The sequence below is a fragment of the Streptomyces sp. NPDC058683 genome, from assembly GCF_042716195.1.
Taxonomy (GTDB): Bacteria; Actinomycetota; Actinomycetes; order Streptomycetales; family Streptomycetaceae; genus Streptomyces.
Map to the genome: position 1 here is coordinate 1 of NZ_JBHXSK010000071.1, position 55,238 is coordinate 55,238.

The following is a 55,238-nucleotide window of genomic DNA, read 5'->3' on the forward strand; positions in this document are numbered from 1 at the left end:
ACTCCCTCGCCCACTACCTCACCAAGGTCGGAACCACCGGCCAGAAAACAGAGCAGAACTAACCCTCAGGATTTCTGGCGCATCACACTAGCGACCGCCACCCGCGTCCGCCGTGACCACACCCCGGCCGATCTGCGCGACCCCTTCACCGGCCTCACCCGCCACTGACCGCCAGGAGCACGACCCCCATGGCCTCTCGTACCCGTGCCAGCGCCAGCCCGCTGTTCGTCCCACGCAAGAACGACCGCCGTACGGCGCGCGACGCCCGTCACCAGTTCGCCGCCGCCCGCGACCAGGCCCGGCACGCTGCCCGTCCCGAACCCCGCCCGACCGCGCCCGGTCTCGACCCCGACCTGCGGGCCACCTACCCGACCGCCGGCCGCCCCGGGCCGACCTCCGCCCGCGGCGGCCGACTCAAGCTCCCCGCCCACCGGATGACCACGGCCACCGCCTCCGGGGCCTACCCCTTCCTCGCCGAGGGCGGCCTCGGCGCGCAGGGCATCTACATCGGCCGCGACGTCCACGCGGAAGCGGCGTTCGCGTATGACCCGTTCGCCCTGTACGGGCGCCTCGACGGCTTCACCAATCCCAACATCCTGCTGGCGGGGATCATCGGCATGGGCAAGTCCGCCCTGGCCAAGTCCCTCGCGGTACGCGCCGTGGCCTTCGGCTACCGGATCTACGTGCCCTGTGACCCGAAGGGCGGGTGGACCGTCGTCGCCCAGGAGCTGGGCGGGCAGACCATCGCGCTGGGCCCCGGCCTGCCAGGGCGCCTGAACCCCCTCGACGCGCCCGCCCGGCCTTTCGGCGTCAGCGAGGAGGACTGGACGAGCGAGGTCCGCAAGCGGCGCCTCCTGCTGCTCGGCTCGCTCGCGAAGACGGTCCTGGGGCGCGAGCTGCATCCCATGGAACACACCGCCCTCGATGTGGCGCTCGACCAGGTCGTCGCCTATGCCGAGGCGAAAGGAACCACGCCGCTGCTGGGTGAGGTCGCCTATGTCCTCGGCTCCCCCAAGCGCCTCGACGCCGCGCTCGGCGAGTTGTCCGGCCGCCTCGGGCATGCTGCCGAGGACCTCGCCCACGCGCTGCGCCGGCTCGTGCACGGCGATCTGGCCGGCATGTTCGACGCGCCGAGCACCGTGGCCTTCGACCCGAGCGCGCCAATGCTGTCCATCGACCTGTCCCGCCTCGGCGGCGTGGGCGACGACACCGCGCTCGTCCTGGCCATGACCTGTGCCTCCGCCTGGATGGAGTCCGCACTCGCCGACCCCGCCGGAGGACGGCGCTGGGTGATCTACGACGAAGCCTGGCGTGTCATGCGGCACGTCGCCCTGCTGGAACGGATGCAGAGCCAGTGGAAGCTCTCCCGCGGCCTCGGCATCGCGAACCTGATGGTCATCCACCGCCTCAGCGACCTGCTGGCCGCGGGTGACGCGGGCTCCCGCGGCCGGGCCCTGGCAGAGGGACTGCTCACCGACTGCTCCACTCGGATCATCTACCGCCGGGAAGCCGACCAACTCGCCTCTGCGACTTCCCTGTTGGGGCTCACCGGCGTCGAGACCCAGGCGGTCTCCGCTCTCACCAAGGGGCGTGGCCTGTGGAAGGTCGCAGGCAGGTCGTTCATCACGCAACACCTTCTGCACCCGCGTGAGCGCCAGCTGTTTGATACCGACGCCCGGATGTCAGCAAAAGGCCGCGGGTTCACGATTTCCGACGGGAGCTCAAAGCCGAACCCACAGTTGCTGTGGTCATAGCGACGCAGGGCAGGTCAGAGTATGTCCGCGGCGTGCCAAAGCGACTGGCTCAGTCGGGGCAGCGGCCGTCGAGGTTGCACCCGCCCAAGGCAATGGAGTCGATGGCAGTAGTGGTCGGGTGCGTCAACAGGACCAGCGTTAGCTACTACTGTTCGCTCGTCATACGCAAGTGCTGACCACCGGTGGAAATCAGACAGCGGACGCAGCGGCGGGGATGTAGCTCCGGTTCACCGGAATTGGAGGCTCCGTTATGAGTGCGGCCCATTGCCGCCATCTGCATCACGCGACGGCGCACCACCGACGCTGGAACAGGATCAGCATATAAGCCTCCATACGGCATGAACCGCGGCTGCCGTAACAGCGCTGTCACGTATGTTCATCGACTAGATCTTGTGAGGCTGGTGTGAATGATGCGAAGATCCTTGCTCGCTGCACTGATCTGTTGACAGGGGGAGGATCATTCATATGGCACACGGTGTGTCAAATCGCTTAAGAACATGGTTAGTCGTCGGGGTCGTGGGCGGTCTCTTGGCGTGCGTGGGCGCCGCACCCCCGTCCGAGGCCATGTCCGCGAAACCGGCAGCAGCAAAGGCAGATGACAAGCCCGGATCTCCGGCGCGTCGGCCTTTTCACGAGGTGAAGCCGAGTCAGACACAGATACGGGCGGCCAGGAAGGCAGCATCCCGTGTCCCGGACTTCGGTTCGAAAGAGAAGGTCGTCCGTGGCTGGCGCAAGCATCAGCTCACGGTGGACCAGATGGTGCGGTACGGGATCAACTCGGTTTTCGACCCGGGTGCCGTCCCGAAAACGTGGCGAACGTCGGCGTCGCTCCAGGAGATCACGCCCCTGTACCTGACTTACCTATTCCAGCAGGCTCATAACACCAGTCCTGAGACGCAGTCATGGGTCAAGCGGATCCAGGCATCGCTGGAGCGTCCCGTCCGGGTCACCAAGGTGCACCCCAACTACGCGCCCATCACTCAGCGCTCCAGCGCAAAGAAGAGTTCTCGAGACGCGGCCACTGCTTCGTCGGCCGGCTCCCGCGTGCTGCAGTCCTCAGTCTCCGGCGTGAGCGCTACGGCTGAAAGCACGGATCCGGGGTGCCGCAGCGAGTCCTACTTCGACACGGGCGCCATGTTCGTGTCCCATCCCTACTACTGCCTCTACGCGACCGACCACTTCGCCCTTCTCTACAACCACAATCAGGGACTGCCGGAGTCCAGCGGCGCCAACGGTGTGCCGACCGCGATCGTGGAGATGGCGAATGCGGCCGAGGAGGCGTATGCCATCTACACCTCCGGCGAGCAGGTCGGCTCGGTCACCATCCCCGGCATGGGGTACGGGGAACCGGGCGGCCGATTCACCATCTTCGTCGGCGATTCGTTGCATGACGCCTTCGGTGATGCGGCGGCCCTCACTGCCCCGTTCGGTCCGGGGGAGCAGCCCTCGATCTGGATGCCGCAGGACCCGATTGATTACGACGCTCTCGTGCGGCATGAGCTGTTTCACGCGTTTCAGTACCAGTACTTGTCGACGGGTGGCTTCATCTGGGACTTATTTCCGGGCCAGTGGTTTGACGGGGACTTCGCCTCGCTGAACTGGTGGATGGAGTCCACCGCGCAGTGGGCGACCGGACAGACCTACGCTCGGGACCCGTACTGGCCGCTGGCCTATGACCCGGGCTGGTCGTCGAACAATGTCTGGACTTCTGAAAGCGAGTACCAGACGGAGCAACGATCCTACTACCTCAACGCCCTCGGTGATTTCCTCAGCGAACCGGAGCGTGCGCTCAATGCTTGGGACGGCCTCTCGGCGTCACGGCAGTACGGTGAGCTCCCTTTCGCGGAGTATCTGAGCGAGCGGGCGGGGACAGCGGACGCGGTCCGTAGGACCTGGGAGGTCATGGATCACAACGACATCCTGCCGCTTGACGCGATCAGCACGGTCTTCGCCGGTTACGGCCTTGACCTGCACGACGAATTGGCGGGTTTCGCCATCGCTAACTACCGGCTCTCGGCGCCCGGCACTGCATGGTCACAGCAAGCCAACTCCGGTAAGGGCGCCAAAGTGACCGTCGGCGGATATTCCACGGCCGAGGCGGATGGTGCGTGGCGTGCCCGGCTCGCTACTGCGAATAACACTCGTTCTACCGATGCCGACGCGAACGGTCCGGCCCGGCCAGCACATCAGACATACGATCTGGCATGGTCCGGCTCGGCGGCGAGTACCGGGACCCAGTACGCAAGCCTGCAGCCGGGCGGCACGCTGTACGCCGATCTCGTACCGCAGGCCACCGGTTCCTCGGACCAGCTGGGTCTGCTGACGGTCCAGGTGCCCACAGAGGTGAGCGCCGCACTCATCAAGTGGCCCCGAGCGTCGACGTCCGGCGGGATCCAGTACCCGACCGTCACCCAGCTCGACAGGCCCGTCAGCGGCACCATCTCCGTGCCCGTCGACGACGCCCGCTTCATCGAGACACTCGTTCTGACCCGAACGGATTTCAACGCGGACTCCACCGCGGCCATGGACGACACGGAGACAGTCTCCTGGCAGGCCAAGCTCACCTCCTTCAACCAGCTGGACCTGTCCACCGCCAACCGGCGCGGCGCTGTTACGGGCCTGTACGACTGGTCCAAGGCGGGCTACCGCAGCGGGGCGGGTCTGCCGGGGGCCACGGAGATGAACACGGACGCCAGCTGCGAGATCACCGCGGACGAGCTCGCCACGGCGTACGGCGTGGTCCCCGACGACGGCATCGACGACACCGCCGGGCTCCAGAACGCCATCGACTACATCAAGGCCAACTGCTCGCCCTCCGCCTCCTACACCAAGCTCAGCCGGATCACCCTGCCCCTCGGCGTCATCAATGTCTCCCACCAGATCTACGTCGATGCCGACTACCTGGTCATCCGCGGGTCAGGAGCGGACCCGGCCACCGGAACGGCCATCCACTTCGCCCCGGACGCCAACACCCGCTACGACACGATCACCGCCGACGGCACCGACTGGGACCAGGACGCCATGACCTCCGGGTCAGCCTCCGGCGGCTGGATCTGGCCCGGCCGCGCCCTGTTCCGCGTCCAGTCCCGAGCCATCAACTCCGCCTACGCCACCGAGTACGCGGCAGCCCCCGCCAACCGCAAGGACCTCTTCGAAGGCACCGTCAACGTGCACTGGAAGGTCGGCGTGAAACTGCGGGAGAAGCCCGGCGACACCGGCTTCGCCGCCCGCACCGGCGACACCAAGGTCTACCTCGCCACCAACGCCAGCCTGACCAACCTCAAGGTCGGCGGGTACGTCAACATCCGCGCGGCCAACAGCGTCAAGTTCTACGAGAGCATGAACGCCACCGGTACCCAGTGGCCGCTGCTCAACCTGCACATGCGCCAGCAGATCTTCACCATCACCGCGGTCGACTCCACCAACAAGACCATCACGGTGGACAAGCCCCTGGAGTACGACGTCCCCGTCACCTCCATATCCGACGGCTCCGCCCAGATCGACGGTACGACCTTCGACTCCAAAGCCTCCCCGCTGGTCGATCCCGTCCTGGGGGTGGGCTTCGAGAACTTCTACCTCACCCAGGACGAGCCGAGCCTCAACCGCGCTGACGCCACCCACAACTACGGCAACATGGACCCGGCCAGCGCGATGAACGGCATCCTGTTCAAGTGGGCCGTCAACGGCTGGGTGCACGGCATCCACACCGAGATGACCGGCTCCCACCCCATCGTCACCGAAGAGGCCAAGAACCTCACCATCACCGGCAACTACCTCGACGGCGCCTGGAACAAGGGCAAGGGCGGCCGGGGCTACTTCCGCGGATCCCGCGTCTGGGACTCCGTCTACGCCGGAAACATCTCCCGCAACCTGCGCCACTTCACCTTCCAGTGGTCCGCCAGCGGAAACGTCGCCATCGGCAACGACCTCGACTCCGACCTCAACCTGCACGGCGGCTACGAACGCAACAACCTCTTCGAACTCAACACCGTCCACGTGCCCTACGCCCACCGCTCCGCGAACTGCACCGTCAACTGCGGAGAGGAAGGAGGCGGAGGCACCGACGACTCCGACTGGTACCCGATCTGGTGGGCCGCCGGCCAGAAAGCCGTCAAGTGGTCCGGCTCCTCGGGCTACCGCAACGTCTTCTTCAACAACACCATGACCAAACGCCTCAACAACGACGTCGCCGGCCCGATCGTCACCTTCTACAGCGAGCCGCACCGCATCTTCGACTTCGGCTGGGACGGCACCGCCTTCCACCATCTCGACGTCGGCGGCACGCCCATCAGCGACTGGGCCCACAACGAGACCAACAACTACTCTCCCGACATCACCGGCACCAGCCATGGCGTCGACAACACCATGACCGACCCCGGATCATCCCTCTTCCTCACCACCGCACCCGCACTCTGAGAGCGGGCCACCAGCCCCCGGGCTGATACTCCGGCCGGCCGGTGTGCCATACCTTTGCCCCACGGCACACCGGTCGGCCGATCGCCTCGTCACCCACCCGGGATGCGCGGCCCCAGGGGCGGGAGAGTGACGGTGACAGTTCCGGCGGCGGCAGTACCCGAAGAATCAGAGGAAGGCCGTAGGTGGATCAACACGTCCAAGGGCGAGGGAGGCACATACTCGCCTACATATGCGTGGCATTCGCGTTGGCGAGTCTCGCCTCCTGCGAGCCGGCACCTCAATTCAAAATCAAGAACCAGACCACCGAGGGAATTCACTTCGAAATCAATCGTCTTCCGACAAGGTACGACCCGGCGATCCATTTGGTGCAGGTCGCGGGCGCATCGCCAGGAGGGGACACCGGCTCCAGTATCAATCGCCTGGGAGGCCGTGACGGAGAGTGCCATCAAAACTATCAAATAGTCGGCACAACTAAAACGGGCAAGAAATACACATACGGCCCCCCGGTCTGTAACGGTGACACCTGGACCATCAGCGGGTCGACTTCACCCTGAAGGCGCTGACCATGGGAAATATCCTGATCAACGGGGCTGGCATGGGTGGTAACTGATGTGGCCGCACCGGTCAGGGGCGTGATCAGTGGTTGGTGAGTCCGACAGGTGGCCGACCCGCCGGACTCACGGCGCCGGGCCGGTGTCCCTCGGAGGTTGCGAAGCAAACGCGGATCCGGGGGGCCAGCCGGTGATGGATGTGGCGGTGGGCGTGATACAGCGGCGGGTGGCGTCGGCCTACCGAGCTGAGCCACCGCGCAGAGAACTCGCCGCATTACTGATCTCTTCGGGTTGTTGTCGGGTGCTGATCCCTGCGGTAGGCCGGTGGTATGCGGTACACGCAGGGCGGCGGATTGACCGCCGAGCGGCGACAGTTTCGTGAGCGGATCCGGTACGAGGCGGGCGAACGGTTCACACGCGGCGATAAGACCGCGGTGATTGCGAAGGATCTGCGGGTGAGCGAGCGGTCGGTGGAACGCTGGCGGCGTGCCTGGCGGGAGGGCGGGATGGATGCTCTCGCCACCGCAGGGCCGCCGAAGTTGCCCAGGCTGTCCGACGGCCAGTTCGCCGAGTTGGAGAAGGAGTTGGCTCTGGGACCCGCCGAGCACGGCTGGGAGGACCAGCGGTGGACTCTGGCACGGATCAGAGCCGTGATCGCCTTCAGGTTCCGGATCGACTGCTCGATGGCGGCGGTATGGCTGCTGCTGCACCGCCACGGCTGGTCCTGGCAGTCTCCCGCGCGCAGGGCCATGGAGCGCGACGAGCATGCGGTCGAACTGTGGAAGAAGGACGTGTGGCCGCAGGCGGAATGACTGCGGCGGCGCTCGGGGCCTTTGTCGTCTTCGAGGACGAGGCAGGGTTCTCGATGACGCCGCCACGAGCCCGCACCTGGGGCCGTCGTGGGTATACGCCCGTGGTGCGGGTGCGGGGCCGGTCCTGGCGCCGCTGGTCGATCGCCGGCATGTGCTGTTACCGGCCGGGCGAGGCATCCCGGCTGGTCTACCGGCCGCACCGCCACCGCAAGCACAGGGGCACAGCACGTGACAGCTTCTCCTGGCGTGACTACCGCGACCTGGTCGTCCGCGCCCACATCGAGCTCGGCGCCCCCATCGTCTTGATCTGGGACAATCTCAACGTCCACCGGGCCGCCGGGATGCGTGAGTACGCGGCCGCACATGACTGGCTCACCATCGTGCAACTGCCCTCCTATGCACCGGACTTGAATCCGGTGGAGGGTATCTGGTCGCTGTTACGGCGCGGCCCGCTGGCCAACACCGCCTTCACCGACGACGAGCATCTCGAACGCACCCTGCGCCGGGGCCTGCGTCATATCCAACTCCGACCCGACCTCATCGACGGCTGCCTCGCCGGCACCGGACTCACCCTCACTCAGCGCCCGTAAACAATCCGGCGAGCTCAGTAACGGAGCCCTACTGGTAGGGGCTGCGGACGACGATCGAGACGTTCTGGGTGAGTTGGTGGGACGGGGCTGCAGTCTGGCAACGGGCCCACAGCGTGGGCTTGTTGACCGCGGTGGTGGTCGGGATCTTGACTCTGGCCTCGAAGGACCCGGTCGCGAGTGCACTGACCGAGGACAGCTCGTATGTCCCGGCGGCCGTGGCGGTTGGTTGCGGTTGCCCCGGTGACTCTTTCTGTTCTTCCATGGAGAGGTTCAGCTTCGCGCCGCGGTCCCAGCGGATCCCGACGGTCACCGACTTCCCGGGGGCGCAGTCCGTACCGGTCAGCGTGATCGTGCCGCCCGGCACGGTCTCGGACGGCGAGGCGAGCAGAGGCTTGGCGGGGCCGGTCACCGTGGGCTGGGGGGTGTGGGGCGCCGTCGGACCGGGTGTACTGGTTCCGGAACGTTCCCAGGCGACCAGGGGGAAGGCTGCAAGCACCGTGGCGGCCACGGCTGTGACCATCGCGACCTCGCGGAATGTGCGGCGGCGCCGGGCCCTGCGCCGTAGGTCCGCGAGGGGCGGCTGCCGGGCGGCCCGCGCGCCCTCCTCGACGAGTCGGCGAAGTCCGTGTTCAGGGTCGGTCATGGTGGGACAGAGCTCCTTCCGGATCGGCGGCGAAACGGCGGGCCAGGTTCGCGCGGGCTCGGGCGAGTCTGCCGCGCACGGTGCTCACCGGCAGGCCCAGCTGCTCGGCGACCTGCTCGATCGGCAGATCCAGTACGTCGTGCAGCAACAGCACCGGGCGCTGGTTCACCGGAACACGGCGCAGCATCTCGGCGACCTCGACGGTCTGCGGCGTGAGGTGGGGCAGCGGGCGCTGGGCACCCAGGCGCAGCAGAGCCGCGGCACGCCGGCGTAACCGGCGGATCTCGCTGACCGCGAGGTTGATCGCCACCCGGCGCACCCACAGCTCGGGCACGTCGTAGGCCTGGATCCGGGGCCAGCGGTCCAGGGCCCGGATGAACGACCTCGGTGATGTTGAGGTGGTACGTGTATTTCACGTGCGTCCAGGCGCGGCTGTAGGTGCACCAGTAGGAGCGCAGGGGCGGTGCCCACTGGTCGGGGGACTGGTCTCCCTTTTGCCGGTTGCTGGAGGCGGAGACCGCGATCAGCTGGGGCTCGATGAGGTCGTTGGCGAACTTGCGGCGCAGCGCGGTGTCCCACGCGTCCGCTCCGGAGCGCCATGCGTTGGCCAACGGCACGACATGATCAATGTCGACCTCAGTGGACGGTTTCGAGGACACCTTGCCGTCGTACGCGCTGACCCACACACCGGAGACGGCACGGCACTGGTCGTCCTGGACGACGTCCTGGCCGTCGCGTTGCAGGACGACTTCCCGGGTGTCGCAGGTGCCGTACTGGATGACCCAGTGCGGGAACTTCGCCCTTGAGTAGCCGGTCATCGGGTGCGGGGCGGCGACGTTCAGTTCGCCGAGTTCCTTGCGGACGATGTCAGCGGGGGGCGGCTCGGGAAGGTCCCGGCGTACCGCCGCTGCGCTGGCTGTGCTGTCAGGGGCACGGTGTGTTGTGGCGGCAGCGGGAGCGGCCGCGAGGGGAGCGAGCAACACGGTGGCGATCGCGGCCACGAGGGCGAACTTCGTTTTGGTCTGGCGCATGCCTTCACCTCTCCTGATTCGGCAGGGGCTTGCCGGTCAAGACAGGTAGCGGCTCACGCGCCTGCGGAGCGGCGGCGTAGGAGTGGCGCCCCCCCGGATGGCGGACAGAAGTTCACCGCAGAAGCGATCCGCCAGGCCCGCTGAACGCCGCCCTGGGACAACGCGCCAGTCAGAAACCGTTCGTTCTGCGTTCGCGAGGCCGGTGAGCGGGGCGACCCGCCGACGGTCCGCCCGTACCCGAGCACGTCGACGCTGCGTACCGTGTGGATTCGCGGTTACGCCGAGACCCGCCCCGTGTCCGCCCAGCCGGACCGCGCCGGCTAGGAGTTGTCTTCAAATGTCACGCCCACATCATGAGCGATGGTCTCGAGCGTGCCGCGGTGATCGGCCCAGCGCTGTCCCCGGACCGGATCGGCCGGCATGAGCGGCTCGATCCGGGGGTTTTCCCCATTTTTCAGGCGTAGGCGGTGGTGTTCGGGAATCCTGTCGAGGTACCTCTGAAAACCGCTGTAAGGAGACCCCCAGTGCGCCGCCCGACCCGGAAAGCCTTCGCCGCCCTCATCGCCGCAGTCGGCCTCGCCCTCCCCCTCCTCACCCCCACACCCGCCTCGGCTGCCACCGCCACCAGCCGCTTCGCGAACTACCGCTACGGTGACTGCCTGCGCGAGAGCTCCGAAACCGGCCTCAAGGGCGACCGCTGCACCACCGGACGCGGCAGCCTCCTGTGGCAGTGGAACGGCCGCCTGAACACCAGCACCACTCTTAAGAACAACTTCTGGGGCCGCTGCCTCGACAGCAATGACCGGGGCGACGTCTACCCCCTGCGCTGTAACGGCGGCTCATACCAGAAGTGGCGCACCGTCCAGCCCGCCGCCCGCAGCGCCATCATGCTCCAAAGCGTCGGCACGGGCCGCTGCCTCTACCAGCAGGACAACGGCTACTACCGCACTGCCCGCTGCGACCGAGGCGCCCAGAACCAGCGCTTCACCATCGGCTGAACGGATCTCCCGACCGCTTCGAGATGCCGCCGGGCGAGCAGCTCTCGCCCGCTAAGCGGTGTCTTCGAATGATCTTCAGTGGTGGATCACGGCCGAGTGATACGTCGCCATGAACTGTCGGATGCTGAGTGGGAGTTCGTCCGGCCGCTGCTGCCCGAGTCGTTGCGGGGCAGGAAGCGACTGGACGACCGCACGGTGCTCAACGGGATTGTGTGGAAGTTCCGTACGGGGACCGCTTGCCGGGACGTGCCCGAGCGGTACGGCCCGTGGGCCACACTGCACACCCGGTTCCGCCGGTGGGCTCTGGACGGCACGTTCGAGCGGATGCTCCAGGCCGCCCAGGCGAGGGCGGACGCGGCCGGGGACATCGACTGGCTCGTGTCTGTCGACTCCACCATCGTCCGTGCCCATCAGCATGCTGCGGGGGCCCGAAAAGGGGGCTCCGTCACTCGGGGCTCGAGCGGAGTCCCGCAGGGCACGGGTCATCAGGAGAAGTGGCGTCTGGCGCTCGGCCTGCTCGACATGCTCGCCGCGTGGGGGCTGAATGCCCCGATCGTGGTCGCTGACGCCGGCTACGGCGTCAGCCCCCCGTTCCGCCTCGCACTGGAGGAACGTGGTCTGGCCTATGTGCTGGCACTGACCGGGAAGGAAGTCGCCCACCCCGCGGAGGCGGAGCCGCACCAGCCCGACTACGGCGGCCTGGGACCACCGACCCTGCCGCGTTATCGCACCCCGCCACGAGCCCTGTCCCAGCACGCGGCCCAGCTCACCACGGACGTGCACGCTGAGGTGACCTGGCGGCAGGGCAGCAAAGGGCGGATGACCTCACGGTTCGGCGTGCTCACACTGCGTCCGGCAGGCAAGCAGGCCCTGGCCGCCGCTCAGAAGGCGGGCGGCGGGCACTACCGGTGGGACGGTGTCCTGCCCACATACACGGTGCTGGTGGAATGGCCTGCCGGGCAGGAAGCCCCGACCGGCTACTGGATCTCGAACCTTCCCGCCACCACACCCGTCGGGGAACTCGTGCGGTGGGCGAAGATGCGCTGGAGGATCGAGCACGACTACCGTGAGCTCAAACACGGCCTGGGCCTGGACCACTTCGAGGGCCGCACCTGGCGCGGCTGGCACCACCACGTCACCCTCGTCACCGCCGCCCAGGCCTTCCTCACCCTGCGGCGGCTCGACCCAAAAGCCCACACGCCGGCCTGACCCTCTACCAAGTCCTCGACATCTTTCAGGACCTGCTGAGGTGCTGGACCGGCACCTGCACCACCTGCGGCCGCCCCCTACCCACCCGCAGAACCAGAACCTAACGAAGCACTACTAGGGCCTGTCAGGCTGATCATGTGACTGCACCGTGCCTGGATCCGCACAAGATGTTTGCCGCCTATGAGGCATTTGGGTAGTACATCCCCCCCTTGCGTACCTGCGGATACGCTGGGATTCTCTCGTCAAGCGGTACGCGAAATCTCCTTGACGCCGCGTACCAGTGGCCAGCGACCCCGCCCTCCCGACGGCGCTACCCGACGGACCACGAGGACGAGGCCACTGGCTTCGGTGCGAGTGGGCCCTAGCTGACGTCTCAGCTGGGGCTCACCCCTTTCAGAGCCACTTCTCCCAGATCCACGCGGCCACGAGGAACACCTCGCAAGCCGCGGAGACCCTCTCTGAAGAGACGTGCGGTCGTAACCTGCTCTGCCACCGGTCCTTCAGCCAATTCATCGGCTTCGAGACCACGTCTCCCTTCCGGCCTCCGTCAGGAAGCCCTACAGGTGCGGAAGTTCGGCCTCCGCGCCGTGAAGGCCAAGCTCGTACCTTCACGTGCAAGGTGCGAGCTGGCGGCCCTCGAAGGGGACGTAAGCGCCAGGGTGACCCCTCTCACATTGGCCTGTCGAGAGTGCTCGCCCGGTACGTGAAGGAACCGGTAGGTAAGTCGTTCTCGTCTAATGGGCCTCTAATGGGTATCAACAGGACACTGGCAAATGGTTCGGACATCGCTGCTCAACCATCCGCAGGGGGTTCGGATTTGGTTAGGCGATCACGCGCATAGCACCGCGTGGGACAGTCACATGAGCGGCCGGACAGGCCCTAGCAGTAGAAGTGCAGGCGAGCTCAGCACCCTGCGGAATCGTCGGCGGTGGAGAGATGGACGGTCTGGCCGTCGTACACCAGACGGATCCCGTCCTGCGCCAGGTCGCTTCTCCTGGGCGCCCGGCCGAGGAGGCCGCACAGGTCCCGGATCCTCAGCTGAGCCATGTCCGTGTCCTCTCCACGAGCCCCTCGTCCGATTGGTGCCGGCCGAGGGAGACGCTTCCTGCGGGTGGTCAGATCCCGAAGCGCCAGTACTGGGTGACGCGGTCGAGGACGAGCGCGGCAGCGATCTCGTCGTTCCATACCGAGTCGAGCCACCGCGGAACGGTGTCCAGGCGCTCGCAGACCACGAGGCTCTCGGGCTGGTGGGGCAGGTAGCACAGATCCCGGTCTTCGAACCGACCTCCCGGCCCGTACAGGGCATACAGCCGCGCGAGGCGTTCCCGCTTGTCCGCGGCGAAGGCCTCCAGGCGGCTCACGTAGCCGTCCTGCTGCTCGGCACTGACCGCCTTGAGGATGACGGGGAGGATCTCCTCGGACAGGTCGCGGTCGAATTGGGTGTAGCCGGTCAGGGACACGAAGATCCGCTCGACCGTTTCCAGAACCCGCAGCACCTGCTCCTCCCCCACGCTGTCGACCATCGTCGTCGAGCGGCGCGGAGTGCGGCTTGGCGCAGGTGGGAGTGTCCGGGAGAGCTCGGCTGTCGGCTGGGCCTGGCGGACGGTGCGGTCGGCGATGTGGGTCAGCAGGCCGGCCACCGCCTCGACGGCACCCCGCCAGATCGCGTCAGAGGGGGCGCTGCGGCCGGGCGGGGCATCCGCGTCGTGTTCGATGACCTCCGCGTGGGCGGCTTCCACGGCGCCGGCCTGGATGACCGCGATCAGGCGCCGGGCCTCTGCCGGTGCGGCGCCGGCGGCTTCGAGCAGGCTGGCAACGCGGTGCTGGGCATGCGCGGCCGCCTCCTGATGCACGATGACCAGTGGTAACAGGGGGCGCTGGCCGGGGTTGCCCATGTCCGGATTCCCTTGCTGCTGTGGGTGTGCGGGCCGTTGCGCACGCTGCTACCGGAGTTCGACGGCGTACGAGGCGCCGGGGAACTCCCATCCGTCGGTGCCTTCGCCGATGTCCTCGACGATGACGTCGTCGATGAAGTGGTCCTCGAACTCGTCGTCGGTGAGCTCGCCGGCCAGCCACAGTTGCTCGATGTCGTCCCAGGTGCCGCGGCTGCCGTCGATCCGCAGCGGCGCTGCCCGCCGGGTACCACGTTCGCGTTCGTCCTCGCCGGTCCTGACGACGCCGCTGATCTCGAACTGACCGCGCTTGACGTGGTCGGGGATCGGGTCGGCGGGGACGGTCGCCGCGTTCTCGTAGGCGGTGTGGATGATGTCGCGGTAGCCGCGGCGGACGTTGTACTCGGGATCCGACAGCCAGTTGATCAGGGTCTGGGTCGTCACCCCGAGGCCGGCGTCCTCCAGTGCCTGGTAGCCGCGGCGGGTGCCGGTCAGCTGGGAGAGCTGGGCGTGCCAGTGCTTGGCGGTGTAGGTGGACAGCCGGTGGCGGGGGGTGACCTGCGAGCGCAGGAGGTCGTTGAGCGCGGCGCCCAGGGAGTTGCCGCGTCCGGTGGGGCCGGCCATCAGTCGTCACCTTCGGGGATGATCTCGCCGGACAGGACGTACTTGGCTTTCACTTCACCGAAGCCGGTCCCGATCCGGTACGTGTCCGGAGGCGTGCCCGGAGGTGTCCAGAAGATAGCAAGGTCGACGTTGCGCAGGGCGACGAGGGTGTGGCCGGCCAGCACGGCAGTGAAAGCCATGATCCAGTGCCGGACTTCTGCCTCAGCGACCATGCTCACGCGCCAGTCAGGCCGCCAGAACGGGGACTTCTGCTCGGCACGCTTGGGCCACAGCAGACGCAGCGCGATGGACAGCCGGGTCTTGTACGCCTTGTACGGGGCGCCGCCGGCCTCGACGAGCTCAGCCCGCGCCTGCTTGGTCGCCTCGTAGAACGGCTTGAAGAGCGACTCGTTGGCCCGCCCGGTCCACGAGTCGTGAATGGTCGGCATCGCGTCGAGGTGGCGTTCCCTGACAAGCCGGGCAAGGAGCCTGATGTGCGGAGTGGAGACCCACACGCGGCCCTCGTCATCGGGCGCTGCCAGGATCTGGCCCAAGGGGTGCGGCATGTCCGTGCGGTTCCACGCGGGGATGTCGATGAGGTAGATGCCGGCCTTGGCCTTGTCGTACGCGTCGAGCGGACCGGTGCGCTTCAGCTCGTTCGGCGCGAGGGGGACGGCCGAACAGGCGGACGGAAAGCTGCCGTTGCGGTCGATCAGGCACAGCACGCCCGCCCCGAAGGACTCGGGTACATCGAGGCGGTCTCGCCTGACGCGCTTCCCGTTCGCCCTGATGTACGGGACGCGGGTCCTCGTGACGCCGGCGTGGAGCCAGCTGGGCTCACCGACCATGTCCTCAGTGATCAGTGTCCACGGGGCACTGTCGCGGTCCTCGATCCGGATGACGGGGATCGGGTGCATCTTCGAGCGGCCGACCGCCTCCTTGAGGATCCGCAGGCCCGGGAAGACTGCGCCCTCGGGCTCGTCCTCCTCATCCCCCGGCTTCAGACCGTCCTCGCCGTCGTCCTCGTCCTCCGTCACGTCGGCCTGGGCCTGTCCGCTGTCAGCCGGAGCGTGAACAGCGGCAGCGGACAGGCCGGCGTCTTCGGTGGTGTCGGCGGACTCGGGCGTGCCGTAGGGGTGCAGCGCGGCGGCGAGGCGGTGTCCCTCATGGGTATCCGGCCACTGGGAGACCGTGGCGGCCGCCTGGAGCAGCGTCGGCAGGATCTCCTTCAGCGTGCCCTGGTCGCCGCCCGCGATCGCCGTCCGCCATGCCGCCAGCTCGCGGGGTGAGGGCGGCGGGGATCCCCTGGTGTCCGCCGGACGTGTAGGGAAGGGCGGCCTCGGCCAGTTCCAGCGCCGCTGTTCCGCCGACGGCCGCCGAAGGCCCGCGGCCCGCCGGGCTGTCGGCGCGTTCGAGCGGCGCGGCGCCGGCGTCGAGGAAGCGGGCGTGGACCAGATCGGGCTGCAGGTACGCCGAGCCGATCGTGCCGAAGTCGCGCTCCGCGACCACCACCTGGACCCGAGCAAGGTCCTCGGTCGGCGTGAGGGTCAACGTGACGTCGGCGTCCAGGAGATCGAGGAGTGCGGGATCGTCGCTGTCCACGATGGCGAGCACCGGCACGTGCAGCGTGCGCGCGAGAGTCGCCAGAATCTGGGAGGCGTCGGGGAGACGGTCCCCGGACAGCGGCAGGCGGGCACTGTTCGCGGCCTGCAGGCGGTCAACGACCACGAGGGCGAGGCCCTCCATGTGCGGGGCGGTCTCCTTGATGTCCTCGGCCGTCAGGTCACTGCCGTCATCGATCATCAGGAGGTCCCCGGCCTGGACCACCTGATGGGCGACCTGCTGTTCATGCTCGGTGAGGCGGCCCTGCTTCAGACGCGCGTATTCACCACCGGCCTCGGCGGCGATGATCCGGCGGAAGATGTCGTCCCGGTTCGGCCCCGAGGCCGCGTACAGGACCTTGAGGCGGTCGGCGAGCGCCGTCTTCCGCGCGGCGGCCAGACCCAGCAGACTCCCGCCGACACTCGGACGGGCTGCCACGAGCGTCAGCCTGCCCCGCTGCAGACCACCCGTGGCGGCGTCCAGGCCCGGCAGTCCGAAGGTGGGGCCGCCGACGGGGCCGTCGGTGAGTACGGAACCGATGGCGTCGCCGAGCGTGGCGAGCCTGCGCGGCGCAGTGCCGCGGTTCTGGTGGCCTTGGCTGTTCACCGCACCTCCTGCGGTCGCCGCGCCGGGGTGCGCGGCCGTGTCGGATGAGAGGGCATCAGGGGAGGGGTCGGCGGGGAGCAGGACCGCGACCGGCGTGCTGTTCCGCATGAGTACCTGCGGCTGGCCCTGGGCAGCCAGCGTGACGAGGTCGCCGAAATCCTTCTGCGCAGCGCTCAGCACGTGGGCCGGGAAGGCCTCGGTCTTCCGCGCTGCCGGGAACCTGTCCAGTGGCGCCAGGAGAGCGCGCACCCTGTGCTTGGTGATCACAGTGGTGCGCCCTTCCTCTTCGGCGAGCTTCACCAGCGCGTACAGCTTGTTCCGCGCCGTGGTCGCGTTGATCGCACCCTCTTCCTGCGGTGACTGGCTCACTCACCCTCCTATGACACTCAACTGCCCGTCATCATAGCAGAGTTCACCCACTTATCCGTCAGACTCACTAAGTTTCTTTGTTAACCTCACTCACTATTGGTGACTTCGTGGTGTGCATATTGACGAGTCCGGAAGGGGACAGCACTGAGGCCGGGGCTACCGGTCCCGGCCTCAGCTCCACACCATCCGCAGACGATTACACCCGTCGACCCGACAGGCTCAAATGCCCGCTGCCGTGCTCCTGCCCTTCGGGCTGCGGACCGGATCACCACAGGCGTCTGTCCCAGGTGCTGACGGCGGTCGGTCGCGGGAGCGGCTATCCGATCTCGACGGCCAGCTATCCGCCGGCCGTCGATTCACTCGAAGAGCAGGTCAGTCGATCAGCACGTCGAGGTCACAGACGCTGCAGCGGCGCCCGCCTCCACCAGGGCGCAGGGCCGACCTCTGGCCCTCGTCGTAACACCCGGGCAGGCACACGACGGACAGTCCCTGCCCTTGCTGCTGGAAGACCTGCGCGTGTCCCGCGCACCGGAGCAGGGCCGACCCCGCACGAGGCCGACCATGCTGCTCGGGGACAAGGCCCACTCCTCCCGCGCGATCCGAGCGGAACCTCAAGGCTCGCGGGATCGTCGCGGTCATCCCTGAACGACGCGACCAGAGCAGGAACACCGACGCCGCCGCGGTTCATCGGGCGGACGCTCACTGAAGTTCGACCTGGTCGCTTACAAGAACCGCAACGTCGTCGAGCGGTCCTTCGCGCTGCTCAAGCAGTGGCGGGGCCTGGCCACGAGGTTCGATAAACTCGCGATCGTCTACCGCTCCGCCGCGGTCCTCGCGGCTTAGATGGCCGTCGACCTCCACCGGCCCCGGCTTGCCGCACCAGCGGTCCGCGTCGTGCCTACCGGTCAGTTGCAGGCATCCACCCACCAGACGGGTTCCCAGTCACCGACGCGGTCCTCCGAATAGGCGCCCGGCGTGGTGTAGATCAGGATGTCGATTTCGTCGTACATTCGGGCCCTGGTTCCGCTGGACTGGTTGTTGCTCCAGGATCCGTCGCTGCTCCAGGGGATGCTGAAGAAGTCGTCGCAGTCCGCCTGTCGCAGCACTTCGCCCGTGAAGTTCGTTCCTGCGTAGGCGCAGAATGTGTAGTAGGCGCAGGAGGCTGGTGCCTGGGCGTTCGTGGTCTGTTTCGGGGCGTCGAGATCGCGCGCGCGGGCCTCGCCGGGGAGCGGCAGCAGCAGCTCGATGCCGCTGGGCAGCTTGATCTCGTTGGCGGCTGTCTGAACGCCGCCGAACTCGGCTAACCGGGTGTCGATCCGCTTTTGCAGCGTTTGGGCCTGCGAAGCGGACAGCCCGGCGGTGCGTGCCTGCGTGGCGAAGCTGTCTCCACTTGCGGCGGTCTGGGCGTCAGCTGGTGTTGCGGTACCGATGAGGGCGGCGGCCAGGAGGCCGGCAGCGGTAGCTAGGCGAGAATGCCGGAAGTGCATGGCGTGCAGTCCCTTCGTGTTTTTGGGCGGGCGTCGAGACTGGAGTCTGCGATCCAGCCTTGGGCTCCCGTGGTGTCGTTGCGCATGTACGTCCACATGGAACCGTTGTAGGCCGTTGTGTAGCAGTGGTAGTCCAGTCGGTGGGATGAGTAGGCGATTCCGTTGATGTCGCACTGGACGTTGGAGCCGTCGCGCATGTTGTGGCCGTTGGCGGAGTACGCCCAGGAGCTGCCGTCGAGGTCCGGCGCTGATGTCCCGCAGGGCGCGTCTGCCGCTGCCGGGCCGGCCGTCCCAACCGCCACGGCCGGTGCGATGAACGCGGCCATCGCTACAGCCGCCAGTCCCGTGTCTCTCCACTTGGACCTGAACGTCCCCCTCTCTCCGTCCTTGACTATCAAAGGCACGAAAAGAGTCTGGACGTAACAGACGTCGCGTGGCTGGTCGAGAACTGGACTTTCGCGTGAAAGGAAAGTTCCCCGCCTGTTTCGAAATGTTGGCGGTGATTGTCGTCTGTCTGACGGTGGTGGCCGTGGCGATGTTATGGGCGGCGGTCCGTATGTCCCGTCGTCCGGGTGCGCGGGCGGCGTGGGGAGCGTGGCGAGTGATGGTCGGTGGAGATGAGGCCGGGTAGTGGGCGCGCCTGCTCGGGCCGGAGGGCCGCAAGAAAAGCTGGCAGAGCATGCGCTAACGGCTACTCCCAGACGATCAGGTACCAACGGCCGAGGAAGACCTGATTGCAGTACGAGTTATTGGAGTTGTAGCCGTAGGCCCTACCTGCGCGCTGGCAACTGTCCAGGTACGGATAGGGGCCACTGTGGACCACCCACTCGGCGGCAGACGAGGGGGCAGAGGTCTGTGCTGTGGCTGCCTGCGCCGTGGCGGGGAGAACGAGGGCAGCGACTGCGGCAGCGGCAGCCGAAAGGGCTGCCAGGCGTGTGCGCATTTGCTTCTCCAATCATGTGTTTTGTCTAACCGAAGCCATGCTGGACACGACGATGTGACCGGCAGGCGTGCTGTCGACAGCAATGCGACGTCTGGGACAAGCAGGTGTCTGTCCGATCTACTCAGTGCTTGTTTCGGAGCCGATGGGATGTTGCCCCGGTAGCCCATCAAGCGCTGGCAGGTGTGCTGCGGAAGCAGTCTTGTGATCCTGTGGCCGGTTAGCCGCTTCCCCGTGTCCGACGTACGGCTCACACTCGGAACCGCTGTCCCACCATCAGGTTCGAGAACGGCTCTCGCATTCGATTCGCTCCTGGCCGAACTGTGAGGTGCCTGCTCTGACTCACCATGGCAAGGGGGAACTGTGCTGCGGCTGTGCTTCACCGCCGAGGATCTGCTGCAAGTGACCTTCGCCGACGAGCCAGCACCCATGGTCGAGCTGACACTCGCCATCGCAGCGCTGCAGCGGCCCGATCCGCTGTTCACCCCCTGGCGGCGGCGGACGCTCCACACCCTGCCGCGCTCCGCGGGGCCGCTGCTGGAACTGGTGCCCGCCACAGCCAAAGGGCCGTTGTTCCTGGACCCGATGAGCCGGGGATTCGATGACGGGCTCGACCAGGTCCTGTCGGCCTCCACCCCGTTCGTCCGCACCGAACTAAGCCGCGTACACGCCGCCGGCCGCCGCCCAATCCCGTGGACCCGCCTGCTGGCCGACCGCGACCGGGAGGCCTGGCAGATCCTGGAACACGCCGTACGGTCAGTGCACGCAGGCATTCTGGCCCGCTCATGGGACCGCATCCGCGCCGGATTCGACGCCGAACGCGCCTGGCGCGTCCAGTCCCTGGCCGCCCAGGGCATCCGTGCGACGCTGACCGGCCTCGCCCCGGGGGCACGATGGCACGGCACCACCCTCGAGTTCGACAGCACCGACGACATCGAGGTCACACTCGACGGACACGGCATCACCCTGCTGCCGTCCGTCTTCTGGACCGGACGGCCCCTGGTCGGCAGATACGCCCAGTCAACGTTCCTGGTCTACCCGGCCGTAACCCCGCTCCCCCTCCTGGACGACCCCACCGCCAATGCCCTGGCCACGCTGCTGGGACGCACCCGCGCCGCCATCCTGGAACAGCTCACCCGGCCACGCACCACCACCGACCTCGCCTCCCAACTAGACCTGGCCAAGTCCTCCGTGTCCGAACACACCAAAGCCCTCCGCGCCGCCCGCCTCACCATCGCTCACCGTGACGGCAAGACCGTCTGGCACTCCTGCACCCCGCTGGGGCTCGGACTCCTCACCGGCTCTCTCCCAGCACCACAAGAAGGGTGAGCAATAGTCCCCGAGTTCCGCCTTCGTCCGCAGCTCGCTGACGCCCCTGAGAGTGCCTGGACCTGGGCCTGATACCTCGTCCGGGTGACAGTAGGCCGTTCTCACCCAACCTCGTTCGGAGTGCGCAACCGTCATTCCTGTCGGGATTCCTTCAGCCTGGGTGAAGCCGTGGAGGCGTGGGTTGGCTCTGGCCGTAGTGCGCGATCTGCACAAGTATCAGGCGCCGGTGAGCGAGGAGGAGCTCGCCGAGTTCGAGACCGATGTGCTGGCGGAGTTCGTGCTCGCCAGGGCTTCGGCCGGTCTGGTCGACAGCACGATCCGCAACCACACCAACCATCTAGAACTGATCCGGGACAGGTTCAGCCGTCCACTGTGGGAGATGGAGCCGGCCGACGCCGACGTCTATTTCGGCGAGGAATCGTCGATGCCGAGCTGCCCGGCGAGGTACTCCACGGCCTCCCATGGCACCGCGAGCGGGTCCTCACCGAGGAACCGGCCGACGTAGCGAACGGTGCAGATCTGCACCGCCATGCCCAGCTGGTGCGCGTCCGTACGACGCAGCGCGATCAGATCACGGTCGTCATCGTCGAGGAAGAAGAACCGCCGCGCCCCGTCCTCCGGAGGACTGCTGCTGGATCGCGATCCCGTATTGAAGGGGTGAGGGACGGCGTAGCGACGAACGTGGGGCAGCGGGAGATCTTCGTCATCGTGCGGGCAGCCAGCGCTGTGGACGCTCGGTACGGTCACCGGTCGGCCGACCTGGTGGGGAGTGAGGCGAGTGGGGACCGATGGCCCTTGGGGGTCGCATGGACGGCCGGCCAGTCGATGCGGCGGCTTCGGGTGAGCCGGTCCAGATCGGCCTGCCGGTAGAGGCGGACCTGCGTGTGGTGCTGTCCCTCGACGATCTCGGAGTGGGCGAGCAGCCCGGCCCGTACGAGGTGGTCGAAGTCGCGCTCTCTCACGCCGAGGATCTCGGCGGCAGCGTCACGCATGTGGAGTTGGCCAGCGGCCGAGGCACGTTCGACCTTACGGCGGTCGCGGAAACTCTCCAGGGCCAGCCCGCAGTAGAGCGGGCGGTCCCGGTACTCCCCGACGACGGGCAGGTGCCCGCGGCGGGCGAGTTCGGCCGCAGTACCGGCGTGGACGGTGATCGAGAAACGGGCGGCGAGGTGTTCCTCGGCGCGGGTGGCGCCGACGTCGGGCAGGGTGCCGACGGCCTGCCGGATGGTGTCGATGCGGGCGACGGCGTCGTCGAAGACGGCGGCGGACCATCGGCCGCCGGCCACGTCGGGGCTGAGGATGAGCCCGAGGCGCTGCGCGCGGGTGAACTGCCACAGCGCCAGGCCGGCGCGGTCGGGGAACTGCAGGGGGCCGTAAGACTTGAGGGCGGCGGTGGTCACGTCACGCCTCCTGGTACGAGTCGATGTACGGGTCCCCGGCGTCGTCGCGGTCGGCTTCGGCCTCCCAGCGCGCTTCGTTCTGCGCTTCCCAGACCAGTTCCTGGTACTTGTCGTCGTACGGGTCGTACGGCTCCCGGGCTGCTTCGGCCATCTCCGCCCAGTAGGCGGCCTCCGACTCGGCATCCTCGTCGGCCCGTTCCTGCGGGGTGAGCGCGGCACGGCGGGCGTCTTCCTGCTCCCGCCGCGCCTGCGCCTGAGCCTCGTAGTAGCCGGCCCAGACGAGCACGGCGTCGTTGGGTCCCCAGCTGCACCAGCCCCAGCCGTCGACGTTCTGGTGGCCGGCCGCGCGGGCGCATCGACCGCCGTCGATCGGGTGGGCCATCCCGTTGCACACGAGGACGAGTTCATTGGAAGGCTGCCGGGCCGCCGTACGGGGTCCGCGGCGCAGCTCGGCGAGGACGTCGGGGAACCGGCGTCCGGTGGAACTGGCGATCTCCCGGGCCCGGCGCTTGAGGTAGTCGCTGCCTGATTTGGTCACAGTCGTCTCCAAGCGGGATCCCACGCTCCCCGCCGGACGTCGCGTGAATGGGCGCAGCCGGACAGACGGATCCTTCGGGTGGTGCTGCGCGGGACCCGACTTCGGTCCTTGTCCGGCGGCGCTGCCCCGGTGCGGCGTGGGCGCGGGGCAACAGCGGAAACGGCGGTTCGCGGCATGCCGTTACTACGGATATCCACCGTACCTGGCGGTACTGACAACCGGGGCACGTCTGCATCGCGGCCGCCGGAGCAGAGCAGCAGTCAGCAGCTCTGGCGTGCTTTGGGCGCCCAGGAGTTGGTGAGCCGGTCCGCGATCCAGTTCGGGAGTTGGAGGATCGGGACGTCGCGGGTGATGACGTAGCGCGTGCCGTCCACGGCGGATCCGGGTCCGATGAGGTACCCGCCGCTGCGCCGGCCGGGACCGCGGACGTCGATGCCCGACCCGAGCGCCGTCCGGCCCCCGGAGACGCTGGGGATGGTGCAGCCGCCGGAGACGGCCAGCGGCAACATCGGCGTCGGCCGCCGTGATCACCAGCATCGGGAGTCTTCGATGAAATGGGCTGTTGCACAGGTGGGCGCATGCCACCCGCGTCGGCGTGAGGGTGGCATGCGCCCGGCTGTGGGATCTAGCGCAGGGGGATGCTCGACTCCCAGCCCGCGTAGCTGAGGTAGACCGTGTAGTACGTGTTCGGCGCGACCGAGACGCCGCTCTTCAGGCCGTTCATCGCACTGGAGTACGCCCTGAGGGTGGCCACGGACCGAGTGAGGCAGTTGTTGGTCAGCCAGTTGTAGTCGGTGCCCATGAGCCCCTTGAACTTGGTGACCGCGCCCGCGGGAGATCCGCTGGAGGTGTTCTTGCAGCGGAACTGCGTGTAGGGGTCGTTGTTGCGCCGCTGGTCCTTGAAGTGGCCGAGCATGGAGTTGACGTTTTCGGGGCCGCGCAGCCAGTTGCCGTTGAAGCCCTTGGCCGACGTGGTCTCGGTGGCGCCGGAGTACCACTGTCCGGAGCGGTCCATGACGGCCCATCCGGCATGGCCCAGGGCGCCCACCGCGGTTGGGGCGACGAACAGACAGACGCGGCCCGCTGCCGCAGGGGCGTTCGGGGTGAGACGGTCAGCGGTGCCGGTCGCGGCCTGCACGGCGCGGTCCATGGCACGGACCGCAGCGTGGGTCGGGGCCGGCGTCGTGGCCGGGACGGCGGCCTGCGCGGCCGGGGCCAGGCCGGCCGCGGCGGCGCAGACGGTGACGGTGACGGCGAGGGCTGCCAGTCGGCTGCATCGGGTGATGTCGGACATGAGGGGACTCCTCTTCTCGTCGGCGGGTCGTATTGGTCAGCCGGACAGGCTGTTGATCATGTCGAAGAGCTTCTCGGCGTCGATTTCCCACTCGTGAAGCTTCGTGATGATCCAGTTCGGAAGGGTGTGGTACAGGTTCAGGAACGCGTCCCGGCCGTTCTTCGCGGCCTGCACCAGTGACTTCCAAAGACCTGTCCCCTTGAGGAACTTCACGACGGTTCCCCACGGAATGCCCTGGCCCTGTGCGTCCTGCTGGTACGCCGTCAGCTGCTGTCCGGTGGGAGCCGCCGCCTGGGCCGTGGCTGCCGTGGCACCTCCGCCGAGGACGACCAGGATCGCCAGAGCGACGGCCTTCTTCTTCGCCGTTGTGAACACGCGGTTCACCTTCCGTTCCGGGTTGCGGATGCCGGGCGGCTGCCCGACGAGATGGACCGTGCCGGAACCGGGCGGCGCAGCGGAAGGAGTTGCCGGTTTCCCACTCGCCCGGAAACCCGGAAACCGGCTATGAGCTGCTCTTTTGCATGTTGGAGGGTTACTCCTCGGCCGTGCGTCACCGAGGGGTGCGCTGGGTCGTTTGAACGGCAGGGAGTGATCGCGCTACGGCGGGAGGGGGCGTGTGACGGACTTTGATGGCGAGCACGACGACGTCGGCTCGGAAGGTGTCACCTTTGGGTCGGAGCTGCGGCGCCGGCGTCTGGCTGCGGGGAAGTCGCTGGCGGGGCTCGCCGTGGACCTGGGGACCGGGAAGGGATATCTGAGCCGCCTCGAACGAGGGTTGCAGCGGCCGAGTCTGCGGTTCGCGCGGGCCTGCGACGTGGCCCTCAAGGCGGGCGGCGCCCTGCTGGAACTCGCGACGGGACCGGGCGGAGACATGTGTCCGTACCCGGGGCTGACCTCCTTCCGCACAGAGGACGCCCGGTGGTTCTTCGGTCGTGACCGCGCGATCGCCGATCTTCTCGGGCTGGTGGCCGACCCGAGCACGGCCGGGCACCCGGCGGTGGTAATCGGTCCGTCCGGGATCGGCAAGTCCTCGCTGCTGCGTGCCGGGGTGGCCGCGGCGGTGACCCGCGGGGCCCTGCCGGCGTGGCAGCCGGCCGCCTCCGAGGTGCTGTATCTGACGCCCACCGGACATCCCATGGACGAGTTGCGCGGCCAGGACGCGCGCAGGCCGCTGGAGTCCTACGCACTGGTGATCGTGGACCAGTTCGAGGAGCTGTTCACCCAGGGCGCGGATGAGGCCGAACGCACGGCCTACATCCGGCAGTTGTGCGCCTACGCCGCCGACGGCCTACCCATGGTCATCGGCCTGCGCGCCGACTTCTACGGGCACTGCCTCGCCCACGCGCCCCTGGTCGACGCACTGCGCCGGCGTTCCCTGCCCCTGGGCCCCATGGCGACCTCGGAACTGCGGCAGGCGATCACCGGACCGGCCGGTGCCGTGGGGCTCCACCTGGAACCGGGCCTGGTGGAGATCCTCCTGCGCGATCTCGCCGTCACGGACGAGGCCGGGCCAGGGCATACGGGCGCGCTGCCGCTGTTGTCCCACACCTTGCGCGCCACCTGGCAGCACCGCACCGATGGCCGGCTCACCGTCACGGGATACGAGCTCACTGGCGGCGTCCAACAGGCGGTCGCCGCGACGGCCGAGCGTGTCTACGCAGCGCTGGACCCGCAACAGCGGAACGCGGCCCGTACGGTCCTGCTGAGCCTGGTCAGGGTCGGCGAGGGTGAGGACGACACCCGCAGACGGGTCAGCCGCGAGGAGTTGGCCGAACTGGTCGGTCCCGACGGCGCGGGACGTCACGAGGGATACGACGGAGTCGTCGAGGAGTTCACCCGAGCCCGTCTGCTGACCGCCGACGCCGACCACGTGGAGATCAGCCACGAGGCCCTGCTCCGTGCCTGGCCCCGGCTGCGCCGATGGATCGACGAGGACCGCGACGAACTGCGCGTCAGGCAGCAGCTGGCGGATGCGGCCCGCGCCTGGGAGCAGGCCGGGCGGGATCCTCATCTGCTCTACCAGGGCGTACGACTGGCCGCCGCCCAGGAACTCGCGGCGCGTGGGGCACTCGGCTCGACGGAACGCGAGTTCCTCCGTTCCTCGGAGGAGCGACAGGACGCCCAGGTCCGCGCGGAACGCGCCAGGGTCCGCAGACTCCGCGCCCTGACCGGAGCTCTCACCGTCCTCGCTCTACTCGTCGCCTGCCTTGCCGGATTCGCTCTCGACCAGAAGACCAAGGCTGTGCGCAATACGGCTCAGGCCCACCGGCAGGCGGAGGAGATCGGCTCCACCCAGCTCGCCCTGGCCTCGGCGGAAGCACGTGCCCAGGGCCGGCCCGAGGCGGCCGACCTGCTGGCCGCCGAGGCGTATCGGCTGGACCACGGGGTGCGCGCCCGCAGCGCGCTGCTGAGCAGCCAGGCCGAGTTCTTGGCCCGTCGCCGGACACCGTCACGTGGATCGGCTCGCCGTGTGGGGCAGGTCGCGTCCGCGGACGGCCGGACACTGGCGACGTACGACGCCGGCGGGGCCGTACAGCTGTGGCGGCTGCCCGGCTGGGAGCCGCTACGCACGCTGGACACCGGTCTGGGCTCCGTCGATCATGTGGCGCTCGCCGCCGACGGCAGCGCGGTCGCGGCCGTGTCTGACAAGAAGCGGCACATCTGGCTGTGGGAGGAGGACGGTGTCGACAGGGGAGCGAAGGACGGGGGGGTGAGCGGACGCCGGCTGCCCATGCCGACCCGCTTCGTGATCGCGTCCATGGCCTTTCGCCCCCACGGCCATACCCTCGCGGTCGCCGACGGCGGCGCCGACGTCTTCCTGATCGATCTGGACCACCCGGACAAGGCCACCGTCACCCTGCGGGCGTCCGACGGCCAGAGCAACGGCACAAGGGTCTGGGCCGTGGCCTACAGCCCCGACGGCGCACTCCTCGCCACCGGGGGCATGGCCACCGATAGCCGCGACCGCGAGGTCCGGCTGTGGGACGCCGACTTGTACCGACGGCTCGGTGCGTGCCGGATCCGGGGCTGGAAACTCGACTTCGTCGACATGCTCGCGCTGGCCTTCACACGGGACGGTCGCAGCCTGGCAGCGGTAGGCCACGACCAGTTCGTCGCCGTGTGGAGGAACCTAGGGACGACCGCCGACGCAACGGTCTGCCCTGCGGCAGAGCCGCTTGCCGCTCCCGTGGTGGGCAGCGCCGTGTCCTCTCTGGCGTTCAGCGGCGACGGCACGCTCCTGGCCACCGCCGGCGAGGACCTCCACGTACGGCTGTGGAGTGTGCGTGGCACGAGGCCGCTGCTCTCCCTCGCCGGACACCGTGACCTGGTACGCGGCGTCACATTCACCCACCGTGACCATACGTTGCTCAGTACCTCCGCCGACGGCACCACCGCCGTCTGGGATCTCACCCGGGGCTTTCTCCCCGGCGCCGACGGCAGCCCGCAGCACTCGGTCACCTGGCTGCCCGACGGCCGGACACTCGTGGCCAGTGCGGACGAGACACCGAGGATGTTCGACACCGAACGAAGAGTCAGGACCGGGGTGTTCAGGGGGCACCGCATCGGTGTGTACCGCACGGCCGTCAGCGGCGACGGCCGCACGCTGGCGACCGGTGGCGACGATCGCACGGTACGACTGTGGAACACCGCCTCTCACAAGAAGAGCAAGACGTTCACCACCGTGCGCGACGTCTGCGGGCTCGCCCTCAGCCACAGCGGACGCGTTCTCGCAGCCGGAATCGGCCTTGGCCACCTGTCCCTCTGGACCAGAGGACCGGGGCGCGACGGCACCTGGCGCACTATCTTGAAAGACGTCCCGATCGGTTCCCGTGCCCCCTGCGCCCTGGCCATCAGCCCCGACGAGCGCACCCTTGCGATCGGCGCCGACGACACGACCGTCCGCCTGCTCGACCTGACCCACCTCACTCCAGGCGTCGCACGGCTCAAGCCGCTGGGGAGACACAGCGATTCCGTCCGCGGTATCGCCTTTGCCCCCGACGGACACACCCTCGCCAGCGCCGGCGCCGACAAACAGGTCAAGCTGTGGGACGTCGTGCACCGAAAGCCCGCCAGGGCCCCGCTCGTCGACTTCCCTGAACGGGTCAGCGGTGTGGCCTACAACCGCCGGGGCACCCTGCTCGCCACCATCGGCCTCGACGGCGTCGTCCGCCTCTGGAACACCCGTACCTGGCAGTTGCACGCAGCACTCACGGGTCACCAGCAGGATGGCGACACCATCGCCTTCGACCCCCGCCACGACGACACCCTGGCCAGCGTCTCCAACGACGGCACGATCCGCCTCTGGGACCTGAACGAGCAGCGAGTACGCCGGGCGGTGTGCGCCCGCGACCTCAAGTACGCCCACGCGGACTGGAAGCGTTACGCACCCCATGTCCCGCTGCCGACGGACTGTGGCTGACGCCCCCTACGTCTGGGAACCCGTGAACGCCACCCCGGCCTTGGCACCGACGTGGAAGGTCGGGCCGTCCACGTGCTCGGATTCGCGTACGTGGAAGGTGTGGGCGTGCTTGTCTCGTTCTTCGCGGAGGGTTCGAATCTCGGTGACGAATCGTTCTGAGATTCGCTGGTGTTCGACGGTATCGACAACGTGGACATCAAGAAGATCAAAAGACGGCTCTACGGACGAGCAGGATTCGAACTGCTCCGCAAGTTGATCCTGCTCCAGTAATCCTCTGTGACCGCTCCCAAGATCTGTGCGAGAACCCCGTTCTCGCGAACAAAGCCATACAGCCGATCAAAAGCACTTACTCCAGCCGCTAGCTGAACAGAACGACTTGACAGGGAAGACGGCGGACGCCCGGGGCGTGCCGTCGGGATCCGTCCAGGTGAGCGCGAAACTCCGCATGGTGGTCGTCATGCGGTCATCATCTCCGCTGGCACCGACACTCGCGTGTCCGGTGGCAGGCCTCGCTTCGGCTGAGGTCTGATCACCGCGACGCGCGCGGGGACCCGATCGATGTCACAGGGTCGAACTAACATCCAGTCCATGCCGAGTACCACCCCGCCCGAAGCCACCGTCGACGCTCCCGCCGAGCAGCCCTACGATCCCTTCGCGTTCCCCGACGACTTGGTCGCGGCCCAGAAGGAACTGCATGAGACCTACGCCGCACTCCACCGCTTCCAGAAGGAACTGGACTGGTCGGCGGCTCCTCACGAGGGCTTCACCGACACCGAGCGGTGGCGCAACGCGACGCGTCCCGCCACGGACGGATGGACGCTGGAGCAGACGGGCGAGTACGAGCGGCTGTGGTCGAAACTGCGCGAGCTGACGGCGTACGTCGCGGGCCACAAGCACTGGGAGCTCTGCCCGAAGGACAAGGCCGTGGAGGCCCGGCAGGCTGTCAAGCACGTCCCTGGTGCTGCCCCCGATCCGGCGCCGGTCGGAGCCCTGGAGGCGGTGTAGTCCGCCCGTCGCTCTCCGCGCGCACGCCGCCGATAGGATGCTCCCGAGGCGTGCACGTACGCCGGAGTCCGAAGGGGGCGCGGCCCACGCCTGAGCCCCGATGTCCGGGCAAGGTTCTCGGAATCGCGTGCTGTATCCCGTCTCCCCTGATCTGGTGCGACGCGTGCGTGGGGCGTGTCGCGGTGTGGACAGGGCATGACGAAGGACCGCACGCGAAAGCGCAAGATCCGGGCCGAAATGGCCGTGACGGGCCTGGCGTACAACAACGCCGCTGCGACGTTCGACGCTCACGAGGTGCCCGACGCCGGGCACCAACCCCCCGCCGGTGTCCCCATGGCGGATGATCCGCTGGGCCTGGGGGACGGTACCGAGCTGTTCACCGCTCCGCTGATGGTGGTCACCATGCTGCCGCCCGGGGCCGAGGGCCTGGCCGCCGCGCAGGTGATCGCGGACGCCGTCGACTACTTGGTGGATCCCGCTGCGGGCTGGTACCGGGCGTACGCCGAGGTCTACGGGCCCCGTCCCACCCGGGAGTCCGGGATGGCTCCGCTGGCCGGGCACCGGCCGGGCATGCTGCTCGTCCAGGTGTCCGCACGGCGCCGCTGGACCACCGGGAACCTGCACGACTTCCTGCGGGACGCCGCAGTCGCGATCCTCGCCGCCCTCGCGGCCCGGTACCCGGAGATCACCGAACGGCATGTCGCCGTCCAGGCCTTGCGGATGGAATCCGCCGAACAGGTCGTCTCCGGGGAACCGGAACCGACCGCTCGTACCGACCAGGCGCACCCGAGCCTGCGTAACAACCACCTGCTCCGCAAGGGAACCGGTGAGCAGGAGACGGCGGACGAGGTCTCCTACCCGTTCCGTCTCGTCGACGCCCACGACCGTGGCTGGTTCGCTGTCGGCGCCGCGATCTACCGGTGCGCGGGCGCCGAACAGCACGGCGCCGAGCCGGCCTCCCTCGAGGACCTGAAGAGCGAGCGGGGACCCCTGCGCCCCGTCGTGCCCGCGTCCGAGCACGACCTGGACCGGCTTCGAGCCGCCTTCGCGGACGCCGGCCCCAAGGCCGTGGCCTCGCTGCTGGTCGCCCTGTACCGCGTGGCCCGGGAGCACGCCGAAGGAGAGTACGAGCGCTCGGGGCGCATGCAGAGCGGCCGGTTGTACGCCGGGGGCGAGGACAACTGGGAGACCGTGGCGATGCGGAGCTTGATCTGGGGGCTCGGAGTCGACCTCGCGGACAAACCTCGGCGTCTCCACGGGGTGATGATGGACGTCGTCCGCGACGTCGTCGACGGATGGGTGACACCTAGCTCGGACGTCTACGTCGAAGTCGCGAACAACATCACCGAGGCCTTCCAGACCGCGGCCGCGGCGGCCGGCGGGTGGCAGGCCCTCGCGGACGAGCACTTCCGGATCGGCGCTCGGTTCGCCCACTCGAAGAACTCCGTCGAGGCCGCCCACGCCTGGCTGATGGGGCAGCCGCCCGCCGCTGACGGCTAGACGATGGACGGCACTTGACCTCGCGGGTACGCTCCAGGCCTCCCTCCTGAGCCGTAGTCGAAGGACTGGAGCGATCTTCGTCTGGTGCCACATGAACTCGCGACGTCGTCGTGCGACCGTCTCACGCGACGGTCGTAGGGTGCAGCCATGGCCTACACGTCACTTCACCGCTCCGTCGGAGCCCAACCCGGTCGTGTGACCATCGGGATGCTCGACCAAGCTGCCGCGATCGGGCTCGGCGAGGCCGAGGATCTCGATTGGAAGCTGGACGCCGACGAGGTGAAGGACAATCGCGAGCACGCCAAGGACTTCGCCGCCCTGGCCAATGCCCAAGGCGGGATCATCGTCACCGGCGTCGCCGAGAACGGCACCGGCGGCGCGGACACGGTCGTCGGAGTCGAAGACCCCCGCGCCCGGGCCCTGGCCGACCGGTTCCGCGGCATCGCCAACTCCATGGTGCGGCCTTTCATCCCTGCCTTCACCGTCTACACCGTGCCGTTGCCCTCCACGCCCGGCCGTTCCGTGGTCGTCGTCCAGGTTCCGCGAAGCCCGGAATCGCCGCACCTGGTGCCCTGGGACAAGGACAGCTGGCGCTATCCGAAGCGTGTCGGCGCCGACACGGTCTGGCTGGGCGAGTCCGAGATGGAGGCCGCGTACCGGCGGCGCTTCGCCGCCCGGCGGGACGCCGAGGTGCGCCTGGAGGAGCTCGCCGCGCGCCTCGACCCGCACCTGGCAGGAGAGGCCCGGCGCGTGTGGGTGGTCGTGACCGCCGTCTGCTCGGTACCGGCCCCGTACGACACCGCACCGGTCATCGACACCAGGTCGGCCGACCCGGGCATGACCGAGATCTTCCGCGCCTTGTCCGAGAGCGAAGACGCCAGTTTCCTGCGGCACCGGCTGACACAACTCGCCCCGCGCGTCGGCCTGCGACGGACGGTCTTCACCGAGTCCCGCCCCTACACCGGCCAGTGCGACCGCGCCTACATCGAACTGCACCACGACGGCTCCTTTGCCGGCGCCCTTCAGGCCACGTCCGCGCTCCAGCACGGTCCCACCCTGCTGCCCCGGCTCGACTTCGAGAGCACGGTCCGCGACCTGGTGACCGCCGCCGCCGTCCATGCCCACCGGCGAGGTGGCGACGGCATGCTGCAACTCCGTGCCACCGCAGTCACCGAAGGCGGCGTGATGGCGCTCGCCAACCGCGGCAGCCAGTACGACAAGCAGGTCGACGGCAGCCTCGCCGTACACCCCGAGCCCGCGCTCACCGAGGCGCCGCTCCAAGACCTCGCCGCCTCGCCAACTGGCCGTCGTACGGCGGCAACCCGCCTGCTGCTGGACCTCACCCACCAGTTCGCCGTCGAAGATCTACTCGCCCCCTGACGGGCCGAATGGCCTCGTCCGGCGGTGGCGACGGCCGACGGCAGACCTCCGTGCAAAAGGGCACGCCGTGGTCTGCCGGTGTCGTGCCAGGCACGGACGTCCCATTGTCAGACCCTGCCGGTAGCGTCGTGGGTGTCACAGGACTCTGATCACGCCGAAAGAGCCCTGGAACTGCGGACATTGCACGTCGGTCCCGCCTGCCGGGGACCTGGGCATCGCGATCGGCTCGGCCGCGACCGTCGCGACGTTTCTCGTGGCGATCGGACTGGCGTCAGCGCCCTCGAGTTCCGCAGATCCGCCTGACGGGCGCGTCGTACCCACGTGTTCGGCCCTTACTCCCAGGTGTTGACGGGCACCCACTGTGCAACATCCGCCACTCCGTAGAGGGCGACATCGACGCGAAGAAAATGGCCGCGTCTCTCGCGTCCGGGCCGCGCGGTTCGGTTCACTGACTACGCAGCCGGGTCACCGTCACCACTGCGTGCCGGGTTGTCCCGGCGAGAACCTCAACCAGTAGTCCGGGAGCGGCGGTCGTGTAGGGCTCCCCCGACCGAGCGCGCGCTGCGCGGAGGGCCGCTCACGGTGAGGTGCACCGCGATCTGGGCGGCGAGCGGCGCCTTGAGGGTCTGGGTGAGCGCAACGCGGCCGTCGGGGAGGCGGACCGCGAGTGCCCGTGGCCTGGCGGCCGGTCCGGTGTAACCGACGATGTCGGCCTCCACGGTCTCGGCATGTCTGATCTTCTTCCAGATCCGGCCGGTGGTCCTGTAAGCGGATGTGGCCTGCTTGGCGACGATGCCTTCGATGCCCTTTTCCGGGAGCTGCTGGTACCAGGTCATGGCCACCGCCAGGTCGTCGGTCATCGAAACCAGCTGGATCGGCGGCCTGACGTCGTACGCCTCCAGCAGGTCGACGAGTAGGGCACGGCGGTCGTCGTACCGCCGTCCCCGGACGTCGCCGTGCTCGGGGTGGAGAAGGATGTCCCACGCCACGAAATAGGCGGGCAGGACCTCGGCGAGGAGGCGGGCGCGGGCGGGGGTGGACAGGGCGCGCGACTGCGCGGCCGCGAAATCGATCCTTCCGTGGGCATAGCTCACGGCTTCGCCGTCGAGGACCAGGCCCGGCGGGAGCACGTCGAGGGCAGCGAGGGCCAGGTCCATCCAGTTGGCGGTGACGTCGCGCCCGGAGCGAGCCTGTAGCCGGACGGTGGCTTCCTCACGCCAGACGACAGTCCGGTGGCCGTCGAGCTTGATTTATGCGCTGTTGGGCTGTTCATGAGTCATCCTCTGCCCCCTGACGATCATGAATTCGGGTGCGTATCTGTATCTGCCGGCAATAAGCACGAGGGTGTTACCGCAAGGCGCTGGATCTGCGGGACGTCTCATGCGGCGTTACGGTTTGAGAGAGGCCGCTCAGGTGAGGAGGCCGGAAAGATGCTGGTGGAGACGCTGACGGCGTTGGCCGCGGCGGGCGGCACGGCTGTGGTGCAGGCTGCGGGCACAGATGCGTGGACGGGGTTCCGGCAGGCGGTGGCGCGCTGGTTCGCAAGGGGCGACGCCCAGCGAGAGCGGGCGGAACTCGAGCGGCTCGACCAAACCGCCGCTGCCTTGGAGACCGCTGACCCGACCCAGGTGGACAGGGTGCGGATCAGCTCGGAAGCCGCCTGGCATGCCCGCATCGAGGCAGCACTGGAGCGCCTGGAGGAGCCGGAGCGCGAGCAGGCTGCCGATCAACTCCAAACGCTGCTGGTCGATCACGTCCCAGGCGTGGCTGTGACGGCCGGACAGGGCGGAGTGGCCACGCAGGGAAACCTGGACATTCGCGCGGAGCAGGGCTCGATCGCGGCCGCAGTCATCCAGGGGGATGCGCAGATCGGCCCTCATCCGGCGTCGGCCCCGCCCCAGGACTGAGCGGGCCGACAAGCCAACCCCCGGCACCCGAGGCTATCCGTGCGCCAGTGAGTATTGCGGCCAGGGATCACAGCATCGCCGCTGCGTGGATCGGCAATGTCGCCTATCACGCCGCACCGCGGCCACCCGTGACCTGGCCACACCAGGTCGGCACGCTCCCCCGGCAGGCAGACTGCTTCCAGGACCGGGCCACCTCCCGGCAGCTAGATCATGCAGGCCATAGCGAGGACACTGCGGCCTATGGCCAAGTTTTGGTCGGTCTTGGCGGAGTCGGCAAGACACAGCTCGCTGCCCACCACGCCCGCACCTTGTGGCAGGCCGGCAAGCTCGACCTGCTGGTGTGGATTACCGCTGCCACCCGCGACTCGATCGTCGCAGGCTACTCCCAGGCTGCGGTCGAGATCATCGGCGCCGACCTCCATGATGGGGACTCGGCCGCGCGGGCGTTCCTGGCCTGGCTGGAGCCCAGGCCTGGCACCACGCGCCGCTGGCTGGTCGTACTTGACGACCTCGCCGACCCAGCCGATCTGCGCGGCTTGTGGCCCCCCGCCAGCACGCACGGCCACACCATCATCACCACCCGTCGCCGCGACGCAGCCCTCACGGGACACGGCCGTCGGCTGGTGCCGGTGGGGCTGTTCACAGACGGCGAGGCAATCACCTATCTCACCACTGCTTTGGCTGATCACGGCCGCCATGAACCTGAGGACCAGCTCGCTGGGCTTGCCGACAGCCTCGGGCACCTGCCGCTGGCTCTGTCCCAGGCAGTGGCCTACCTCGTTGACGCTGACCTTTGCTGTGCCGACTACCGTGCCTTGCTTGCAGATCGAGCTCGTCACCTCACGGACATGCTGCCTGCGGCATCGGGATTGCCTGACGACCAGACCCGCAACGTCCCGGCCACGTTGTCCCTGTCCCTGGAGCGTGCCGACCGGCTTCCGCCGATCGGGTTGGCCCGTCCCATGCTGCAGCTCGCCGCACTGCTCGACCCTCACGGCATCCCCGCCTCCGTTCTGATCAGCCCGCCAGCCCTCTTCCACCTCATCCAGCACAGTACGAATGACGCGCTGGACCAGATGGATGTCGAAGATGTCCAAGCGCAGGCCACACAGGCGCTCCGGGCACTGCACCGCCTGAGCCTGATCGACTACGCGCCCGGCAGCGGCTACCAAGCAGTCCGCGTCCACCAGCTCGTCCAGCGCACCGTCCGGGACTTCCTTCTCCCCGCAGACCAGCTGGACCCACTCGTTCGTACGGCCGCGGACGCTCTGGTCGCCGCCTGGCCCGGTATTGAACGCGACACCGCCCTCGCTCAAGCACTGCGTGCCAGTACCGATGCGCTCACCCGCCATAGCGAAGGCGCCCTGTACCAAGATGACGTTCACCCTGTGCTCTTCCGTACGGGGCGAAGCCTCGGCGAGGCTGGCCAGGTCACTGCTGCCCGCGACTACTTCCAGCACCTGGCCAGCACCAGCCAGCAACATCTGGGTCCCGACCACTGGGACACCTTCATCGCCCGGCAAGAGATCGCCCGCTGGAGGGGGAGAGCCGGGGATGAGATAGGGGCGCTTAACGCCCTCGAACAACTTCTCGTAGATCAGGAACGCGTGCTGGGCCCCGACCACCCCGCCACGCTTACCCTTCGGCACAACATCGCCCACTGGTGGGGAGAGGCGGGGGTCGCGGACCGTGCAGCCGCAGCCTTTGAAGAACTCCTCGCGGACCGGGAGCGGGTGCTGGGCCCGGACCACCCTGACACGCTCATCACGCGCCAAAGCCTGGCCCGCTTCCGGGGTCAGGCCGGGGATGCGGCTGGCGCCGCCGCGGCCTTTGAGGGACTGCTCGCGGATGAGGAGCGGGTGCTGGGGCCCGACCACCCGGTCACCCTTACCGCCCGATACCACGCCGCTTTGCAGCAGGCGAAAGAGGGGGACGCGGTCGGCGCCGCTACCGCGCTCGAACAAGTTCTCGCGGATGAGGAGCGGGTGCTTGGGCCCGACCACCCCAGCACACTCTCCGCCAGGCAAAGCCTCGCCTACTGGCGGGGGGAGGCCGGGGATGCGGCCAGCGCAGCCGTCGCACTCGAAGAACTCCTCGTGGACCTGGAACGGGTGCTGGGCCCCGACCACCCTGACACGCTTACCGCCCGATACAACATCGCGTCGCAGCGGGGAGAGGCGGGGGACGCGGTCGGTGCCGCTACCGCGCTCGAGCAAGTTCTCGCGGATGAGGAGCGGGTGCTGGGCCCCGACCACCGCAACACACTGATCACCATGCTCGACCTCGCCCGCTGGCGGGCAAGGGCAGGGGATCCTGCCGGCGCGGCCGCAGCCCGCGAACGGCTGCTCGCATATCAGGAGCGGGTGCTGGGCCCCGACCACCCTGACACGCTTACCGCTCGGCACAACATCGCCTACTTGCGGGCGGAGGCTGGGGATGCCGCCGGTGCGGCCGCCGCCTTCGAAGAACTCCTCGTGGACCGGGAGCGGGTGCTGGGCCCGGACCACCCGGACACGCTCGAGGCTCGGACTCACCTGGCCCACTGGCGGGGGGAGGCGGGGGATACGGCTGGCGCCGCCGCGGCCTACGAAGAACTCGTCGCATATCGGGAGCGGGTGCTGGGGCCCGATCACCCCAGCGTTCTCGTCACCCGGAGCGACGTGGCCTACTGGCGGGGGAAGGCGGGGGATACGGAGGGTGCTGCCGTCGCACTTGAGGAACTCCTCATAGAGATTGAGCGGGTGTATGGGCCCGACCACCCTGACGCCCTCGACACTCGGGCTCACCTGGCCCACTGGTGCGGGGAGGCTGGGGATGCGGAGGGTGCCGCCGTCGCACTTGAGGAACTCCTCATAGACGTGGAGCGGGTGCTGGGCCCGGACCACCCGGACGCCCTCGCCGTCTTGAATGGCCTGGCTCACTGGCGGGGGGAGGCGGGGGATGCGGCTGGCGCCGCCGCGGCCTACGAAGAACTCGTCGCATATCGGGAGCGGGTGCTGGAGCCGGATCACCCCAGCACACTCGCCGGCAGGCAAAGCCTCGCCTACTGGCGGGGGGAGGCGGGGGATGCGGAGGGTGCTGCCGCGGCCTTCGAGCAGCTCCTCGCGGGCCGGGAGCGGTTGTTGGGGCCGAATCACCCTGACACGCTCACCACTTTGAACAACCTGGCCTACTCGCGGGGGGAGGCGGGGGATGCGGAGGGTGCCGTCGCGGCCTTCGAGCTACTGCTTGGACGGACGCTGCGGGTTCTGGGCCCCGACCACCCGGACACGCTCCACTCTCAGAAGGGCCTTGCTTACTCGACGGGAGAGGCGGGGGACGCCGCAGGCGCCGCCGCGGCCTTCGAGCAGCTCTTCAGGGACCAAGAGCGGTTGTTGGGGCCGAATCACCCCGACGCCCTCGCCGCCTTGAACAAGTTGGCCTACTGGCGGGGGGAGGCGGGGGATGCGGAGGGTGCTGCCGCGGCCTTCGAGCAGCTCTTCGCGGGCCGGGAGCGGGTGTTGGGCCCGGACCATCCCGATACGCTCACAGCTGGACAGTTTTTCGCCAACTGGCGGGGCAAGGCGGGGGATGCGGAGGGTGCCGCCGCCACTTTCAAACAGCTCCTTGTGAACCAGGAGCGGGTGTTGGGCCCGGAACACCAGCTCACCCTCGCTGCCCGGCTATTCCTCGCCTACTGGCGGGGCAAGGCGGGGGATGCGGAGGGTGCTGCCGCGGCCTTCGAGAAACTCCTCGCGGACTATGGGCGGGTACTGGGCCCGGACCATCCAGATACGCTCAAGGTTCGGGCTCATATTGCCCGCTGGCAGGGCCAATCCGAGTGATACAGCAGAGGGCCATCAATCGACGGCGGAAGCAAGTAATCGAAGCGCCCTCCCGTAGATGATCACGTATGTGGAAGTGGAGGATTCGGCGGACGACGGCAAGTGATGAACCCTGTCCATAATTTCATCTCGTACCGCCAGCCCGTCCCGACCGGCAAGGTCGGGACGAGCTCGGCGAGCGCGACGTCGACGGGGAAGTCCACAGCCTCAGACTCCGGCCACGACGATCCGCATGCATGTGGAGGAGCACTACCGAAGCAGGCGCATCACCGTCTTCACGGTCAGCGTGAGCGGCGTGTCCTGGGCGGCCACGGCGGTGCCGTAGGCGATCGCGACGTGCTCGATTGCCTTCATCGCGGCATACAGAACGCGGGCCTGGTGCTCGGTGAGTTCGTCACCGACGTCGACGGCAAGCGAGGTGAGGGCGATCGTCGCGAGGACGACGAGCGCCGCGAGCAGCACGTGTGCTGGAACGAGAGTGGCATGACTGCCTTTCCGGGCCGGACAGTCGCCGGCCTCACCCCTTCCGCGGGAACCCGGCTGCCGTACAAGATCGGATCGCAAAGTGAGACGCATGTCACATTCGTGCGTCTCGGCCTGTGAATCAGGGCCGTCTGGCACCTTGCGGTTGTGACTGCGCGCCCCAGTTGGCCACTGAGTACTTCAGTTGGCCGCTGGTGCTTGGCAGCCTATTCCTGAACCTGTTTCCGCAGGTCAGGGCTTCGCGCGAGTCAAAGAGCAGGGAAGCGGCGGTCGGGCGGGGGGGTCCCTTATGGGGGGCCCAACGGCGGTGTCGGGCGGGGTGAGCCCATCCCCGGGCCGCCGGGGCGCCCGCGACAGGCCCCCCACCGGGTCCCGGGACATCTGGATCGTCGCGACGACGGTGTCGGGGTCTTCCATGCCGACGAAGTCGACCGGCTGCTGCAACTGGAACAGGTCGCCCCGCGGGGGGTACTGGGTCAGCTGCCCGATGAGCGTGAACTGGTTCTTCGTGGTCAGGATCAGCGGCTCGCTGCCCGGCTGTTGGATGACCATGGTGCAGGGGCTCAGGACCAGGGAGCACTCGTACTTGGGCGGGTACTGCTGCGTCACCTTCAGCAGGCTGGCCGGCTCGACGTCGATGTCACTCTGCTCGATGGTGATGGAGCCGCCTTCGGCTCCCCGGTCGTCCAGTGCGGGGAGTTCCGCGCTCGTCCTGAAGCCGACCAGCCGCAGCCGGACGCTGTTGATCGGGTCGTTCGGGTTGACGTCGACGCGGTGCTTCCAGCCACCGCGGAAGTCCACGGAGACGAGCTTGTTCCGGATCTGCAAGGGAGTGTTGATGGCCAGCGAGGTGCACGGGATCTCGGCGCCGAGCGGGGGAAGATGGGGCATGCGGCATTCCTTCGCGTTGAGGGGTGGGATGGGGACCCATCACCCCACCCTTGGGCCGGGCACGCCCCCGTGCGAACGGTGCCGTCCGCACGGGCCATGGAGTTCACCCCATCGCGCCGCTCCCACCTCACAACCACGGCCGGCGCGAAAGTCTGCTACGACACGGCCTGAGTGCGCAGATGGCCAACTGAAGTACTCAGTGGCCAACTGAGGCGCTCAGTCACAGCGGTCTGCGTGCGGCGCGGGACACCGTCACGAGAGCTGTTCGCACGCTTGTGCGATTTCGAGTTATGGTGGATACCTGGAGAGGACACAGGTCAGGGAGGAGCGCGACAGGCAGGAGGTGCAGGCCGTGGATTTACTCATCTGCGCGTCGCCTCCGGCTACAGCGCTCGCTACGGCGCCTCTCTCCCCGGCGCCCTCGTGCAGCGGGCTGCCGAGCGCGGGATGACGACGCTCGCGCTGACCGATCGGGACACCGTCGCGGGCACGGTCCGCTTCGCCAAGGCCGCCGCGGCCGCCGGGATCCGCCCCGTCTTCGGGGTCGACGTCGCCGTCGCCCCGCTCACCCCGACGGACCCGGCGGCTGGCCGACCCCGTACGCCCGTGCGCGGTGGCGCGCACGTGGTGGAGCCGCCGCTGCGGGTCACCCTGCTCGCGCAGAGCCTGGCCGGGTGGGCGCGGCTGTGCCGGCTGGTGTCCGCCGCGCACGCCGAGGCCGACGGTGCGGCGCCGGCCGTGTCCTGGCCTGCCCTGCGCGCCTACGCCAGCGAGGACCTGGTGGTGCTGCTCGGCCCCTCCTCCGAGCCGCTGCGTGCCCTGTCCGCGGGCCGCCCCGACGTCGCTGAGCAGCTGCTTGAGCCGTGGCGGGAGCTGGCCGGGGACCGGCTGCGCCTGGACGTCGTGTATCTGGGGCGGCAGGGCACCGGGCCGGGATCGCTCCGGCTGGCCGCCCGCACGGTGGGCCTGGGCGACCAGGTGGGGGTGCGTACGGTGCTGACCAACGCAGGTCTCCATGCCGGATCGGCGGATGGACCTGTACTCCCGGCTCCGAGAGCACCGGCTCGCAGCGTGGCAGCGTCGGCCCGACGTACACGTGATGCAAGGCTCCTCCAGACAGTCAAACAGGAGGGGTGTCCTCCCCGAGCCCGACGGACACGGGGAGGACACCCTGGGCACGGCTTCAGATCAGGGCGTGTACGGGTCGTCCTGCTCGACGTCCTCGGCGACGACCACCGGCTCAGTGGTCACCGGGTTCTCCTCCGCCAGTGTGTCGACGGCGGTGGTGGCGGCCGCGGCTGCGGCAGCGGACTTGGGCATAGCGCCTCCTGTAGAACGGAGTTCAGAGGCCGGGCAGGAACCGCCACGGCCTGTGGACATCCGCCAGTGTGGCTAGGCCCGACACTGCCTGGGCAGGGGGCGGCTGTCCGCACTTGTCCGCAGCCGGTCCAAGCTCCTCCTACCGCCCGGCAGGAGAGTGTGTGCTGGTCACCGCAGTACCCACGTGTCCGCACCGTCTGCGGACAACCAGCAACCGCAACGCCGTGGAGGTAGCGATGCCGGCATCCGACGAAGTGACCTTCGCCGCTGAATTACGGCGGCTGCGGAACCAGTTGCCGCTGCGCTCGCTCGCGAAGCGGGCCAACTGCAGCAAGAGCCTCATCAGCGACCTCGAACACAGGAGGCGTACTCCGACTCCTCGGATCGCGGGCGCTCTGGACAAAGCGCTCGGGGCCGACGGCACACTGGTGGCGTTAGCCGAAGCGGAGAGCGAGCGGGCAGCCCCTACGGTTGTGGACAAGACCGTGGATGGGCTCTTGCGGGAATGGGACATCGTGCTTCGCAGGGACTTCCTCAGGGGAACCGGCGCTGCAGCAGCGGCACTGACCACCGGGATGGTCGTGGACACGCCCATCGACGCGGACAGCCACGACCTGCTGGCCGCCCACAAGGACTTACGCGCTGTCCACGGCCGGCTGGACAACCTCCGCGGCGCTCACGCGGTATACCGCCAAGCCATCGAACACCACCATCAGATCCTCACGTGGCACGCCAGCGCCACCGGCACCGACCGGGCGCGAGTCGCTGCCCTCGCCTCCGATACCGGAGGCTTCATCGGCTTCCTCGCCTACGACCTCGGACAGCCCGAACTCGCCGCCACTCACTACCGCGACGCCGCCGCGCACGCCCACCATGCTGGCGACGTCTCCTCTTGCACCAACCTCCTCGGCCAGATGAGCCGCATCCTGGCCGATCTCGGCCACTACGACCAGGCGCTCACTTTGGCCGACCGAGCCCTCCAACTAGCCAGCACTCGCGCCCATCCCGCCGTACGGTCGTGGCTCCATGCCGTCCGCGCACATCACCGCGGCTGCCTCGGAGCAGGCCGTGCCGCGCAAGCCGACCTCGGCACGGCATGGAAGCTGCTCGGACGCGCAGACGACGGCGAGAAACCCCCGTACATCGGCTACTTGGGCACCGCCGAACTGAAGAAGTGGACCGGCCACACGATGGTCCGGCTTGCCTCGAAGGCACCGAACCTGATCCCCCAGGGCCGCGCCGCGCTCGACGAGGCCCGTGCCGAGTGGCCGGCCACCATCGTGCGTGGCTCTGCCGAGGTCTTGACCGCAAGTGCCCGTATTTACCACGCGGCCGGAGAACGGGACGGCGCTGCTGATCTTGCCTCCCGAGCCGTCGCCGTGGCGACGAGAACGGGCTCCGCTCGAAACCTCCAAGCCGCGCTGAGTGCCCAGACTTTGATCACGGCGGATGTCTAACCGCACCTCCAGTAGCCGATCGGTAACGGCAAACACCGCCTTCGGCTCACACAAGCCCGTGCCTGCCTTGAAAGGTGCCCGCGATGGAACGCCGAACCCTCCTCACCGTCACCGGCGCCGCCTTGTCCACCCTGGCCGCGCACCCCGCAGGGAGCTCTCACGACGAACTGGCCCGGACCCCAGACGGCAAACCGGTCAGCGGGGACTTGGTCGCCTTCCTGGAGAACTCCACTCAGCGCCTGGCCGCTCTCCCCACCGAACAGCGCCAGCACATTCCCGCACTGCTGGACTCCCAGTTGGCCACCGTGACCGAACTGCTCGAACACGCCCGCTGCACGCACGCCCTCAAACTGCGACTGCACACCCTCGCAGCCGCCCTGGCCCAGACGGTCGCCTGGCACCGCTTCGACCTGGGCCGCCACACCCACGCCATCCAGCACTGGGTCACTGGCCTGCACAACGCCCACGCCGCCGGTGACCGCGACATGGGCGCTGGCCTTCTCGGCGACCTCGCCTACCAGGCCGCCTGGCGCGGCGACCACGCCACTGCGGCCCGCATCCTCCAGCACGCCCTCACCCGAGCCGAGAACCCGGCAGCCCGCTGCCTCCTCCAGCTACGCCTGGCCCGCACCCTCGCCGCACGCCACGACCACAGTGAACGAACAGCCGTACTGCGCGCCCTGGGGGCGGCCGAAAAGCACCTGAGCGCCGCCGACTCCGACCAGCCCGACTGGTGCGCCTGGATCTCAGAAGCCGACCTTGCCATCGACTCCGGCCAGGCCCTCCTCGACCTCGGCGATACCCGCCGCGCCCACCAACTCATCGCCGAGGGCGAGTGCCTCCTGCCCGCCTCGCGGGACAAGACGAAGGGCGTGTTCCTCACCTACCAGGCCACGAGCTTCCTCGACCAGGAAGAACCCGAGCCTGCTGCGGCCGCCGCCACGGAGGCGTTGCTCCTGGCTCGCCGAATCGGTGCTCCCCGCTGCATCAAGCTCGTCGAGAGTCTCCTCCCCCGCTTCCAGCCCTACACCCGAGTCCAGGGCGTTCCCGAACTCCTCGCTGCCGCCGCGTAACACTCGGGACACCCACACCGCCGCCCAGTTCTGGAGCACCGTGCACCGCCGAAATCTCCTCACCAGCGCCTTCGCTCTCGGCGCCTACACCACACCGCTCAGCCGGTGGCTCGCCGTCCCCGAGGACCCGGACGCCTCCCACCCCGGGAGCCGCCGCGTCGGCCGCCAGGACCTGGACGCGCTGTGGGATGCCGCCGCCCACGCGCAGCGCCAGGACTCCCGGTACGGCGGAGGCACCCGCGAGGCCTCCCAGGTCGGCCGCATCCTGCGTGAGCGCGCCATCCCGCTCCTGCACGGCGGCTACACCGACGCCGTGGGCCGGGAGCTGTACGCCGGGACCGCCGAACTCGCGCGCGTCGCGGGCTGGAGTGCGCTCGACATGGGGCACCATGCCCTCGCGCAGAGGCACTTCATCCAGGCCCTGCGGATGGCGAAGGCGGCGGGCAGCATGAATGTGGGCTGCCACGTCCTGACCAATTTGGCTCTCCAGACGACCCTGCGCGGCTACCCCGACGCGGCCGTGGACATGGCGCAGGGCGCTTTCGACCGCGCCCGTCACAAGGCGGCCCCCCGAGTTCTCGCGTTCGCCAAGTTGATCGAGGCCCGCGCGCACGCCCGGCTCGGCGATCGCCGAGCCGCCGCGGCCGCGCTCGCCGACTCCGAGCGGCTCCTCGAACGCGCAGACACCGCTCCCGGCCCCGAACCCTCGTGGATCCGCTACTACACGCCGGCCCGGATGAGTGCCGACGCCGTCGAGATCCACCGCGACCTGAACCTGCCCGCCGCCGCTCTGCGGTGGAACGAACAGGCCACACCCATGTCCGCGACCGACTTCACCCGCTCCGTCGGCCTGCGCATGACCCTCGTCGCTACTGCCCACATCCAGCGTGGCGAACTCGACAGGGCCCTCGCCGACGGACAACGAGCGATCATCATCCTCAGCAGCGTGCGCTCCGCCCGCGCCGCCGGCTATCTCACCGACGTCGTACGCGCCATGGCGCCACGGCGTCGCGACCCCCGGGTCGCCGGTTTCTCCCAGCGCGCCCATCAGGCCATCGTCCTCAGCACAACCCGGACCTCCTGACCACAGCAGCAGGACATGAGAAACGGGCCGAGCAGGATCGTGGTCCGGCGGTGGCGTGGCACGAGAGGACAGCGCGCGGTGTGGGCAGGTCGTCCTGGCGCCCCACAGGCCGGCTGCCGAGATGACTCAGGCGGACAACGAGCAGGCCATCACCTTCGAGGTACCGGCCGAAGACGCATAATGGCCGGCCCCCGCGGGCGGGATCCTCAGCTTGTCGACCAACTGCGCAGCTGCGCGGCGATCTCCTGCACCCGGGCACCCTTGTGCTTGGCCCGCATGACGAGCGCGAGGGCCTCCTCCGGCTCGTAGTGCAGGACGATGCCGTTGGTGTTGAGGAACGTCTCGGCGACCAGCCAGGCGAAGAACTCGTTCTTCGCTTCGAGCGGTTCGTGGAGCGCGATGGTCTCCAGCATGGCCGCGGCCTTGAGCCAGTCGCTGGCGTACACGTCGCGGTCCATGTAGTGGGCCTGGACCCGGGCGCACACGGCGTCCAGCACGCCCAGGTCGGCGCAGGCCGGATCTCCTGGGAGGGTCTGTGCGATCTGCAGAAGCTCTTGCGGGGTGAGGAAGCGGGTCACGCGGCGTGGCCGTGCTGTGGGAACTCGTGCAGGTCGCGGCTGCCCATGGGCGCGGGGTCGGGCCACGCGGCCGTGCCCGTGTCGGCGGCATTGGTGTCCTGGGTGGCGAAGACCTCGGCGAGCTGTGGGACGCGGTCGCGGGCATGGCCGAGGGCCTTGAGGAACGGGTCATCGGCAGCTTTGAGTGCCGCTTCGCGGACGAAGTCCGCGGGCGACTTGCCGGCGATGTGGGCAGCTGCCTCGACGCGCGCGTACTCCTCCGGCTCGAAGGGCGGCACCTGGGATCCGTTCTGGTCCATACGAGGGACGGTACCAGCGGATCCGGCTCCCGACGAAGGCGTTCGGGCGAGAAGAGAGGGGCAGCGGCCGACGGACGGCGGGTGCCCCTTCAAGTCTCCAGCGAACGTACCAGGTGATCGTCGGCTCGCGCGGGCTATGTGATGGTCAGGCGCTGGTTCGGGCGGCCTCGGAGTACGCGTCGAAGAAGCGGTCGCCAGTGAGCTTGTGGTCAGCGAGCTGAACAGCGACGGCCTGCTCGTCGCCCCACCGGCCCAGGTCGCTGGCGAGCGCGACGGTGTACCGGACGACCGCCTGCTTCAGGAGCTCGAACCTGGCCGGCGTCACGACCCGCATTCCCGGCTGCGGGGTGGCCTTGGCGTCGCAGACGCCGCTGGGATGCACCATGACGGGCAGAGCCTTGACCTCGGGGTTGTTCTTGTTGAGCCAGCGGACGCTGCCGCCGAGCTGGTCCGCGTCTTTCTTGGCGATCGTGTCGGTGACGCACCCGGTCTTCAGCTCGATTACCGCCTGTCGCGCGGTCGACAGCGCCCAGAGGTTGTCCGGACCCGTGCCGTACAGCTTCTCCGGCCTCGTGCTCACGAACCCAAGGTGGCGGCCCAGCCGCTCCCAGGCCCGCTCGGCATCGTCGGTACGTTCCTCATCGCCCCAGACCACTTCTTCCAGCAGTGCCTTCACGCCGAGGACCAGGTTGACGCCGTCGCTGTACTCGGCGGACAGGAACTGCGCGGCCGCGCGAGCCTGCACGGCGGCCGCCTTGATCTGCGCCGGAGGCACGCCGGCCACCGGCTTCAGGACGAACTGGTTCTCGTCCAGCGCGCCGGACAGCACCCGCTGGGCAGCGTCGCGATCCGTCAGGTGCAGGTAGGAAGCCTTCTGCTCCTGCAGCCAGCCCCGCAGCGCCGGGTCGTCAAGGTCGTTCACGGTGAGTTGGATACGGTCGGCCGCCGCGATGGTCCGCCCCGTTGCCGCCATGTCGAACGCCTTGCGCAGAGCGACGGCCTCCGGCCGTACGGTCCCGTGCGGCGCGTACCGCACCTCGGCCAGCGCCCGCCGGCTGCGCTCGGTCCACTTGGGCATCCGGGCGAGACAGGCCCGCAGCGCCTGGCGCACAGCGTCCAGGCCCTCGCCCTTGATCTGACGTGCGATGTCGCTGCTGAGCTTGAGCTGCGCCTGGGTGGCCGGCGAGAACAGGCTCAGATGACGCGGTTCGTGGATGGCGACGCCGAGGCTGGCCCCGAGTAGCAGCACGGCGCAGTAGTCCTCGCTGTCGCGTACGCCGCGCCCCATGCCCTGCTCGATCCGCTGTACCTCCCTGGCCAGGCGGACAGAGCTGTCGGCGAGTGCGACCGCCTCGCGCCGCTCCACCGCGTCGAGCGGACGTGGGATCCCGTCGAGGATCAGCAGACGGCAGGCGTCCGCGGGCAGGTCGACACCGTCGTACTTGTTGACCAGGACCACCAGGCCGACATGACCGGCCTGCAGTTCCTCGACACCGGCGGCGAGGTCACCGACCCGGTAGGTGCGGTCGGCGTGGCTCTCCCAGGCCGCCGCGGCCTTCTCGCTGGGCACCAGGACCACGACGTTGACCGGCTTGTCCTCGATGACGCCGTCGCCGTCCCGGTCCCCATCCGCGAACTGGCGGGCCAGCTTCCGTACGGCCTCGGGATCGAGTTCCGGGTTGAGCGCGACCGGCGCCAGGATCATCCGGTCTCCCAGGTCAGCGGCGCTGCCCGGCGTAACGGGCCGGGCCACGAGAGCGGGATCGGCATCGAGGTCGGTCACGAGGGCGCTGTCGTCGGAGAGCGTCGCGGTGAGGTAGACACGCCGGCGTGCGCGTACGAACGAGGGGATGCGGTCGATCGGCGGGCAGGAGGGCCGGATCTCCACGGCCTTCGTCGTTGCCGTCACGGTGCACAGGTGCAGTACTTCGGCGATCAGCGGCCAGGCGAACTTGAAGGCGTCGTCGAACCTGTGGGGGTGGAGGATCTCCATGACCCGGGCCTGCTTGTCCGCCCATGCCCAGAACGGAATCGGCGCCAGGGCGGTGGGGTCCTTGTCCTGGAGCTCTGCCCACGCGTTCGCCGACTGGTGCTGCAGGTCCTCGGTGAACAGGTCCAGCAGCTTCTGGTACGCCACGTGACTCGCCGGAACCCGGAGCCTGAACTGGTCCTCCGTCGTCGCGAGCGCGGCGTGTGCGTCGTCGACGACGACGATTCCCAGATCGCTCGGCTCGCGTCCGTCACCGACGACCCCGAACACCGACTTGCCGTTGATCAGCTTGTAGTAGTTCGTCACCAGTACGGCCTGCGCGGCGAGGAATGCCGGGTCCTGGGGATCGTCGGTGGTGGCCACGCTCAGCTTCGTGGCCTCCGCGCGGACCTGCCGGACCAGATACTTGTCCGGGGCCAGGTATACGGCCTTTCCGATGCCCTCGTTCAGGGTGCTCTGGGCGATCAGAAGACCGACGGCGGTCTTGCCGCCGCCGGTGTTCTGCTTGATCACGACATCTCGCTCGTCCCGTCGGTGATCGAACCACTCATCGAGCACCTCGCCCTGCTCATGGCGCAGATAGGGCCACGGACGGTTGGCCAGTCCTGCGTAGATGTCCCGGGGGCGAAGGATCGCTTCGCTGTCCCCCGTACCGATCCGATCCCAATCAAGCGCCATCCCGGTACCCCTCCCCAAACGTGCGCGGGCGGCTCACAGCGCCCCAGATGCCGCCATTCTCCACCAGTTCAGGGAAGTGCCAGGTGCGGAGACGATCATCAACGCCGACGGCCAGGCGTGGGTATGCCCTCCGCCGCCGGGGGGCGCGGCGACGGAGGGCAGCCGGGATGTGGCCGGGTTCAGGCCTCGGTGCGGACCGAGCAGACGTCGATGCTCCTGACGCCAGGGCGCAGGGCGGGATCCTGCTCGGCGTAGCCGCGGACCAGGACCTCGTCGCCGACCTTGAGCGCGCGTCCGAGCAGTTCCTCGGCCGCGGCGAAGCGGGCGGCGTCCGCCCGGGCGTGTGCCGTCTCAAGATGACTTCGGCCCCACCAACCCGGCCCGATCGGCTGACGTGATGTCGCGTGCCATGAAGTTGCACGGACGACCGTCGGCGCCTACAGCGGATCGGGACCGCAGGTGGCGCAGCGTCGCCTCGTGGTGTTCTTCTGCCGCAGTTCTTCCGCCGTGTACAGGTCGGGCAGGAGTGGCCCCGGGATCGCGGCTTTGTCGGTCGGCCTCTATGAGAAGCTTCGCAGGACACTGGAGACAGCGTGGGTATTGCCGCTCTCCTTGGCCAGGAGGGCAAGGTCTCGCGCCTGTTCCGGGCTGCTGTTGATCTTCTTCCCGCTCCTTGCCAGGTAGGCGTAGGCAACTGATGTAGCGAACAGGGCGTTAGAGCGATCCAGAGCCGGATTATGAATTAGCTGCACCAGGAGGGCAGCTGCCCGGTCATAAGGGCTGGGATATACGGGGAGACCGAAGATCTCTGCTTTGATGCGGCTCACAGCAGCCACCAGCGATCCGAAGTCAGCGACTGCAGGGTCCCCCGCTATCCTCTCTGCGACCCTGAGAAGCCAAGCGAGGTCGATTTCGCTGTTCGCAACAGGCTCTGCTGCTGGCTCGGGTCCTTCGAGCCCGAGAAGTTCCAGAACGCTTCGCAACCGTACCGAATCGGCGGCCGTCATCTCCGGTTTGGCAGCTGCGGTCACGACGCTGGCTACTGCGTCGAGGGCAGCGTCATCGGCGTCCGGGTACACGTCGGCGAACATCTGGCGCGTGATCTGCCGTGCAGTCGCCTTCTCCGTCACAGCCCCCTCCGTCCTGCAGTGTTCATCGGGAAGTCGAGGTCCCGGTGCCCGCACACCTCATACAGCAACGGTCCTGCTCCCAACTTTGCATGCCCAGCACTTCCCCGCCTGAGCGAGTGTCTTGCAGAGGACAAGCGCCAATCGCTCAGCTTCCTCCCGCGCCTCCTTCTTCGACAGCTTTTCCAGCTCCTGCACGCTGTTTCCATAGTGCTCAACAGTGCGCGTCCAGTGATCTTTGGCTATCTCCCAGTTCCCCGAGTGAGCCCGCTGGACGAACTCTTCCGCGAAGTGTTTCCTCTCGCCGCCCGCATCGTAGAAATCTGTCAGAGACGTCATGGCGCGGTCCCGCTCGCCTGCTGTGGCGGCGTGATGCCCGCTTCTTCGAGCATGCGGCGGGTGACTTCCTCAGCGGACTCCTGCCGACGTTGGTCGGCTTGCTGGCTCACCAGGTACCCGACGGCTCCGCCAACGAATGCCGGTGTGATCAGCCATCCCATCAACGACAGGACCCATGCGAGTGCACGGTGGTTCGTAGCAGCGGGAGAGGTAATGGCCACCAGCACCTCGTACGAGACGGTCCAGCCCAGCACGAACCCGCATGTCACATAGACGGCTGTAAAAACGAGTGCCCAGGGAAGTCCCCTCTTCAGGAGCCAGTACACGGGCCGGTTCCATCCCGACAGACCGCGGTAAAAATCCCGTATGCGCTCTGCCAGAGTGTCCTTCGGTGGAGGCGTTATAGGAGAGTGCTGACTCACAATCAGAACATAGCGCGACACTGCGGAGTTGCGCTCCCCTCTGTCCCACAGCGGCTGCTTCTCCCGTCCTTGTTGGCTGGGCGCCTGGCGGGAGACCGTCGCCCTGCTTCACCTGTTCATCAGCACCTTCTAGGGTCACCGCCAGATGCCCGTCGCCTTTGTGTCCCTCGCCACTCCGCCCCTGTTCCGCTCATGGCCGTAGGTATGGGGAGGATGTACAGGGACCTGCTCAACGTGGGCATCAACCCGGTTCCCATGGCCCTGGTGAGGGCCGGCGCTCTTTCACCCTGCATGCGCGTCCGCACGTACGCCTTCCGTGCCTGGTTCAGCCAGATCCGGTTCACCCACACCACCTGACGTGCCCGCACAGCGCGGCACGTCGAGGACCTGATGAGCAGGAGAGACGTCGAGGGGGCGGAGTTGACCCATGCCAGCCCGAAGGCCCTCAACTCTCCTGTCTCAGGTAGTCGGGCCCGAGATTGACTTGCCGAACGCCTCGCGTCCCTGCTGCGCCTGCGGTTCGGCGAAGCCTGGGTACCGGACCTCGCCGCGGACAGCCGCAGCGCACTGCTGCGCAGCCGCGGGGGCCGCGCCATCTGCGCGGCCCCCGAGCCGACGGCCAACCGCATCGTCCTCCAGGCCTGGGTGGACTGGGACTGGGTGACCCCCACCGCCGTCTACACGGCCGACCCGGCGGGCCACCGCGACCTCGCTGTCGCACTGACAGCCCGCCTTTCACGCCGTACTCCGGCCCGGCACTGGGCTCCGGCAGCCATACCGGCTTCCCGCGACGCGCGTTTTTCCCGGGCGCGGTCTCCGACTCCGGGAACGCCCTGGCAGCGAGTTCGCGCATCGCCCTGGTCTGCCGTTCGACCGCATCCGGTGGACAGAGGTCTGGCCCGCCGCTACGGGGGAAAGCGACGGGCCAGCACCACCACCCTGCCACAGCGACACTCACGCCGTACGACATGACGGCGAAGTGAAAATTGCTCACCGGTCGCAGGAGCGGATGTGGCCGCTGGAAGGTTCCTGCGGCCACGTCCACGGGTCACGGCCGAGGAAGTCGCATCGCCTTGACGCTGCGCGGTCGGGCGGCCTGTCGAATTGTGTCCGCATCGCTCGCCCCTCGAACAGAGATGGCAGGCGCATACGTCGGCGTGATCTGGAGGCGCGGATCGCAGCAGGGGTTGGGGCAGGCCAGGAAGGCCACCAGGCTGATGACGTCGGATTCGGTACGGCGGGTGCGCTGGTTTTCGCCTGGCGAGGGTGGCTGGGGGCTACGGTGCATGGAAGGCGTCCCTTTCGTATGGCGTCCTGGTGGGGAGTCCGCCCGGCCGGTGGCCTCGGAACCGGTGGCCGGAACGGGACTCCCCCCTTTTTCTCTTCTTCGGCTCAGCGCCGGTTCAGCGGCCGGCGGCGAACTCCTGCAGTCGGTCGACCAGTTGCAGGTCTGGCCGGGCCACGATCACGGAGCGGTCAGGCGCGCGTGCGGCGAGCCGGTCGACCTCGTTCTCCAGGCGACCGCTGGGGGGCAGCGCGCGGGAGCCGTTGAAACGGACGTAGCGGGCGAAGAGCTCCAGGCCTTCGAGGAACGCGGCATCGGGCGGCGCAGAGTCGGCCATGGAGTGGGTGAGCTGGTAGAACCAGTGCCAGGCCCGCTTGGACTCGCCGAGGGCCAGGTGGTGCAGGTGCAGGCAGTAGGCGGCGGCGCGGCTGCCGGCGCCCGCGGCGAGCTGCCACCAGAACTGGGCGGACTCCGGATGCCGAGTGAGGTAGAGCAGGCAGGCGAAGGCGAGCGCGCCGTCGACGTCCAGGTGTTCTTCGGTCAGTGGTCCGTGGTCGGGGCCTTCGGCGATTTTGGCGACGTGGTCGGCGACGGCCGGCTCGTTGAGGACCCACCGGCACACCACGCCCAGGCGCTGGCCAGCCTGTGCGGCCCGGGCGATGTCCGGGGTCGGGGTGGGGCGGCGGGCGTCGGCGGCCAGCCGGCGAAGCCCTGCGGCGACATCGAACCGGCTCGGGGCCGTGACGGGCAGCCGGACCTCGCCGAGCAAGGCATCCAGAGTTGTGGTGGTCACTTTCGTTCACCCTTCTGCTGGGGCTTCTTGCGGTCGTCGGGGAGGCCGAGCTTGAGGCGCAGGCGCTCCTTGCCGCGGCGCAGGTGGTGGCCGACGGTGCGGTCGTCGATGCCGACGTACCAGGCGACCTTGGCAACGGGGTAGCCGAGGATGTAGCGCAGCACGATCACCTCGAACTGGCGGTTGGGCAGTTCCGCGATCGCCTCGTACACGCCGCTGGTCGACTCCATCTTGTGGAGCTTGTCCCGGGCCGTGGCAAGCGCCGGGGCCAGCGCCTGCGTGATGGGCCCGTTGATGACGAACGCCGGTGCGCGGCCTTCGCGTTCGAGGCGGTCGTGGACGGCCCGCCGCATGATCGCCCAGGCGCCCTGTTCGAGGGAGCCCGAGCTCAGCAGCTGTGTCCAGCCCGCAAGGATCTGGAGGAACACCTCGTGTATGACCTCTTCGGCCACCTCGCGGGTACCGAAGTGGGCCTCCGCATAGGCGTGGTACGGCTCCTGGTGTCCGAGGTAGAAGGCCTCGAAGTCCAGCGGCAGATCCAGCGGCCGGTACATGGACTGCGACAGCCCCGCACCCGGGTCAGAGGCTGGGGCGCCCTCCAGGGCGTCGTCGTGACTCACGCGGGCCTCCCGGCGGAACGGCACATGGGCAGGCTCTTCCTCTCCATCGAGGGTCGGCTGGGACCGGCGCCAACTCGTGCGCGCCGACGGCCCGTTGGGCCTGCCACCTACCTAAGTGATTCGCGGGACGGATCACTCACGGCCCATAGAAAAAATCACCGAGCGTTCCCGGCTCACAGCATGCTGCAACCTTCAACAAGCAGCGCTAGTCACCCTCGGTAGCCCTCTGACCAGGTAAAACCCGGTCGAGGGAGGTGGCGAACAGTCCTGCGGATCCCACCGTGTTCTGCATCACACCTGGTCCTGACACCCGGCGCACACCCGGCGCGCGTCGGCGCGCAGACATCCCCGGCGCACCCCGAAGCTTCACTAAGAGTGACTGTATGACTGTCTACTGAATGCGGGCAGCGTCACTCGTCAAGACCGGTCACGCATCACGGCGTTGCTGGCGGAAACACCCCGTGGTGACGTCCCGATCATGCTGTCGACCGGGCCCGTGAGTATCGGGACCGACCACTGAGCGGGAGCGCAAGGGACCCGGCGGTGACGTCGGCGCCGACGCGTCACAGAGCGCGGGCCACCGCGCTGATCCCGTTGGGGAGTCATCACCGGAGGGTGCGTACGTGATGCCGTAGTCGCGGCTGCAGAGGCGGGCCTCCGCTGCCGACCCGGTGACCTGTCGCAGCCACAGCGCGTGCGCCACCGAATCGCGCGCCGCCGCTCCTGCTTTCTGGGCTGGTTGTCAGTGGTGGGCGGCAGGATGCGGTTCATGACAACACCTGCAGCAGTGATCGTGGATGCCGCCGCCTACGCGCAGGCGGTCGGAGAGGCCGTCGGTGCGGCGGCCGCGTACTACGCGGGTGGCACGTCGCCGCTGGACGACGACGCCTACGACCGGCTGGTGCGCGAGATTGCCGCGTACGAGACGGAGCATCCCGAGCAGGTACTGCCCGGCTCCCCCACCGGGAAGGTGGCCGGCGGCGCGGTGGAGGGCGATGTCCCGCACACGGTGGCCATGCTGAGCCTGGACAACGTCTTCTCCCCGGAGGAGTTCACCACCTGGACGCAGTCCCTGGCCCGCCGTATCGGGTATGAGGTGACCCGCTTCCACGTCGGCCCGAAGCTGGACGGCCTCGCGATCGCCGCCCGCTACACCGGCGGCCGCCTCACCGTCTGATCACCCGCGGGGACGGGACGGCCGGGGAGGACGTCTCGCACGCGATCGGCACCATAGAAGGGCTGCCCGAGCAGCTGGCCGAGCCAGTCACCGTAGAACTGCGCGGCGAAGTCCTCATGACGACCGCCCAGTTCGAGTACGCCAACACCGTGCGCACCGAGCACGGCGGGATGCCGTTCGCCAACCCGCGCAACGCCGCGGCGGGCACACTGCGCGCCCGCGAGAGGCTCTACACATCGCCTTCCCCGAGGCCTGCCCGCGCTGCGGATCGGACATCGACAAGAGCGAAGAACGCTGGCGGTGCACCCAGGGCCGCAACTGCCACCTGGTCGCCTCCCTCTCCTACGCCGCCGGCCGCGACCAGCTCGACATCGAAGGCCTCGGCACCACCCGCGTCGTCCAGCTCGTCGACGCCGGCCTCGTCACCGACCTCGCCGACCTGTTCACCCTCACCCGCGAACAGCTCCTCTGCCTGGACCGGATGGGCGACACCAGCACCGACAACCTCCTTGCGGCGATCGCGGCGGCCAAACTGCAGCCGCTGTCCCGGGTACTGTGCGCGCTCGGGGTACGCGGCACCGGCCGCTCCATGTCCCGACGCATCGCCCGCCACTTCGCCACCATGGACAACATCCGCGCCGCCGACGCCGAGGCGATGCAGCAGGTCGACGGCATCGGTACGGAGAAGGCACCCTCGATCGTCGATGAGCTGGCCGAACTCGCCCCGCTCATCGACAAGCTCACCGCTGCCGGAGTGAACATGACCGAGCCCGGCGCCACCCCGCCCGGCCCCAGCAGCGAGGTGAGCCCCGACGGCGACGGCGAGGCGCTCGTCGTCGCGCCGGAGGCGGGTCCGCTGGCCGGGATGACCGTGGTCGTCACCGGCGCGATGACCGGGGCTCTGGAAAAGCTCTCCCGCAACGAGATGAACGAACTCATCGAACGCGCCGGCGGCCGCTCGTCCTCCAGTGTCTCCAGGAAAACCACGCTCGTTGTCGCAGGCGAGGGCGCGGGCTCCAAGCGTGCCAAGGCCGAACAACTCGGCATCCGAATCACTGCGCCTGACGAGTTCGCCGCCTTGGTCGCCGACTACCTCAACTGATGCATCTCGGGCACGGCATGTTCCGCAGCTCACAACGGTCTGCGAGACGTAAACGGGAACAAAGGCACGGCGGTTGACCGTTCATCTACATGTGACCGCGGAGGGGACAGTGTCCCCGGGCCTCACCTATAGCCCATGGGGACGATCGTCCGGCCGAAGCCCCATGGAGCCTGCCGCCGAGAGGCGACCGCCCTCCGCACGTCACCGCCCGCGGCCCCGGCCTGCTCCTCATCGCGATGGTGGCGGTGGCCGTCGGGATCGGCGTCTACCAGAACCCGAAGAAGAACAGCACCACGGTCCCGGCCACGGGAGACCTGGGCGCCGCGATCGGTGCCGGCGTGGCCGTGGCGGGGCTCCTCGTGGCGATCGGGTGGGCGGCCGTGCCGCCGCGAGCGCGGCTGGCCCCGCCACCGGCGGTGG

The 55,238-nt window shown here is 68.5% G+C and carries 45 protein-coding genes and 6 pseudogenes; 23 read left to right on the forward strand and 28 right to left on the reverse strand.

The genetic code is table 11. From position 1 onward, the window contains the following. Positions 1-188: 188 nt before the first annotated feature. The 4 genes from ACFWXC_RS47380 (at position 189) to ACFWXC_RS47395 (ending at position 8,123) form a co-directional block, all read left to right on the forward strand. Complete coding sequence (locus ACFWXC_RS47380) at positions 189-1,754, forward strand: ATP-binding protein (protein ID WP_384489509.1); 1,566 nt, start codon at positions 189-191, stop codon at positions 1,752-1,754. Positions 1,755-2,822: 1,068 nt separating this feature from the next. Continuing rightward, complete coding sequence (locus tag ACFWXC_RS47385; RefSeq protein ID WP_384489511.1) at positions 2,823-6,170, forward strand: hypothetical protein; 3,348 nt, start codon at positions 2,823-2,825, stop codon at positions 6,168-6,170. 880 nt (positions 6,171-7,050) lie between these two features. After that, the gene (locus ACFWXC_RS47390) at positions 7,051-7,533 is read left to right on the forward strand and encodes a winged helix-turn-helix domain-containing protein (protein WP_384489513.1); all 483 of its coding nucleotides are present in this window, start codon (positions 7,051-7,053) and stop codon (positions 7,531-7,533) included. After that, entirely contained in the window at positions 7,515-8,123 is a 609-nt protein-coding gene (locus tag ACFWXC_RS47395) for a transposase (RefSeq protein WP_384489515.1), read from the forward strand. Before ACFWXC_RS47390 ends, ACFWXC_RS47395 begins: the two co-directional genes overlap by 19 nt. 28 nt (positions 8,124-8,151) lie before the next feature. Here ACFWXC_RS47395 and ACFWXC_RS47400 read toward each other — a convergent pair whose 3' ends face one another. The 3 genes and pseudogenes from ACFWXC_RS47400 to ACFWXC_RS47410 all read right to left on the reverse strand — a co-directional run. Continuing rightward, complete coding sequence (locus tag ACFWXC_RS47400) at positions 8,152-8,766, reverse strand: hypothetical protein (RefSeq protein WP_384489517.1); 615 nt, start codon at positions 8,764-8,766, stop codon at positions 8,152-8,154. After that, complete coding sequence (locus ACFWXC_RS47405; protein WP_384489518.1) at positions 8,753-9,100, reverse strand: sigma factor-like helix-turn-helix DNA-binding protein; 348 nt, start codon at positions 9,098-9,100, stop codon at positions 8,753-8,755. Before ACFWXC_RS47405 ends, ACFWXC_RS47400 begins: the two co-directional genes overlap by 14 nt. 121 nt (positions 9,101-9,221) lie before the next feature. After that, positions 9,222-9,452, reverse strand: a pseudogene (locus ACFWXC_RS47410) (DUF1524 domain-containing protein); the annotation flags it as partial. Here ACFWXC_RS47410 and ACFWXC_RS47415 point away from each other — a divergent pair. The 4 genes and pseudogenes from ACFWXC_RS47415 to ACFWXC_RS47430 all read left to right on the forward strand — a co-directional run bounded on the left by ACFWXC_RS47415 (position 9,394) and on the right by ACFWXC_RS47430 (position 12,004). Then, positions 9,394-9,576 (forward strand): hypothetical protein, encoded by a 183-nt coding sequence (locus ACFWXC_RS47415; protein WP_384489520.1) that lies wholly within the window; start codon positions 9,394-9,396, stop codon positions 9,574-9,576. The pseudogene ACFWXC_RS47410 and the gene ACFWXC_RS47415 sit on opposite strands and share 59 nt — an antisense overlap. 425 nt (positions 9,577-10,001) lie before the next feature. Further along, positions 10,002-10,121 (forward strand): annotated as a pseudogene (locus ACFWXC_RS47420) (Rmf/CrpP fold protein); the annotation flags it as partial. Positions 10,122-10,321: 200 nt separating this feature from the next. Beyond that, positions 10,322-10,795 carry a hypothetical protein gene (locus tag ACFWXC_RS47425; protein ID WP_384489522.1) on the forward strand — a complete coding sequence of 158 codons (474 nt, stop codon included), beginning with the start codon at positions 10,322-10,324 and terminating at the stop codon, positions 10,793-10,795. Positions 10,796-10,891: 96 nt separating this feature from the next. Then, complete coding sequence (locus ACFWXC_RS47430; RefSeq protein WP_384489524.1) at positions 10,892-12,004, forward strand: IS701 family transposase; 1,113 nt, start codon at positions 10,892-10,894, stop codon at positions 12,002-12,004. Between the two features lie 903 nt (positions 12,005-12,907). Here the strand turns inward: ACFWXC_RS47430 and ACFWXC_RS47435 are convergent. The 5 genes from ACFWXC_RS47435 to ACFWXC_RS47455 all read right to left on the reverse strand — a co-directional run bounded on the left by ACFWXC_RS47435 (position 12,908) and on the right by ACFWXC_RS47455 (position 17,076). Further along, a complete protein-coding gene (locus ACFWXC_RS47435) occupies positions 12,908-13,051 on the reverse strand; it encodes a hypothetical protein (protein ID WP_384489526.1) in 144 nt (47 codons plus the stop codon). Positions 13,052-13,119: 68 nt separating this feature from the next. Continuing rightward, a complete protein-coding gene (locus tag ACFWXC_RS47440; RefSeq protein ID WP_384489528.1) occupies positions 13,120-13,899 on the reverse strand; it encodes a hypothetical protein in 780 nt (259 codons plus the stop codon). A gap of 48 nt (positions 13,900-13,947) precedes the next feature. Further along, positions 13,948-14,520: a hypothetical protein gene (locus tag ACFWXC_RS47445; protein ID WP_384489530.1), complete on the reverse strand. Its 573-nt coding sequence runs from the start codon at positions 14,518-14,520 to the stop codon at positions 13,948-13,950. Continuing rightward, the gene (locus ACFWXC_RS47450) at positions 14,520-15,536 is read right to left on the reverse strand and encodes a hypothetical protein (RefSeq protein WP_384489532.1); all 1,017 of its coding nucleotides are present in this window, start codon (positions 15,534-15,536) and stop codon (positions 14,520-14,522) included. Before ACFWXC_RS47450 ends, ACFWXC_RS47445 begins: the two co-directional genes overlap by 1 nt. Positions 15,537-15,663: 127 nt before the next feature. Continuing rightward, entirely contained in the window at positions 15,664-17,076 is a 1,413-nt protein-coding gene (locus ACFWXC_RS47455) for a type II toxin-antitoxin system prevent-host-death family antitoxin (protein WP_384489534.1), read from the reverse strand. Between the two features lie 432 nt (positions 17,077-17,508). On the opposite strand from ACFWXC_RS47455, the pseudogene ACFWXC_RS47460 reads away from it, so the two are divergent. Beyond that, a pseudogene (locus ACFWXC_RS47460) lies at positions 17,509-17,919 on the forward strand (transposase); the annotation flags it as partial. 62 nt (positions 17,920-17,981) lie between these two features. Here the strand turns inward: ACFWXC_RS47460 and ACFWXC_RS47465 are convergent. Then, entirely contained in the window at positions 17,982-18,563 is a 582-nt protein-coding gene (locus ACFWXC_RS47465; RefSeq protein WP_384489536.1) for a hypothetical protein, read from the reverse strand. After that, positions 18,539-18,967, reverse strand: coding sequence for a hypothetical protein (locus tag ACFWXC_RS47470; RefSeq protein ID WP_384489538.1), 429 nt, complete (start codon positions 18,965-18,967; stop codon positions 18,539-18,541). Before ACFWXC_RS47470 ends, ACFWXC_RS47465 begins: the two co-directional genes overlap by 25 nt. A gap of 899 nt (positions 18,968-19,866) precedes the next feature. Between ACFWXC_RS47470 and ACFWXC_RS47475 the strand changes: the two genes are divergently transcribed. Then, a complete protein-coding gene (locus ACFWXC_RS47475; RefSeq protein ID WP_384489540.1) occupies positions 19,867-20,832 on the forward strand; it encodes an ArsR/SmtB family transcription factor in 966 nt (321 codons plus the stop codon). A 181-nt stretch (positions 20,833-21,013) separates the two neighbouring features. Next, positions 21,014-21,337 (forward strand): hypothetical protein, encoded by a 324-nt coding sequence (locus ACFWXC_RS47480; RefSeq protein ID WP_384489589.1) that lies wholly within the window; start codon positions 21,014-21,016, stop codon positions 21,335-21,337. Here the strand turns inward: ACFWXC_RS47480 and ACFWXC_RS47485 are convergent. The 6 genes and pseudogenes from ACFWXC_RS47485 to ACFWXC_RS47510 form a co-directional block, all read right to left on the reverse strand. Continuing rightward, a pseudogene (locus tag ACFWXC_RS47485) lies at positions 21,244-21,438 on the reverse strand (DUF4158 domain-containing protein); the annotation flags it as partial. The gene ACFWXC_RS47480 and the pseudogene ACFWXC_RS47485 overlap by 94 nt on opposite strands. 137 nt (positions 21,439-21,575) lie before the next feature. Next, positions 21,576-22,232, reverse strand: a complete 657-nt coding sequence (locus tag ACFWXC_RS47490; RefSeq protein WP_384489542.1) for a hypothetical protein — start codon at positions 22,230-22,232, stop codon at positions 21,576-21,578. Position 22,233: 1 nt separating this feature from the next. Then, entirely contained in the window at positions 22,234-22,770 is a 537-nt protein-coding gene (locus tag ACFWXC_RS47495) for a hypothetical protein (RefSeq protein WP_384489544.1), read from the reverse strand. 260 nt (positions 22,771-23,030) lie between these two features. Continuing rightward, on the reverse strand, positions 23,031-23,279 hold the full coding sequence (locus ACFWXC_RS47500; RefSeq protein WP_384489545.1) for a hypothetical protein: 249 nt from the start codon (positions 23,277-23,279) through the stop codon (positions 23,031-23,033). Positions 23,280-23,395: 116 nt separating this feature from the next. After that, positions 23,396-24,064, reverse strand: coding sequence for a hypothetical protein (locus ACFWXC_RS47505; RefSeq protein WP_384489547.1), 669 nt, complete (start codon positions 24,062-24,064; stop codon positions 23,396-23,398). A 36-nt stretch (positions 24,065-24,100) separates the two neighbouring features. Then, a complete protein-coding gene (locus ACFWXC_RS47510; RefSeq protein ID WP_384489549.1) occupies positions 24,101-24,439 on the reverse strand; it encodes a hypothetical protein in 339 nt (112 codons plus the stop codon). 241 nt (positions 24,440-24,680) lie between these two features. Here ACFWXC_RS47510 and ACFWXC_RS47515 point away from each other — a divergent pair, with 241 nt between their 5' ends. From ACFWXC_RS47515 to ACFWXC_RS47530, 4 genes are all read left to right on the forward strand, one after another. Further along, positions 24,681-28,484, forward strand: a complete 3,804-nt coding sequence (locus tag ACFWXC_RS47515) for a helix-turn-helix domain-containing protein (RefSeq protein WP_384489551.1) — start codon at positions 24,681-24,683, stop codon at positions 28,482-28,484. 588 nt (positions 28,485-29,072) lie between these two features. Next, positions 29,073-29,489 carry a hypothetical protein gene (locus ACFWXC_RS47520; protein ID WP_384489553.1) on the forward strand — a complete coding sequence of 139 codons (417 nt, stop codon included), beginning with the start codon at positions 29,073-29,075 and terminating at the stop codon, positions 29,487-29,489. Between the two features lie 195 nt (positions 29,490-29,684). Next, the gene (locus tag ACFWXC_RS47525; protein ID WP_384489554.1) at positions 29,685-30,989 is read left to right on the forward strand and encodes a hypothetical protein; all 1,305 of its coding nucleotides are present in this window, start codon (positions 29,685-29,687) and stop codon (positions 30,987-30,989) included. A gap of 207 nt (positions 30,990-31,196) precedes the next feature. Further along, positions 31,197-32,369 (forward strand): helix-turn-helix domain-containing protein, encoded by a 1,173-nt coding sequence (locus ACFWXC_RS47530; RefSeq protein WP_384489556.1) that lies wholly within the window; start codon positions 31,197-31,199, stop codon positions 32,367-32,369. Between the two features lie 506 nt (positions 32,370-32,875). Here ACFWXC_RS47530 and ACFWXC_RS47535 read toward each other — a convergent pair. Next, positions 32,876-33,619, reverse strand: a complete 744-nt coding sequence (locus ACFWXC_RS47535) for a DNA ligase (protein ID WP_384489585.1) — start codon at positions 33,617-33,619, stop codon at positions 32,876-32,878. A 180-nt stretch (positions 33,620-33,799) separates the two neighbouring features. Between ACFWXC_RS47535 and ACFWXC_RS47540 the strand changes: the two genes are divergently transcribed. Both ACFWXC_RS47540 and ACFWXC_RS47545 read left to right on the forward strand, forming a co-directional pair. Then, the gene (locus tag ACFWXC_RS47540; RefSeq protein WP_384489558.1) at positions 33,800-34,276 is read left to right on the forward strand and encodes a hypothetical protein; all 477 of its coding nucleotides are present in this window, start codon (positions 33,800-33,802) and stop codon (positions 34,274-34,276) included. A 47-nt stretch (positions 34,277-34,323) separates the two neighbouring features. Next, positions 34,324-38,100 (forward strand): tetratricopeptide repeat protein, encoded by a 3,777-nt coding sequence (locus ACFWXC_RS47545; RefSeq protein WP_384489560.1) that lies wholly within the window; start codon positions 34,324-34,326, stop codon positions 38,098-38,100. Between the two features lie 249 nt (positions 38,101-38,349). On the opposite strand, the gene ACFWXC_RS47550 is transcribed toward ACFWXC_RS47545, so the two are convergent. Next, the gene (locus ACFWXC_RS47550; protein WP_384489562.1) at positions 38,350-38,562 is read right to left on the reverse strand and encodes a hypothetical protein; all 213 of its coding nucleotides are present in this window, start codon (positions 38,560-38,562) and stop codon (positions 38,350-38,352) included. A gap of 252 nt (positions 38,563-38,814) precedes the next feature. Next, the gene (locus tag ACFWXC_RS47555) at positions 38,815-39,474 is read right to left on the reverse strand and encodes a hypothetical protein (protein WP_384489564.1); all 660 of its coding nucleotides are present in this window, start codon (positions 39,472-39,474) and stop codon (positions 38,815-38,817) included. Between the two features lie 366 nt (positions 39,475-39,840). Between ACFWXC_RS47555 and ACFWXC_RS47560 the strand changes: the two are divergent. After that, a pseudogene (locus ACFWXC_RS47560) lies at positions 39,841-40,494 on the forward strand (PHP domain-containing protein); the annotation flags it as partial. Between the two features lie 168 nt (positions 40,495-40,662). Here ACFWXC_RS47560 and ACFWXC_RS47565 read toward each other — a convergent pair. Then, positions 40,663-40,794 (reverse strand): hypothetical protein, encoded by a 132-nt coding sequence (locus tag ACFWXC_RS47565; RefSeq protein ID WP_384489591.1) that lies wholly within the window; start codon positions 40,792-40,794, stop codon positions 40,663-40,665. Positions 40,795-41,030: 236 nt separating this feature from the next. Between ACFWXC_RS47565 and ACFWXC_RS47570 the strand changes: the two genes are divergently transcribed. The 3 genes from ACFWXC_RS47570 (at position 41,031) to ACFWXC_RS47580 (ending at position 44,408) form a co-directional block, all read left to right on the forward strand. Then, the gene (locus ACFWXC_RS47570) at positions 41,031-42,251 is read left to right on the forward strand and encodes a helix-turn-helix domain-containing protein (RefSeq protein ID WP_384489566.1); all 1,221 of its coding nucleotides are present in this window, start codon (positions 41,031-41,033) and stop codon (positions 42,249-42,251) included. Positions 42,252-42,334: 83 nt separating this feature from the next. Next, positions 42,335-43,324, forward strand: a complete 990-nt coding sequence (locus tag ACFWXC_RS47575; RefSeq protein WP_384489568.1) for an XRE family transcriptional regulator — start codon at positions 42,335-42,337, stop codon at positions 43,322-43,324. Between the two features lie 40 nt (positions 43,325-43,364). Continuing rightward, on the forward strand, positions 43,365-44,408 hold the full coding sequence (locus tag ACFWXC_RS47580) for a sporulation protein (protein ID WP_384489570.1): 1,044 nt from the start codon (positions 43,365-43,367) through the stop codon (positions 44,406-44,408). A 206-nt stretch (positions 44,409-44,614) separates the two neighbouring features. Here ACFWXC_RS47580 and ACFWXC_RS47585 read toward each other — a convergent pair whose 3' ends face one another. From ACFWXC_RS47585 to ACFWXC_RS47610, 6 genes are all read right to left on the reverse strand, one after another. Next, entirely contained in the window at positions 44,615-44,986 is a 372-nt protein-coding gene (locus ACFWXC_RS47585; protein WP_384489571.1) for a fic family toxin-antitoxin system, toxin component, read from the reverse strand. Next, positions 44,983-45,285 carry a hypothetical protein gene (locus tag ACFWXC_RS47590; RefSeq protein ID WP_384489573.1) on the reverse strand — a complete coding sequence of 101 codons (303 nt, stop codon included), beginning with the start codon at positions 45,283-45,285 and terminating at the stop codon, positions 44,983-44,985. The genes ACFWXC_RS47585 and ACFWXC_RS47590 overlap by 4 nt, the downstream gene beginning before the upstream one ends. A gap of 145 nt (positions 45,286-45,430) precedes the next feature. Then, entirely contained in the window at positions 45,431-47,953 is a 2,523-nt protein-coding gene (locus ACFWXC_RS47595; RefSeq protein ID WP_384489575.1) for a DEAD/DEAH box helicase, read from the reverse strand. 560 nt (positions 47,954-48,513) lie between these two features. Continuing rightward, positions 48,514-48,960 (reverse strand): fic family toxin-antitoxin system, toxin component, encoded by a 447-nt coding sequence (locus ACFWXC_RS47600; RefSeq protein ID WP_384489587.1) that lies wholly within the window; start codon positions 48,958-48,960, stop codon positions 48,514-48,516. A gap of 180 nt (positions 48,961-49,140) precedes the next feature. Continuing rightward, positions 49,141-49,419: a DUF6313 family protein gene (locus ACFWXC_RS47605; RefSeq protein ID WP_384489577.1), complete on the reverse strand. Its 279-nt coding sequence runs from the start codon at positions 49,417-49,419 to the stop codon at positions 49,141-49,143. Further along, on the reverse strand, positions 49,416-49,745 hold the full coding sequence (locus tag ACFWXC_RS47610; RefSeq protein ID WP_384489579.1) for a DUF6313 family protein: 330 nt from the start codon (positions 49,743-49,745) through the stop codon (positions 49,416-49,418). The genes ACFWXC_RS47605 and ACFWXC_RS47610 overlap by 4 nt, the downstream gene beginning before the upstream one ends. Before the next feature lie 309 nt (positions 49,746-50,054). Here ACFWXC_RS47610 and ACFWXC_RS47615 point away from each other — a divergent pair, with 309 nt between their 5' ends. Continuing rightward, positions 50,055-50,198 (forward strand): hypothetical protein, encoded by a 144-nt coding sequence (locus tag ACFWXC_RS47615; RefSeq protein WP_384489580.1) that lies wholly within the window; start codon positions 50,055-50,057, stop codon positions 50,196-50,198. A 1,046-nt stretch (positions 50,199-51,244) separates the two neighbouring features. Here ACFWXC_RS47615 and ACFWXC_RS47620 read toward each other — a convergent pair. Continuing rightward, on the reverse strand, positions 51,245-51,919 hold the full coding sequence (locus ACFWXC_RS47620) for a hypothetical protein (protein ID WP_384489582.1): 675 nt from the start codon (positions 51,917-51,919) through the stop codon (positions 51,245-51,247). Continuing rightward, complete coding sequence (locus ACFWXC_RS47625; protein ID WP_384489583.1) at positions 51,916-52,539, reverse strand: RNA polymerase sigma factor; 624 nt, start codon at positions 52,537-52,539, stop codon at positions 51,916-51,918. The genes ACFWXC_RS47620 and ACFWXC_RS47625 overlap by 4 nt, the downstream gene beginning before the upstream one ends. A gap of 769 nt (positions 52,540-53,308) precedes the next feature. Between ACFWXC_RS47625 and ACFWXC_RS47630 the strand changes: the two are divergent. Then, positions 53,309-54,818 (forward strand): annotated as a pseudogene (locus tag ACFWXC_RS47630) (helix-hairpin-helix domain-containing protein). The last annotated feature ends 420 nt before the right edge of the window (positions 54,819-55,238 follow it).

Coding starts and splice junctions, on each gene's coding strand:
- ACFWXC_RS47435 (WP_384489526.1), bottom strand. CDS start 13,051: ATGGCTCAGCTGAGGATCCGGGACCTGTGCGGCCTCCTCGGCCGGGCG.
- ACFWXC_RS47570 (WP_384489566.1), top strand. CDS start 41,031: ATGCCGGCATCCGACGAAGTGACCTTCGCCGCTGAATTACGGCGGCTG.
- ACFWXC_RS47530 (WP_384489556.1), top strand. CDS start 31,197: ATGCTCGACCAAGCTGCCGCGATCGGGCTCGGCGAGGCCGAGGATCTC.
- ACFWXC_RS47590 (WP_384489573.1), bottom strand. CDS start 45,285: ATGGACCAGAACGGATCCCAGGTGCCGCCCTTCGAGCCGGAGGAGTAC.
- ACFWXC_RS47555 (WP_384489564.1), bottom strand. CDS start 39,474: ATGCCCCATCTTCCCCCGCTCGGCGCCGAGATCCCGTGCACCTCGCTG.
- ACFWXC_RS47440 (WP_384489528.1), bottom strand. CDS start 13,899: ATGGGCAACCCCGGCCAGCGCCCCCTGTTACCACTGGTCATCGTGCAT.
- ACFWXC_RS47565 (WP_384489591.1), bottom strand. CDS start 40,794: ATGCCCAAGTCCGCTGCCGCAGCCGCGGCCGCCACCACCGCCGTCGAC.
- ACFWXC_RS47520 (WP_384489553.1), top strand. CDS start 29,073: ATGCCGAGTACCACCCCGCCCGAAGCCACCGTCGACGCTCCCGCCGAG.
- ACFWXC_RS47525 (WP_384489554.1), top strand. CDS start 29,685: ATGACGAAGGACCGCACGCGAAAGCGCAAGATCCGGGCCGAAATGGCC.
- ACFWXC_RS47415 (WP_384489520.1), top strand. CDS start 9,394: ATGTCGACCTCAGTGGACGGTTTCGAGGACACCTTGCCGTCGTACGCG.
- ACFWXC_RS47605 (WP_384489577.1), bottom strand. CDS start 49,419: ATGACGTCTCTGACAGATTTCTACGATGCGGGCGGCGAGAGGAAACAC.
- ACFWXC_RS47615 (WP_384489580.1), top strand. CDS start 50,055: ATGTACAGGGACCTGCTCAACGTGGGCATCAACCCGGTTCCCATGGCC.
- ACFWXC_RS47380 (WP_384489509.1), top strand. CDS start 189: ATGGCCTCTCGTACCCGTGCCAGCGCCAGCCCGCTGTTCGTCCCACGC.
- ACFWXC_RS47400 (WP_384489517.1), bottom strand. CDS start 8,766: ATGACCGACCCTGAACACGGACTTCGCCGACTCGTCGAGGAGGGCGCG.
- ACFWXC_RS47465 (WP_384489536.1), bottom strand. CDS start 18,563: ATGCACTTCCGGCATTCTCGCCTAGCTACCGCTGCCGGCCTCCTGGCC.
- ACFWXC_RS47595 (WP_384489575.1), bottom strand. CDS start 47,953: ATGGCGCTTGATTGGGATCGGATCGGTACGGGGGACAGCGAAGCGATC.
- ACFWXC_RS47445 (WP_384489530.1), bottom strand. CDS start 14,520: ATGGCCGGCCCCACCGGACGCGGCAACTCCCTGGGCGCCGCGCTCAAC.
- ACFWXC_RS47600 (WP_384489587.1), bottom strand. CDS start 48,960: ATGACGGCCGCCGATTCGGTACGGTTGCGAAGCGTTCTGGAACTTCTC.
- ACFWXC_RS47505 (WP_384489547.1), bottom strand. CDS start 24,064: ATGTCCGACATCACCCGATGCAGCCGACTGGCAGCCCTCGCCGTCACC.
- ACFWXC_RS47390 (WP_384489513.1), top strand. CDS start 7,051: ATGCGGTACACGCAGGGCGGCGGATTGACCGCCGAGCGGCGACAGTTT.
- ACFWXC_RS47500 (WP_384489545.1), bottom strand. CDS start 23,279: ATGTTGCCGCTGGCCGTCTCCGGCGGCTGCACCATCCCCAGCGTCTCC.
- ACFWXC_RS47540 (WP_384489558.1), top strand. CDS start 33,800: ATGCTGGTGGAGACGCTGACGGCGTTGGCCGCGGCGGGCGGCACGGCT.
- ACFWXC_RS47575 (WP_384489568.1), top strand. CDS start 42,335: ATGGAACGCCGAACCCTCCTCACCGTCACCGGCGCCGCCTTGTCCACC.